The organism is Aeromonas sp. 19NY04SH05-1, from assembly GCF_040581895.1.
In the GTDB taxonomy this organism is placed as follows: domain Bacteria; phylum Pseudomonadota; class Gammaproteobacteria; order Enterobacterales; family Aeromonadaceae; genus Aeromonas; species Aeromonas enteropelogenes.
Map to the genome: position 1 here is coordinate 4045432 of NZ_CP095328.1, position 52069 is coordinate 4097500.

Below are 52069 nucleotides of genomic sequence, written 5' to 3' on the forward strand. Positions count from 1 at the left end.
GCATCGAGATCGTCGAGCCAGCGCCGCAACCGATCGGCGATGTCGAGCAGGCGGCGCCGGTCGTCCTCGTCCAGCCAGCTGATCTTCTCGTTGGCCAGGCGCGCCACCAGATCCCGCTGGGGCGAGAGGTAGCGACGGATCATGATGAGCTGCTTGCGGATCAGCGCCAGCCGGCCGTTGGCGGGCAGGTCCCGGGTCAACACCTGCTCCTCCAGATCGAGGATCTGGTCGTGCAACTCCTCGACAAACTCCCCAGCCCGATCGGTCAGAGCATCACACACTTCCACCAGCCAGTCGGCCGGGGTGTCGGCGCCGCCCCCCAGCTTGAGCTGGTTGAATACGTCCTGCTCTGACAGCAGCGGCCGGCGGCGGCTGCTGATGATGAGATCCGGGGTGATGAAGATGCGCAGGGCCACCATCTCCTCTGGCCTGTGATCCTTGTTGTGATTGATGCCGCGCAGGATCAGCAGCACCGTCTCCCCCATCCGCACCAGCTTGGGGCGGTTGCTCTGGCCGAGCAGGGATTCCCGCGCCGCATCGCTCAGCAGCGGGGTCTGCAACAGCCAGCGTGCCGCCTCCGGATTGCCGTAATCCAGGTGCAGCCAGCCGGGTTCCTCCGCCGGCACCTCGCTGCCTGCCGCAAGCGGGGTCATGCCCCCCTTGCCATCTAGGGTCAGGGCATAAATCACATCACTGGGCACCCGATCCATCTCTTCTCCTCGTTGATTCAATCGCTGGGGCCCAGCTTACACCAAAGGCTGCCCCGACTCAGCCTGCCCCTGTGATACCATGCCCGCTCGCGTTTTTTTGCCTACAGGAAACCACGCCATGCCGATCTGGGTTGATGCCGATGCCTGCCCCATTCCCATCAAGGAGATCCTCTACCGCGCCGCTCACCGCGCCCAGGTGGTGACCACCCTGGTAGCCAATCAGGGGCTGCGGGTACCGCCCTCCCCCTTCATCAAGACCCAGCAGGTGGAGAAGGGATTCGACGTGGCGGATCATGTCATCGCCCAGCAAGTCCAACCCGGCGATCTGGTGATAACGGGGGACATCCCCCTCGCCTCCTGGGTGATCGAAGCCGGCGGCGAGGCGCTCAATCCCCGCGGCGAGATCTACACCCGCGAGACCATCAAGGCGCGGCTCGGCATGCGCAACTTCATGGAGGAGCTGCGCTCGGCCGGGGTTCAGACCGGCGGCCCGGCCCCCCTCAACGCCGCCGACAAGCAGCGTTTCGCCAACGCCCTCGACAAGTGGCTGATCCGCGGCAAGCTGGGGTGACCCTGGCGCTCTGCCCCGTTGCCTGCAAAAAAGCACGCCGCCCGTTTCGCGCTTAATTCTTTCTTAAGCCTCACGAACTAGCCTTGTGGATGTTTGACTGACATCCACAAGGAGCCCGTGATGAAACTCTCCCCCCTGTTGTTGCTGATCCCCCTGTTCAGTGCCGCCGCCCTGGCCGAACCCCAATGTACCCAGACCGACAAGGCCAGCTGGCTGAGCGAGGCCGATGCCCAGCAGCAGATCAAGGCGATGGGTTACGAGATCAAGAAGTTCAAGGTCACCGACACCAACTGCTACGAGATCTACGGTTGGGACAAGGAGAAGCGCCGGGTAGAGATCTACTTCGACCCGACCGATCTCAAGAAGGTGAAAGAAGAGATCGACAACTGACGTCCCGACGGGCCGCCCCCCGCGGCCCTCTCTATGGAGCCTTGCCATGACCAACTGGACTGAAACCCGGGTATGGGATCCCGTCATCAGGGTATTTCACTGGCTGACGGTCACCCTCTGTCTGCTCAACTTTTTCGTGCTGGAAGAGGGCAGCCGCAACCACAGATATGTCGGCTATGCCCTGGGTGCCCTGCTGCTGATCCGGCTGTTGTGGGGGCTGGTCGGCCCCTACTATGCCCGCTTCGGCCAGTGGTGGCCCACCCCGGCCCGGGTGCGCGCCTATCTGCGCCAGCTGCTGCAGGGGCGCCATCCCTATTACCTCGGGCACAATCCGGTCGGCGCCCTGATGATCTGGCTGCTGCTGCTGTCGCTGCTCGGCACTATCGTCACCGGCTGGCTCACTACCTGGGATGCTTTCTGGGGCGAGGATTGGCTGGAGGAGCTGCACGGCGTCATCGCCAACACCCTGATGGCGGCGGTGGGCGTCCATGCCGCCGTGGTGATCCTGACCGATCGCCTCACCCGCAGCGATCTGCTGCGGGCCATGGTGCTCGGCAAAAAACGGGTGCCCCTTCACGTCCAGGTGGAAGATCCGCGCAACGAGTGACCGGGCCGGCCTGCCGGCCCCGGTTTTTTGCTGCAATCCCCGGTGACACTGGTAAGATGCGCCGCCGTTTCTCCACACCGTGACAACCATGACCGCCCAAGGGCACCTGCTGTTTTCCGTTACCTGCACCCTGCTCGCCCACAAATTCCAGCTCACCCCGGCCCTGGCCGATGCCAGCCTGTGGCACGCTATTCCCGCGGCACTGGCCAGCGCCCTGCTGCCGGATCTCGATCACCCCAAATCTGTGCTGGGACAGCGGCTGCCCTGGATCTCGAAGCCGCTATCCCGGCTGTTCGGTCATCGCGGCTTCACCCACAGCCTGCTGGCGGTGGCTGTGGCCATCTGGGGGCTGAACCAGAGCCTGCCCCCCGATACCCTGCCGGTTGGTGTCAAGGATGCCCTGATCGTCGGCTATCTCAGCCATCTGCTGGGGGACTGGCTCACTCCGGCCGGTATTCCGCTGCTGTGGCCCGGCAAGCGGCGTTACCGGTTGCCGGGCTGGCCCCTTAAAAGTGGCGGCGCCCTCGAGACCGGTTTTTGCACCCTCACCCTGCTGGTGGCGGGTTGGTGGTGCGGCTGGCGCCTATGAAAAAGCCCCCGGCCGAAAAGCCGGGGGCCTGACAATCGCAAGGCAGCGAATGATCAGATCATGATGCCTGCGATCACGGCGGAGAGCAGGCTCACCAGGGTGGAGCCGTAGACCAGCTTGAGGCCGAAGCGGGAGACCATGTTGCCCTTCTCCTCGTTGAGCGCCTTCACCGCACCGGCGATGATGCCGATGGAGCTGAAGTTGGCGAACGACACCATGAAGATGGAAAGGATGCCGACGGTGCGCGGCGAGAGATCGGCGGCGATCTTACCCAGATCCATCATGGCCACGAACTCGTTGGTCACCAGCTTGGTCGCCATAATGGAGCCCGCCTGCAGCGCTTCACTGCCCGGGATGCCCAAGATCCAGGCGATGGGGTAGAAGATGTAGCCCATGACGTGCTGGAAGTTGACGCCAAACGCCATCTCGAACAGGTAGTTGATGAGGGCGATCAGGGCGATGAAGCCCACCAGCATGGCCCCGACGATGACCGCCACGGTGAAACCAGCCATGATGTACTCCCCCAGCATCTCGAAGAAGTTCTCCTTCTTCGGGGTGTGGTGCTCGTCCCCCTCGGCCAGCGCCTTGGCGTCGGTCACCGTGTTGTCCGGCTCGTAGGGGTTGATGAGGGACAACACCACGAAGGTGCTGAACATGTTAAGCACTAGGGCGGCCACCACGTAACGCGGTTCGATCAGCTGCATGTAGGCGCCGACGATGGACATGGAGACGGTGGACATGGCGGTCGCCGCCAGGGTGTACATCTGCTTCTCGTTGAGGTGCGGCAGTATCTTCTTGAGAGCAATGAAGTTTTCAGACTGGCCGACAATCATGGCGCTGATGGCGTTGAAGGATTCCAGCTTGCCCATGCCGTTGATTTTGGCCAGCACGGTACCGATGCCGCGAATGACCAGCGGCAGCAGACGGATGTACTGCAGGATGCCGATCAGCACTGAGATGAAAACGATGGGCATCAGCACCATCAGGAAGAAAGAGAAAGCCCCCTCGTTGACCAGGCCGCCAAACACGAAGTCGGTTCCCTGTTTGGCAAACTCCATCAGCTTGGTGAAGCCGGCAGCAAAGCCTCCCACCACCGCCAGACCCACTTCCGAGTTCAGCATGAACCAGGCCAGCGCCAGCTCGACCAACAGCAGCTGGATGATGTAGCGCACCTTGATCTGTTTCCAGTTGTGGCGGTTGACCAGCAGCGAGAGCGCAAGGACCATCACGAGTCCGAGCACGAAGTGAAGATATTCCATACCTGTAGCACCTGGGTGAATTGTAATTTTCGACCGGCGCCATCATAGAGATTCGTATATTTAAAAATCAGAGAATCATCACACTACCACTCAATAAGCGGGAGCTTGTCATGGTAAAAACGTTTTTAAATTAATCTCTAATAAACCATTATTAACGCTTTGAGTAAAAAACATCAAAATTGAACAAATTCAACGCGATAAATTATTAATCAGATAACATTAATTGACCTTTGATATTTTTAACCCTGTTTAAACAAGAGCAGGAACATTCCTTTATTTAAACAGCGCATCAGCAAAACGTTTATCTTATATAACCAAAACCCTCTTGATTTTAATTTCTTCGCAGCTGCCATTGGCTTGCCATCAAACTCTGGCAGATAAACCAATGACACCGCCAACAGCCCCTCGGTCAACCGTTCAAATTTCCGCCACATCGGACGCCGCATTCTGGTATGATGCGCCCCCTTGCGCGCCGCGCACCCCGTTTTCCGTGAAATAGAGTCCTTTTGTGAACAACAGCGAATTTAGCAGCCTGAACCTCCCCTCCGCCCTGCAAGAGAACCTCGCCAGCCTGGGTTATCTGCAGATGACCCCGATCCAGGCCCAGAGCCTGCCTCTGGTGCTCGATGGCAAAGACTTGATCGCCAAGGCAAAAACCGGCAGCGGCAAGACCGCCGCCTTCGGTCTCGGCCTGCTGGCCAGCCTTGACGTCAACCGGCTCGAGGTGCAGGCACTGGTGCTCTGCCCGACCCGCGAACTGGCGGATCAGGTGGCCACCGAGATCCGTCGTCTGGCCCGCACCCTGCCCAACGTCAAACTGGTGACCCTGTGCGGCGGCACACCGACCGCACCGCAGTCGGCCACCCTGGGCTTTGGCGCCCACATCGCCGTCGGCACCCCGGGCCGGGTGCTCAAGCATCTGGAGCAGGGCACCCTCGATCTGGATTGCCTCAAGACGCTGGTGCTGGACGAAGCAGACCGCATGCTGGACATGGGCTTTGGCGAAGATATCAACCGGGTCATCAGCCATGCCCCGCGCGACCGTCAGACCCTGCTCTTCTCCGCCACCTATCCGGAGGGGATCGCCCAGATGAGCCGCGGCGTGCAGCGCAATCCGGTCGAGGTAAGCGTAGAGGCACTCCATGAAGAGAGCGCCATCGAACAGAAGCTCTATGAAGTACCGGCCGGTCAGCGCCTCGACGCGCTCACCTGGCTGCTCAGCCACTATCAGCCAAGCTCCTGCGTGGTGTTCTGCAACACCAAGCGAGCCTGTAACGATGTGGCCGACCACCTGGCCGCCAAGGGCTTCTCGGCCTTGGCGCTGAACGGCGATCTGGAGCAGCGCGAACGGGATCAGGTGCTGGTGCGCTTTGCCAACGGCAGCGCCACCATACTGGTGGCCACCGACGTGGCGGCCCGTGGCCTCGACATCAAGGAGCTGGGCGCCGTCATCAACTATGAGCTCACCTATGACCCCGAGGTGCATGTGCACCGTATCGGCCGCACCGGCCGCGCCGGTCAGCAGGGTCTGGCCCTGAGCCTCTATCAGCCGAACGAAGCGCAGCGCGTCAACCTCATCGAGGAGTACCAGCAGGCACCGCTGCCACAGGGCGATCTCGATGCCATCGGCCGCACTATCAAACCGCTTGCGCCCCAGATGGTGACCCTCTCCATCGACGCGGGTCGCAAGACCAAGGTGCGGGCCGGGGACATCCTGGGCGCCCTGACCGGCGAAGGTGGTATTGCCGGGGCAGATGTGGGCAAGATCCAGATCGCCGAGCAGTACTCCTACGTCGCGGTCAAGCAGAGCGTGGCCAAGACGGCGCTCAAGCGGCTGCAGGAAGGCAAGATCAAGGGACGCAGCTACCGCGCCCGCAAACTGGGCTAAGCCCGACGAGCACAGGCGCCGGCATGGCGCCTGTTTCATTTTCACCAAGGTCGCAAGACGACAAGACAGAGACCATGACCCGGACAACTGAGCCACAGATAAGCTGCCAGAACTGCGAAGCCTGCTGCTGCCGCCTGGAAGTAATGCTGCTGACCGACACAGGGGTGCCGGATCGCTACATTGAAGAGCGGGAGGGCGAAGTGCCCGTGATGCAGCGGCTGGACGATGGCTGGTGCGCGGCGCTCGATCGCAATACCATGATGTGTCGCATCTACGATGTGCGCCCCCTGATCTGCCGCGAATTCGAAATGGGCGAACCCGACTGCATCGAGGAGCGAGATCGCTGGTTTATCAGACTCGATTAGGAGGGTGAGCAGGCCAGTTGCGCCTCGAGCCAGGTGATGGCCGCCTGCTCGCACTCGCAGTAATGCACCGCCTTGAAGGGTACGCCGGCGAAGACCTGATCGGCCAGATAACGCTTGAAGCCTCCCGACAACACCACCGCCAGATACTGGCAACCGCTGCCGGCGCACCAGTCAAACTGGCGATGAAAGCGGTGCAGCACTTCGGGGCCGGCCGCCTCGAACTCGGTGATAACCTCGACTATGCCCCAGGGGCCACCTTGCAGTTCCGCCAGCGCATCGCGGAAGCGGGCCTCGTAGGCTATGGCTCCCGCCAGATTGAAGGCACCACTCGGGCGGCATATAAGCATCTGCCCCCTGCGTTCCATTGCAAACTTGCCGTGCGGCTGCATTCCGTTCCTCCCTGACCGGCGCCACTCCAGTGGCTGTTGCTATAAGATAATGATTTAAATCAAAAAATCTACAGCATCGAAAACACCATCCGGTTCCCATACTGCCGCTGCCCCCATGGCGCCCCCTTGCTTCCACTCATTATGATCTTTATCAACAATCTCTTTTCATTTCATCCAAGGGTCCGACCAGAGATGTGGCATTGCCGTTAACAAAACGTTGCTGTTATCATCCGCGGCCATAAAACACTCCACCAGCAGGAATGTTGGTCATCGACATAAGGACACGAGATGAAAAACAGGGATGCCCATTACTACCAACGGATCTGGCGCTGGCATTTTTATGCCGGCCTGTTTGTCGCCCCCTTCCTGATCCTGCTCTCCCTGACCGGCATCATCTATCTGTTCAAGCCCCAGCTCGACAACCTGATGTACCCCGAGCTGATGAAGGTGACCCCGACGGCCCAGACACTGAGCGCCGATGAGCTGTTGACCCGAGCGATGGCAGCCATGCCGGATGCCAGCCTGCGCAAATACCTGCCGCCGGCCAGCCCGGATGCCAGCGCCCAGCTCATCGTCATGCAACAGGGCCAGGAGCTGACCCTGTTCATGGATCCCGCCAGCGGCAACCTGCTCGGCACCATGGACAACAAGTGGAACCTGCAGGCGGTGGCGCGCGCCCTGCACGCCGATCTGCTGCTCAGCACCACGGGGGATCGGCTGATCGAGCTGGCCGCCGGCTGGGGGCTGGTGCTGCTCATCAGCGGCCTCTATCTCTGGTGGCCACGCAAGGGACCGGGCATGGGCGGCATCCTCTGGCCCAGAATGCACCAGCGTGGCCGCCTCTGGTGGCGTGACCTGCACGCCGTGGTCGGCTTCTGGGGGGCCGGCTTCCTGCTGCTGTTGCTGCTGAGCGGCATGACCTGGACCGGTTTCTGGGGCGATCAGTTTGCCAATGTGTGGAACCGCTTCCCCGCCGCCATGTGGAACCAGGTGCCCAAATCGGCCCCCCTTGCCCGCAGCCTCAACCAGGCTCATGAGCAGACAGTGCCCTGGGCGGTGGAAAATACCCCCATGCCGGATTCCCGGATGGTGGAAGAGGGCCATGATCACGGCGCCATGGACCATGGCAGTACCCACGACGGCGTAGTAATGGCCAGCCGGCGCATCCTGCTGCAACAGGTGGTGGAGATTGCCCGCGAGCGCGGGGTCAGTCCGGGTTACAGCATCACGCCGCCGGCGGGGGATAGCGGTGTCTTCACCATCGCCCTGTTTGCCGACGACCCGCGCAACGATGCCACCCTGCACATCGATCAATACAGCGGCAAGGTGCTGGCCGACGTGCGCTGGCAGGATTACGGCCCGGTGGCCAAGACGGTGGAGACCGGCGTCATGCTGCACATGGGCAAGCTCTATGGCTGGCCTCACCAGCTCGCCATGCTGCTCATCTGCCTGATGGTGCTGGCCAGCGCGGTGAGCGGCCTGTGGATCTGGTGGTGCCGTCGCCCGCAGGGCCGCCTGGCCGCCCCGCCGCTGCCCGCCAGCCTCCCCCCCATGCGTGGCGCCATCGCCCTGCTGATCCTGCTCGGCATCTGCTTCCCGCTGGTAGGCGCCTCCATGGTCGCCATCTGGCTGCTGGACAGCCTGATCTTCTCTCGCCGCGCCCCCAAACTGGCGGAGATCGGCTAGGCCCCACTCTCACGACCGAATGACAATGCCATTCAATAGCAAGGGCTCCCGATGGGGAGCCCTTGCTGCTTCAGTCCGGCTATTTCATCGCCTCGACCAGCCGGAGGATCTTGCTGGCCTTTTCGAAGTGATCGAGCCTGTGGGTCTGGATCCACCAGGTCGCCGCCTCCATCAACAACTCGGGATCCTCATTCTTGTTGGCGAAGAAGGCATAGAAGGAGAGCCCGACCACCTCCCCCTTTTGCGCAATTTTCTGCTGGCAGACCTGGATGATTTTCTCTCTGAGTGAGTCGCGCATGGCGGCTTTCCCTGCTTGGTGAGTGGCATGCAAAGCAGCATACCCCAGCCAGCAAAAAGGGCCCCCGTCCGGGAGCCCTTTTTCATTGCCAAAACGGGTCGCGACTCAGGAGAGCGCCAGCCCGATGGAGAGCAACAGGCTGTAGAGGAAGGCGCTGATGGCGGTCTTCTTGAGGGCGCCTGTCAGCACCTCGCCATCGAAACTCTCCCGCAGTATCCTGGCCGCATCGGTCAGTGGCTTCATGGCCGGCAGGAAGATCCAGGGCCAGAAGCTGGCCGGCTGGGTCAGGATGAAGAGTACGGTCGCCAGCACGGCAGATCCCAGCAGCACCCAGTGATAGGCGATGGCGCGATTGCGACCGAGGCGCACTGCCAGGGTGATCTTGCCGCTGGCGGCATCGGTTTCGATGTCGCGCACGTTGTTGATGTTGAGCACGGCGGTGGCCAGCAGGCCACAAGCGGCCGCGGGCAGCAGCAGATCCCACTGCAGGGTCTTGGTAAAGAGGTAGTAGGAGCCGAGCACCCCCAGCAGGCCGAAGAAGAGGAACACCGAGATATCGCCGAAACCGCGATAACCGTAAGGAGTCTTGCCCACCGTGTAGGTCACCGCAGCGACGATGGCCGCCCCGCCCAGCACCACGAACGCCAGGATCTGCAGCCACTGGCCGCCGAAGGCGCAGCCCAGCAGCAACAGGCCGCTCGCCACCGCCGCCAGCGCGGTCAGCGCCATCGCCACGCACATCTGCTTGCGGGTGATGAGGCCGGATACCACGGCCCGCTGGGGACCGATCCGCTCGCCATTGTCGGCACCGGAGACCGCATCGCCGTAGTCGTTGGCCAGATTGGAGAGGATCTGCAGCAGGATGGCGGTCAGCAGGGAGAGCGCCATGATGGTGCCGTCGAAGGCGCCGCGGCTGGCAGCCAGCCCGGAACCCAGGAGAATGGACGAGCAGGCGAGCGGCAATGTTCGCAAACGAGCCGCCAGCAACCATGTTGATAAGGTATTTGTCATATTGTGATGGCCAAACAATCGGATATTGATCGTGTTAAGGGTTATCGAACCGGATTTGGGTATACTGGGCCCCGGAAGTGAAGCTCCCTCGGGCGATTTACATGGACGAATGGGCAGATAATATATAGGAAATCATCGCCCTTTGGCATAAACCTACGGCATCCTGCTACGGGATCGATCGTTACTACCCGGTTCAGACACTACATCCATGTTGGCTCAGACCCATATCAAGCAACAACTGGACGCCCTGCGTCACAACAACGTCAGCGGCTTCGTACGACTGCGCGTAGGGATCGAGGTTCGCTCCTTCCTGGGCTGGCTCGCGGCGCAGACTCTCTACCCCCGCATCTATTGGCATGCCCGTGGCCAGGATCGCCCCGAGTATGTTGCCCTGGGCGCCATCCACGAACTGACCGAGCCCGATGCCATCCGCCAGGTCTGCACCAACACCAGCCAGTATCATGACGACAGCCCCCGCTACTATGGCGGCGTGGCGTTCGATCCGGCCCAGCCGGGCTGGCAAGGGTTTGGCGCCTGCCGCTTCGTGCTGCCCCGCATCGAGCTGGTGCGCCGCGGCGAGTGTGTCAGCCTCTGCCTCAATCTCTGGCTGACCAAAGAGAACCTCGAGTCCGAGCTGGCCGCCGCCGAAGCCGCCCTCGACGCCCTGCAGCCGGAAGCGCCCCTGGCCCAGCTGCAAAAGCAGCGCTGGCAGCGTCAGGATTGCCCTGAGCCGGCCCAGTGGCAGCGCCTGGTGGAGCAGGTCACCTCCCCCGCATTTCAGGCCCACACCCCCAAGGTGGTGCTCTCCCGCGAGAGCGTGCTGACCAGCCACCAGGGCGGCGAGGATGTCTGCCCCTGGGTCATGCTCAACCAGTGGATCGGCCATGCCCAGGATTGCTTCCACTTCGGCTTCCAGTTTTCCCCCGAGCAGGCCTTTATCGCCTGCTCCCCCGAGCGCCTTTACCGACGCGAGGATCGCCACCTCTTTAGCGAGGCGCTGGCAGGTACCATCCGCCGTTCCGGCGACGAGGCGACCGATGCCGCCCTGGCCGCCGAGCTGCTGGCCGACAGCAAGAACCGGCTGGAGAATCGGCTGGTGCATGCCGATATCCTGAGCCGCCTGGCCCAGCTGGCCCACGACGCCACCCTGACCGAGCCGCGCATCCTGAAGCTGCGCCTGCTGCAGCACCTCAAGTGCGACATCGAGGCCGAGCTCAAGCCCGGCGTCTGCGACTGGCAGTTGCTCGAAGCCCTGCACCCGACCCCTGCTGTGGGTGGCGCTCCGCGCGAAGCGGCGCTGGCCTTCATCCGCGAAAACGAACCCTACGAGCGCGGCTGGTATGCCGGGGCCTGCGGCATGCTGAGCCGGGAGACTTCGGAGTTTGCCGTCGCCATTCGCAGCGCCCGCATCCAGCCTGGCAGCGTCACCCTGTTTGCCGGCGCCGGCATAGTGGCGGGTTCCGAGCCCGCCGCCGAGTGGGCCGAGCTCGACAACAAGATCGCCAATGTGCTCTCCCTGCTGGGATAGCCATTCATCCTCTTTCCAACCCGCGAGAGCGCTTATGTCCGCCAGTGAAGTGTTTGCGAGCACCGTCTTTCCCACTCAGCACGCCACCTTCAACCATATCTGGTCCTCCCTGCTGCTGGAGGAGCTTTATCGCCTCGGGGTGCGCGATATCGCGCTGGCCCCGGGTTCGCGCAGCGCCCCGCTCACCATGGCCGCCGCCGCCCACTCCGGGTTTCGCCGCCATCTGCATTTCGACGAGCGGGGCCTGGGCTTCATGGCGCTGGGACTGGCCAAGGGCAGCAACCGGCCGGTAGCTGTGATCATGACGTCGGGCACCGCGGTCGCCAACCTCTGGCCCGCGGTGGCCGAGGCCCAGCTCACCGGTGTGCCGCTCATCATTCTCTCCGCCGACCGCCCCCACGAGCTCATCGATAACGGCGCCAACCAGGCCATCGACCAGCAGGGGATCTTCGGCCACTACCCCGTTTTTCAGCAGAGTCTGCCAAGCCCCACTCCTACCATCCCCGCCGCCTTCGTACTGAGCTCGGTGGATCAGGCGCTGGCGCAGCAGGCACGCACGCCGGGGGTGGTACACATCAACTGCATGTATCCCGAGCCCCTCTACCCCGGCGACCAGTATCAGGATTTTGCCGCCTATCTCGCCCCCCTCGGCGACTGGCTCACCTCGGCTCGCCCCTGGAGCCCCTGGCAGCTGGGTGAGCAGAGCTGCCCGCCCCAGGTCGGCTGGAGCGAGCTGCAGGGCAAGCGCGGCGTCATCATCGCCGGGCGGATCACCCACCCCGAGCAGGCACAGGCGGTGGCCGGGCTGGCCGAACGCCTCGGCTGGCCCCTGCTGGCGGATATCCAGAGCCAGATCCGCTTCGATGCCCGCAACCTCATCCACATGGATTTGGCGCTCAACGATCCCGGCTTCGTCGCCGAGTTGGGGCGCGCCGAGGTATTGCTGCAATTTGGCGCCCGCCTGGTCTCCAAGCGCCTCGGCCAGTTTATCAAGAGCCACCCCTGGCTGGATTACTGGCTGGTGGATCCGCAGCCGGCCCGACTCGACCCCGACTACCGGCTGCGCAACCGCCTGCTGTGCAGCGCCAGCGCCTTCGTGGCGGCTCATCCGGTCGCAGCCACGGCGACTCCTTGGCACCGGCTGGACGCCCTGCAACAGAAGGCGAGTCGGCAGATCGCCGCCGCCTGCGAACGCTTCTCCGAATTGGGGGTGTGCCATCGCCTCAATCGGCTGATCCGCGGTCAGCTGTTTGTCGGCAACAGCATGCCGGCCCGGCTGATGGATATGCTGGGCATTCCAGGCCAGGGGCCGAGCCGGGTGATGACCAACCGCGGCGCCTCCGGCATCGATGGCCTCATTGCCACCGCCTACGGCTTCGCGCAATCGGTCGAGCAGGGCTGCGCCGAGCCCACCACCCTGCTGCTCGGGGATCTCAGCGCCCTGCACGATCTCAACAGCCTGGCCCTGCTCGGCAAGGCCAGCCGACCGCTGGTGGTGATCCTGCTCAACAACGATGGCGGCAGCATCTTTCGCATGCTGCCGGTGCCCACCGAAGGGGAGCTGCTGGAGAGCTACTATCGGCTGCCCCATGGCCTCAGTTTTGAGCATGCCGCCGCCATGTTCGGCCTCGCCTATCGTGCGCCGGACAGCCTGGCCGAGTTCGAGCAGGCCTATACCGAGGCGCTCGGTGCCGGCGTCACCCTGATCGAGATCCGGGTGCCGAGCGAACAGGTGGCCGATGATCTCAAGGCGCTGGGGGCCGCCATCCGTGGCGCCTGAACAGCCCCAACGGCCGCACACCCTGGTGCTGCTGCATGGCCTGCTGGGGGATGGCGCTGACTGGCAGCCGGTGATCGACCGCCTGCCCGTCATCCGCTGCGTGGCCCTCGACCTGCCGGGCCACGGCTGCAACCACGCGGTGCGGGTGAACGGCTTTGACGAGGCCCATCGCTGGCTCTGTGACGAGCTGGCCGCGCGAAATATCGAGCACTATCTGCTGGCGGGCTATTCCCTCGGCGGACGCCTCGCCCTCTATCACGCCAGCCGCTCCCCGAAAGGTTTGCAGGCCCTGCTGCTGGAGAACTGCCATCCCGGTCTGCCTGCTGCCGAGCGGGCCGCCCGCATCGCCCACGACGAGGGGTGGGCACAACGCTTCGAGCGCGAGCCGCTGGCCGAGGTGCTGGCTGACTGGTACCGGCAGGGGGTCTTTGCCGATCTGGACGAAACGGCCCGTGCCCGCCAGATCGCCCGTCGCCTCGGCAACCGGGATGGCGCCATCGCCACCATGCTGCGCGCCACCTCGCTGGGGCAACAGCCCGATCTCGCCCCCTGGCTGGCAAAGGCCGAATTGCCGGTCACCTATGTGAGCGGCAAGCGGGATCAGAAATTCCACCACCTGGCTTGCCAGCTGGCGAGTCAGCATCGCAAAATCAACCACTTGGTACTGGATGGCGGCCACAACCTGCACGCCAGCCAGCCCGAGATCTTTGCCCGGTTCCTTGCGAAGTGGGTCAACCAACCAGAAGAGAAGAGTCATGATTGAAGCAATGACGGAAGCGGGACGGTACGCACCTGTCCAGCAGGCCGTGATTGCTCCATTTTCGCTCGAACAGACTAGAAGGAAAAAACCATGATTGAGGCAATGACGGAAGCGGAACTGTACGCACCTGTCGAGTGGCGCGATTGCTCCGCCGGTTACGAGGACATCCTCTATCACAAGTCCGGCGATGGCATTGCCAAGATCACCATCAACCGCCCCCAGGTACGCAACGCCTTCCGCCCTCGCACCGTGAAAGAGATGCTGCAGGCGCTGGCCGATGCCCGCTATGACGATCAGGTCGGCACCATCATCCTGACCGGCTTCGGCGAGAAGGCCTTCTGCGCCGGTGGCGACCAGAAGATCCGGGGCGACTACGGCGGCTACCGCGACGACGAGGGGACTCATCACCTCAACGTGCTCGACTTCCAGCGCGACATCCGCACCTGCCCGAAACCCGTGGTGGCCATGGTGGCCGGCTACGCCGTCGGCGGCGGCCATGTGCTGCACATGATGTGTGATCTGACCATCGCCGCGGACAACGCCATGTTCGGCCAGACCGGTCCGAAAGTGGGCTCCTTCGACGGCGGCTGGGGTGCCTCCTACATGGCGCGCATCGTCGGCCAGAAGAAGGCCCGCGAGATCTGGTTCCTGTGCCGTCTGTATGACGCCAAGCAGGCCCTCGATATGGGATTGGTCAATACCGTGGTGCCGGTCGCCGACCTGGAGCGTGAAACCGTGCGCTGGTGCCGCGAGATGCTGCAACACAGCCCGATGGCCCTGCGCTGCCTGAAAGCCGCGCTGAACGCCGACTGCGATGGTCAGGCGGGCTTGCAGGAGCTGGCAGGCAATGCCACCATGCTGTTCTACATGACCGAAGAGGGTCAGGAAGGGCGCAATGCCTTCAACGAAAAGCGCCGCCCCGACTTCTCCAAATACAAGCGGAACCCCTGATGACACTCGCCCTCTATCGCTACCGACTGCCTTTTACCCAGCCCCTGACCTTTCACGGCAAGGTGGAGGTGGCGCGCGAGGGCTTGCTGGTCCGCGTTGGCGACGGCTGGGGGGAGATAGCCCCCCTGCCCGGTTTCTCCAAAGAGATCCTGGCCGAGGCACACGCCGAGGCCATCGCCTGTCTGGAACAACTGGCCGCGGGGCAGCCCATAGCCCCGCGCCTGCCTTCGGTGCAATTTGGCTTCGACTGTGCCCGCCGGGTCTGGCCCGCGCAGACGGCCCCCCTGCCCGAACCCTATCCCCTTATTCAGGGCTCCCCCCAGGAGTTGCTGAAACACTGGAAAGAGTGGCTCCATCGCACTCCCAACAAAGCCAAGCTCAAGGTGGCCCGCTATCCCATGCGGGACGAGCTGGCACTGATCCGGCTGCTGTGCGACCGCATTCCGACCCTCAAGCTGGTGCTGGATGCCAACCAGGGCTGGACCCGCGAGGAGGCCTGGACCTTCTGCGGCCATCTGGACCCGAACCGGATCGAGTATCTGGAAGACCCCTGTGCCGATTTCGCCGACATCGCTTTTGTCGCCAACCGCACCGGCATGCCGGTGGCGCTGGACGAGCTGCTGGCCCAGGGCAAGCCATGGGAGCCCATCCCGCAGCTGCGCGCCCTGGTGCTCAAGCCCATGCTGCTCGGCTCGCTGGCCCACTGCGAGGCGCTGATCAACCGCGCCCGCGAGCTGCGGCTCAAGGTGATCATCTCCTCCTGCTTCGAATCCGGCCTTGGCCTGAACCAGCTGTTCCACCTCGCCGGAGAGTGGGCCCCGGAGCAGGCCCCCGGGCTGGATACCCGTCGCTGGATGGCAGCGGATCTGTTAAACGAAGCCGGGGAGCCGGACACCGGCGTCCTGGAGACCCTGTTTTACCGTGACTGATTTCCCCGCCCCAATGCAGGAGCCTTGCCCGGTGCGCCACTGGGCAAGGCTCGCCCCCCATCGCATCGCCATCCACGCCGACACCCCGCTGAGCTACCGGACGCTCGATCGGCGCCTCAACAGCCTGTGCGACCAGCTCACCCGGGCCGGCCTCACCCGCGGGGATCATCTTGCCGCCGTGGTGCGCGGCGCGCTGGATGATGTGCTGCTGGCCTGGGCCTGCGTGCGCAGCGGCATCGTGTTCTGTCCGCTCAATCCCGCCTTTCCGCTCACCCGACAAGCCGAACTGGCCGGCCGCCTCGACGCCCGGGCCTTCTGCTCGGCGGGCGACATGCCGAGCGGTGACTGGCAGGCGCTGCGGCTCGATTTCAGCCGCGAGCTGGCAGCAGGTGATGACGAGTGGCCGCTGGTACCAGAGCAGCTCAACAACATGATCCTCACCTCGGGCTCCAGCGGTACACCGAAGGCCGTGGTGCACCGGCTGGCCAACCATCTGGCCTCGGCACGGGGCTCCGCAGCCCTCATTCCCCTCGACGAAGAGTGTGGCTGGCTGCTCTCCCTGCCGCTGTTTCATGTCGGCGGTTACGCCATTCTGTTTCGGGTCTTTCTGGCGGGAGCCGCCCTGGTGCTGGACGATCGCAGCCGCCCCCTCGAGGCGCGGCTCGAGCGCCAGCCCATCACCCACCTGTCCCTGGTACCGACCCAGCTCTGGCGTCTGCTGGCCCGGGGCTTCGAGCCTGCTCGTACCCGATTGCGCGAGCTGCTGCTCGGGGGCGCCGCCATCCCGCAGCCACTGGTCGAGCGCCTCGCCGCCATGGGGCTCACCCCCAAGGTGAGCTACGGCCTCTCCGAGATGGGCAGCCAGGTCTGTACCGCCCTGCCCACCCGGGCGGGGATGGTGGGCCGCCCGCTGCCGGGGCGGGAGTTGTGCATCAAGGGACAGGAGATCTGCGTGCGCGGCGCCACCCTGTTTGCCGGTTACTACCGTGATGGCGCGCTGGAGCTGCCCCTCGACGAAGAGGGTTGGTTTCACACCCGCGACAAGGGGCACCTCACCCCGAACGGCGAGCTGGTGGTGGAGGGGCGGCTCGACAACCTCTTCATCTCGGGCGGGGAGAACATCCAGCCCGAAACCATAGAGCAGCGGCTGGTGGATCACCCTGCCATCACCCAGGCGCTGGTGGTGCCGGTGCCGAGTGACGAGTGGGGGCAGCGCCCCGCCGCCTTTATCGACTGGCACGGAGACCCCGTTCCCCATGCCGAACTGGTCGCCTGGATCAAGGCTTCCCTGCCCGGCTTTATGGTGCCGGATCACTGGCTGCCCTGGCCCGATCTCGGCGGCAACCTGAAGCCCTCCCGTCAGCATCTGGCCCACACGGCCCGGATCCACGTGGGAGACAGGACATAAAATGTGATGTTTATCACATTTTATGTTTTTACCCATCGTTCAAAAAAGCCGCATGTGAGTCTTTACTTTCAATCAAGCCCCGTCCGAGTCACAAACTGGCGTATGATATAAATTTTATCTATTTTTCAGTGTTTTAATTTACAGTTGATATCCTTTTGGGGCCTAGTAGATTGCCCTCCCTTCACCACGTAGACAATAAAAAACGAAGGGATAACAATGACTCGTTCAGGCTCAAGGTGGTGGCTGCTGGCCACCCCGCTGCTTGTTGCCGCCCAGGCACAGGCCGACTACTCCCCCACCGACTGGCAAGACTACCGGCTGACCGGTGAATCAAACCGCCAGCTCGCCCCCCGCGTTACCGAGGTGACCTACGAACTCAAGGCACGCGACGCAGATGCCCCCTATCAGCAACTCAGGGTCTATCGTCGCTTCGACTGGCAGGAGAGCGATCTCGCCTCGCTGGCTGAAAATCACTGCAGCGAACCCAAATTGCGGGTCGAGGCGGGCTGGCAAATCCGCTATCTCAGCTGCGAGCAGCGAGTGCCGGCCGGCAAGGCGGTGCCCGCCACCAGCTACGACTACGGCTATGGCCTCAAGGAGGGGCACTGGGAACAGCTGGCCGGCACGCCGACCGCCTCCCGTGCAGATCGCTTCCCCCTGCCCGAACCCGTCTTGCTGGGTCATACCGAGCAGGAGCTGGATCGCTGCGAACTGAACGCCCGGGGGCGCTGCGCCGATCCCGAGTGGCACTATCAGCCGCAGGATTGGCAACAGCTGGAAGTGAAAGAAGAGACCCCGAGCGAGCGGGATGGCCGACTGGAGCAGGTGTTCTTCCGCCTGCAGCCCGTCCCCGGCAGCCTGGCGGCCAGCCAGGTCAGCGAGCTGCACGTCTGGCGCAGCTATCGCTGGCAGCTGGAGCAGGCCGCCGCCATCCAGCAGGAGTGTGACGAGCCCATGGAGCGGCAGGAGGGGGAGAACACCGTTCGCTACCGCCTCTGCCGCCAGGTCATTCCGGCCGGCAGCGAGGTGATGGTGACCCTGAAAGACACGGGTTATCAGAACCCGGTCAGCGGCCGTGAGTGGCAACCCCTGCCGGAGACCGACGAGTGGCAGGAGAGCCGGGTGATCCAACGACCCATCGTACTGGCCAGCAAGGAGGAGCTACTGGCGTGCCACCGCCCCAACGGCCGTCCCTGCGGCGAGCCGGATCAGCCCGACACGACGCTGCTGGATGCCGACGCGGCGCAGCTGGTCACCGATGTCAGCGGCCAGAACAGTCCCGCCTGGCAGGCCGATTATGGCCACGACGACGCCAAACTGATGGCGGTGGTGCGCGGCATGCGCGCCCTGCTGGCCGCCAACCAGCCGACCCACCCGGCCATGGACAAGCTGCTCTACTATGTGCGCGCCCACAACTACCATGATGGCGTGCGCCGGGAGAGCGATCAGGTGGCCCGGGAACTCGCGGCCGTGATGATGGCACTGCTCGATCACCCCCTGCTGCTCACTGCCGAACCGCAGGATCAGGCCGGTACCGTGCTGGAGGCCTGGAGCGTCGCAGCCCAGGGGCAGCTGGAGCAAAGCGCGTTTCGTCAGAGCGCCGGCCCCATGCTGGTCCAGCTCAACCGGGCGCTCGCCTACGCGGCGCAGCATGCCGTCCTGATCAATGGCCACAAGCCGTGGGCTGACGGCATCTTCGAGCTGCTCAACCTGATCGACCAGAGCGCCAACGCCGGCCAGCAGGCCGATTTCAGCGCCACCTTCATGGCACAGGAGCCCTCCCTGCGCCAGAGCCTGCGCCAACTGGGCATGAGCGAGCTGTCGCTCTGGAAGCAGCGTGACGGCTCGCGGGATCTGTTTGTCTTCAACAACATCCTCGACGCCCACAGTCGCCTCTACCGGATGATGAGCTACAGCCAACCGGACGAGGCGGCCCGCTACCGCCAGCTGCTGGACCGCGATGTCATCGCCATCATGCGCCACCACGGCCTGATCCCGGGCGGCCCCCACCCGGCCACGCTGCTGGAGGATGTCTCCCTGACCCTCTCCAGCTACTACCTCACCTACACGGATCGCACCAGCGAGGCCTGCATCAGCGGTGACTTCGCCGGCCTCTGCACCCCCATCCGGATGGAAGACATACTGCCGTTCGAACACACCTGCTCACCCACCCTGCGCCTGCGGGCCCAGGATCTGACCCAGGCCCAGGCCGAGGAGATCTGCCGCGAGCTGGGAGCGGAGGAGCAGCAGTTCCACCAGCAGATGGAGACGGGTTCGCAGCCGGTGGCCGACGATCACAACGAGACCCTCGAGCTGGTGATCTTCGACTCCTCCGCCGACTGGAACCGCTACGGCGGCGCCCTGTTCGGGGTCTCCACCGACAATGGCGGCATCTATATCGAGGGGGATCCGGCTCGTCCGGGCAACCAGGCCCGCTTCTTCGCCTACGAGGCGGAGTGGAAGCGCCCCGCCTTCCAGGTGTGGAACCTGCGCCACGAATACGTCCACTATCTGGATGCCCGCTTCAACCAGTACGGCAGCTTCGGCCAGTACCCTCTCAACCGCACCACCTGGTGGGCGGAGGGGCTGGCGGAGTACATCGCCCACGGCCAGTGCTTCGCCCGCGGTCTGAACAATGTGGCTGGCCGCCCCGCCGACCGGCAGCCGACCCTGGGGGAGATCCTCCACCTCGATTACGATCAGGGCGGCGACATGGTCTACTCCTGGTCCTATACCGTTCACCGCTTCCTGAACGACACCGGTCGCAACGCCAGCTGGCTGGCCCTGGCGCAGGCCCTGCGCAACCCGGATCGCCAGCAGGCCTTGAGCGACTTCGAGGGGGAGATGGATCGACTGATCGCCAGCGACAGTGCCGCCTATCAGACCTGGCTGAACAGGGAACTGCTGCCCTGGTGGCAGGCCAACAAGGAGTCCGACGCCTGCAAGGGGAATGATTCCGCGCACTGATTCATTTGATGCACAAGGGGGCAGCCATGGCTGCCCCCTTTTTTATCCTCTGTCGCTGCGACAAGCCCTGCCCCAGCCAGACAGCCCCTTGCTATCAAGTCTGACGCCCGCCCCCGAGTTGTAATAGAATGCCGAAAACCACTTCAACTTCAGACCCGAATCGCACCGCGCATGAAGAAGTTTGCCAAGATCCTCCTCACCTCCCTGCTGTTGCTGCTGGCGCTGATTGCCTCGCTGCTGGCCTATGGCGAGTGGATCGTCTCCGACACCCGCCAATACACCTATGACGAGGTGAGCGAGGTGCCATACAACCCGGTAGCCGTGGTGCTGGGCACCTCCAAATACCTTGCAGGTGGCGGCCCCAACCACTACTTCAAGTACCGCATCAAGGCCGCGGCCGAGCTCTACAACAACGCCAAGGTGGATTACATCCTGGTCTCCGGTGACAACGCCACCTTGCAATACAACGAACCGCGCCAGATGCGCCGCGCCCTGATCAAGGCGGGCATCCCGGCAGCTGCCATCTACATGGACTTCGCCGGATTCCGCACGCTGGATTCCGTGGTACGGGCCAAGGAGGTGTTCGGCCAGGAGCGCTTCACCGTGGTTTCCCAGGGCTTTCACAATGAGCGAGCCATCTTCATCGCCCACCACTTCGGCATCAACGCCATCGGCTTCAACGCCGAAGATCCCAGCGCCTATCAGGGGATCCGCACCCGGATCCGGGAGGTGTTTGCCAGGGTGATGGGGCTGCTCGACCTCTACGTGCTGGACAAGGGACCCAAGTTTCTCGGCGACCCGGTTCCCATCGGTCTGCCCGTCCCCTGCGAGCCCCTGAGCACCCTGGGCACCCGGCATCCCTGCATCAAGCAGCCCAAACCGGCGGTCACACCACCGGTGAAGCAGCAAGAATCCGAACCAGCCGTTACGCCGCCGGTGAAACCGCAAGAATCCGAGCCGGCCGTCGCACCGCCGGTGAAACAGCAAGAACCCGAGCCAGCCATCGCGCCACCGGTGAAACAGCAAGAATCCGAGCCAGTCGTCGCGCCGCCGGTGAAACCGCAAGAAACCGAGCCGGCCGTCGAGCCACCGGTAGAGCAGCAAGCGCCGGAGTCTGCGACCAACGCCGCCATGGCCACCTGATATGACAAACGACCCGCCAATTGGCGGGTCGTTTTCGTTGAAGGGGAAGTTGCCAACGGTTACAGCAGACGGGCCAGCAGGGCACGCAGCGCCTTGATAAGCGCAGGCTTGCCCGCCAGTTGCAGCCGGCCGGCCAGACGGGTCCAGTCTGCATATTGCCAGATGGTGGCGATCAGCAGATGGCGCTCGTCGGCCATTAGCGGCGCGAGCCGGTCAATATTGCCCGCCAGCCAGCGCTGCAGGCTGGGCTGACACAGCTCGAACGGCTTGTGATGGTGAGCAAAGCAGGCCAGCTCATCACACACGAACTCGTCCGGCTCACCCGAGACAGGCTCGCTGCCCTGCACACACTGCCACACCAGCTCTGGGTCCAGCCCCTTGAGCTCCCCCGCCAGCAGGGTCGGCAACTGGGCCACGAAACGCCGTCGCCACAGGGCCAGCTCGGGCTCATGTTCCGGCTTGAGCGCCTTGAGCAGCAGGGCGGCGTGGCTGCCGCTGGCGGCATCCCGCTGCAACCCGATGCGCAGCGCCACCAGCCCCGCCTTGCGCCAGAACGGCAGCAGATCGGCGCTGGCCGAGAAGGCGGAGCCGAGGTAGTCGAGGCCCGCCTGGCGGTAGTGCGCCTCCAGTTGGCCAAGCAACAGCGAGCCGAGACCATGGCGATGAAGCTCGGGATGGATGGCGATGCGCATCACCCTGGCGTAGCTGCGCTCCCCAGCCGTCTTGCACCCCGCGTGGGCCAGCAATGACTGGGGCAGCAGATGACCGCGCGGTCGCCGCCGGCCAGCCCAGATCGCCTCCGCCAGCTCGGGTTCTATCTGGCCCTCCCGCGCTACCAAAGCCACCCCGAGCAAGCTCTGCGCCTCTTCCAGCAGGTGGATATCGAGGCTTGGGCTCTCCAGCAGAGCTCTGAGATCACTTGGCGTAGTCTGGTAGTGAGCCAGCACCAGCAGGCCGAATATCTGGTTGAGCAGCGTTTCGTCCTTTGCCAACACGTCTTGCGCGATCATCCGCCAGCGCGAATGAGTCGGCGGCAAGGGAGCTGCCACCTCGGCGTTGAGGCCGAGCAGGCGAAACACCAGCGGCTCCAGCGGATCCCGGGCACTCCAGCGGATTGGCGAGGCCAGGTGAACTTCCTGCCAGTCCGGCGTCTCCCTGTCCAGCACCCGCTTGAAGCGCAGATGAAAGCCACGCCCCGTCCCCTCGTAACCGTGCTCCGTGGTGGCGAAGACGATGCGGCTGTGACGGGCCAGCATGGCCTCCAGCAGAGGGGTCGGGATGGCGGCGGCTTCGTCCACCAGCAGCAGATCGGGCTGCAGCCCTTCCTGTACCAGCCGATCCGGCGAGCAATACGTAAGGCCAGCCAGCTTGTCCACCGTGGTGCCAAGCCTTCTGGCCGCGTGGTCAAACAGGGTGGCGACCGTCCCCTGGGACGGGGCCGTCACCACTATCTGCAGATCGGGCTGTTGGCGCAGCAATTCGGCGGCGGCGATCCCCAACAGGCTGCTCTTGCCACGGCCACGGTCGGCGCTCAGCACCAACGGACGGCGACGATGGCCGTGCAGCACCTTGTGGATGGCGGGCAGGGCAAGGGCCTGATCGTCGCTCAAGGGACGATCGGGCCCCAACGGCTGCCAGGGCTCGCCATCGTCCCGGGGCAGCAAAGAGAGCGCCGGATCCCCTTCCAGCAACCGCACCAGCCGGGCGATAAAGCCGTGCCCCGCCTGCGCGGCCTCTTCGGGCCGGGCCACCAGCCGCACCCGATCCGGGTCCGGGTAGCCGGGCCATTGCGCCCTCGGCGGAGTCAGCAACAGCAGCAGACCGCCAGCGCGCAGGGTACCTGCCAACGCCCCGAAGGCGTCTGGGTGAAAGCCGCTGAAGGCGTTGAGCACCAGGGTGTCGCACTCCTGCCCGAGCCGCTGCAACGCCTTGGCTGCCGGCAGGGGGTTATGACAGGCAGGCCCCTCCCCGAGCCAGAAGACTGTCTCGCCGAACAGGGCATCGGCACGGGCAATGCAGTCGGCCTGCTCCCCCTCCAGCCAGATCAGCCGCCGCTCACCGGTACGGGCCAGGCATTGGCGCAAGTCTCCCACCTCTGATGGCGTCATGATGCGGAGTTGTCGCCCGGTTTGACCCTGGGTTCGAACATGCGATCCCCCATCTGGTCGATGAAGGTGTGGGCCTTCTGCACCATGAAGCGCTCAGCATCGGCCGGGTTGGCAAACAGATCGGAGCGGATGAAGCTGTGGGTCAGCAGGGTGCCGTCCACTTCTTTGGTGATGCGCCCAGCCAACCGGTACTGGCCCCCCTCCGCCATGGGCTCGGGGTAGATAAGATAACCGGCGTATTCGGTGGGCGTGACCTCGGCGGCTTGCGGTGACTGGCTCCCGAACAGGGCGCCGAGCAGTTTCTTGAGCATGATGATCCCCCTCTGTGACAGGGCATTGTCCCCAAGGGGTGGATGAGTGGCAAGCGGGGCAACTTATTACCAATGGTTATTTGCATCACGAACTATTCTCATTTAGATTTCCTTCATTGCAGCATGAGGTAATCACTATGTATGTCTGTTTGTGCCGTGGCATCACAGATACCCAGATCCGCAAGGCGGTACAGGCAGGCAGCGGCGAGTTTCGCCAGCTCAAGCAGGAGCTGGAAGTCGGCGCCCAGTGTGGCAAGTGTGTGCGCATGACCATGGAAATCATCGCCACCGAGCTCGACAAACTGGCCAAGGAACAGCCCCCGCTCTACTACGAAGTAGCCTGAACCGGCCATCTGTCGGCTTTGCCGACTCACCCCTCCCATCAGACGAGCAGGCTCGTCTGACCTTCTTTTGTCACTTTTCTCGACTAAGCTCTAACGATCGAGGCCGCAGGCACGAACCAAGGAGCACTGTCGATGAAAGGAGATCCCAAGATCATTGCCCACCTCAACAAGGTGCTGGCCAATGAGCTGATTGCCATCAACCAATACTTCCTCCACGCCCGCATCTACGATGACTGGGGCCTCAAGGCGCTCGGGCACAAGGAGTATCACGAGTCCATCGATGAGATGAAGCACGCCGACGAACTGGTCAAGCGGATCCTGTTTCTGGAAGGGCTGCCCAACCTGCAGGATCTGGGCAAGCTGCGCATCGGTGAGACGGTGGAGGAGATGCTGCGCTGCGACCTGTCGCTGGAGCTGGATGCCATCCCCGATCTCAGGGTGGCCATCGCCTACGCCGAGTCGGTGCAGGACTACGTCAGCCGCGACCTGTTCCAGGACATACTGGAAGATGAAGAGGAGCATGTGGACTGGCTGGAGACCCAGCTCGATCTCATCGATCGCATCGGCCTGGAGAATTACCAGCAATCCCAGCTGCATCACGACTCCTGAGTGAGCCCCATGCATGCCATCCGACACCCGCCACGGCGGGTGTCTTCGTTTGCCGGCCCGCAAAACTGTCCGTCAGGATCACAGTTAGCGCGACCGGTACAGCAAGCGCCACGGCTTTCGTTTAGGATACGCCTCATCTTCCCATCACATGATTACGGACATTTTCCATGGAACAGATCGCACGCGAGATGGCCCCTCACAAGCGGGTCGCCCTGGTGGCTCACGACAACATGAAGACCGCCCTGCTGAACTGGGTGATGCGCCGCAAGGAGGAGCTCAAGCTCCACCATCTCTATGCCACCGGCACCACGGGCACCATGCTCGGCAAAAATGCCCAGTTGCCCATCACCTGCCTCTTCTCCGGCCCCATGGGGGGTGATCAGCAGCTGGGAGCCCTGATCGCCGAGGGCAAGATAGACGTGCTGATCTTCTTCTGGGATCCCCTCAATGCGGTGCCCCACGATCCGGACGTGAAGGCCCTGCTGCGCCTGGCGGCGGTGTGGAACATCCCGGTGGCCACCAACGAGGCGACCGCCGACTTCATCATGGACAGCCCCCACATGCAGCAAAAATTCAGCGTGCAGATCCCCGATTACGCTGGCTATATCAAGGCCAGAACCGAGTAATCACACCTCCGGATGCCACAAGGGCCGCATGATGCGGCCCTTGTTATTGTGCACTTGCCTGACGGGCTCACAGCGCCCGTACCAGGATCCGTGCCACTACGTCCGTGTCTATGTCCTGCTGCTCCCCCAGGGCGGTGCGCCCCACCCGTTTGAGGTTGGAGCAGATGGCGGGGATGCAGCTCTCGCCGAGATCGTAAGCGGCCAGCCTGGTCGGCAGCCCCATCTGCTGGAAGAACTGCTCGGTGCGGATGATCGCCTCCTCGATGCGCAGCGCCTTGTCTTCCCGGGTCGAGTGCCACACCCGCTCGGCAAACTGGGCCAGTTTCTCCTGCTTCTGGGCCGCCCGCTCTCGCAGCAGCGAGGGCAGCACCACCGCCAGACTCTGGCCATGATCCAGCCCGTAGAGCGCCGTCAGCTGGTGGCCGATGGCGTGGCTCGCCCAATCCTGCGGCACCCCGCAGCCGATCAGGCCATTGAGCGCCAGACTGGCGGCCCACATCAGGTTGGCGCGTACCTGATAGTTGGTGGGCTCCGCCAGCGCCCTGGGGCCATTGTCCACCAGCACCTGCAGCAGGGCCTCCGCCAGCCTGTCCTGCACCTCGCCTCCGACCGGGAAGGTAAGGTACTGCTCAGTGACGTGGACGAAGGCATCCACCACCCCGTTGCCGGTCTGGCGGGCGGGCAGGCTGTAGGTGGTGGCGGGATCGAGCACCGCAAATTGCGGCTGCACCAATGGGCTTCTGAAGGAAATCTTGGCATCCCCCCGACTCACTACGGCGGTCGGATTGCTCTCGGAGCCGGTGGCCGGCAGGGTCAGTACGCAGCCCAGGGGCAACGCTCTGGCGACGTCCGCCTGATTGGCGCAGATATCCCAGGGGTCATCCCCTTCGTAGCAGGCCGCCGCGGCAACAAACTTGGTGCCATCCACCACTGAGCCGCCCCCGACCGCCAGCAGAAAGTCGATGCGCTCGCGCTTGACCAGCTCAACCGCCTCCATCAGACGTTCGTATCTGGGATTGGCACTGATGCCGGAGAACTCCTGCCACTCCATGCCGGCCAAAGCTTGGCGGATCTGCTCATAGACGCCGTTTTGCCGGATGCTGCCGCCCCCGTAGAGCACCAGCAGACGGCTACCCGGCGGGATCAGCGCCGGCAGGCTGGCGATCTGACCTTCACCGAAGCAGATGCGGGTCGGATTGGCATATTGGAAGTTGTACACGGCGGACTCCTCGGCTTGAACGATGCCGGAACATTGTGCGCCTGCAGGGAAGTGAGGTCAAAACGGGTGGCAGTATCTTGCCCGCCGCTGGCCGATGCTGGCCGACGCCGGCAAGGCTGGCGGGCATCCGGCAACACAAACTCAGGCCGTTGTGGCAGTCTCGCTCTTGCTCGTCTTGCCGGTCAGACGATCCATGGCCTCCTTGAGCATCGCCTCCTGCTGCTCCTTGAGCGTCTTGCTCTGCTGCTCCCGCTCCTCGGCGGTCAGGGTCTTGTCGCCGGCGATCGTCTGCAACTGCTCTTCCAGCTCGTTGTACTTCTTGCGATCAAATCCCAGCGCCTTGTCCACCAGTTGCTGCATCACGGCCCCCTTGTCGGAGTTCATGTCCAGCACGGGGGGTAGCTTGCTGTTCTTCGCCAGATGCTCATAGGTCAGCACCTGCTGGGCCTGGCCGGTGATCCGCTGGGAGGAGAGGCTGACCAGCTCCTCCCAGCCGCCCTCCTGACCACCCGCCCCGGCACTGCCGAGGGTGGCGAGGGCACGGGAGTTGGAGGCGCTCTGGGCAAGCTGCTGGCTGTAGGGTTTGATATCCATAAAAAGGGCTCCAGTCTGCGTGACGGGTGGGCTGATTCGGTGACGTGAGGCGTCAGGCCTCACCATTGTCAATAAAACCAGCAAGTTACAGGCCAACTTGGCAAACGGGCCCACAAGCCTGCCGACATGGGGAATGCACCGGATGGTAGGGTCAGCGGCGTCAGAATCATGACTCCTCAGCCCCCTGGTTTTCCCCTCGGGCTCCGCCATCCGGTCACGGCTGCGTCAAAAATCAGGGATTGGCGCCAAGATCACAAAACAAATGACCACAACGAAATACAATACTTAGCGCAGAATATGACCTGCAAGCAGTGTTATGGATGAAATGTTTGCATATTGATAAATTTACAGACCTATTCACCGGCACCTGCCTGTGCCGCCTCTGGCCTGCGGCAACAGCTATCCATCCCACCGCCTGACTTTTACCCACCTCAATGACTCGGGCAACTCTATGAAAAAACACTCTCTGACCCTGCTCTCCGCCACCCTGTTCACCCTGCTTGGCACCAGTGCCGACGCCTGCACTGGCCTTATCGTCGGCAAGGGCGCCAGCACGGATGGCAGCGTGATGCTCGCCAGAAACGAAGACTTCGGCATCAACAACTGGAACAAGTACCTCGCCTTCCACCCCGCCAAGCAGAACGAGGAGAAGGTCTGGCGACTGGGCAACGGGCTGGAAGTACCCATGCCCAAGGCCTTCCTGGCCTACTCCTCGATCCATGACTGGGATGCCGTCACCCTGGATCCCGCTGGCAAGTATTACGAGGAGCGCGGTATCAACGAGTTCAACGTCGCCATCTCGGCCACCACCAGTGCCGAGGTCAACGAACGAGCCAAGAAGGCCGATCCGCTGATAGAGAAGGGGGTCATCGAGGCCATCATCCCCACCCTGATCCTGCCCCAGGCCAAGAGCGCGAAGGAGGGGGTCAAACTGCTCGGCGACTATGTGGAGAAATATGGTGCCGGTGAGGGCAACAGCCTCTATCTGGCGGACGTGAACGAGGCCTGGCTGATGGAGATAGGATCGGGCCACCACTGGATCGCGGTGCGGGTGCCGGATGACAGCTACGCCATGGTGGCCAACGGCCTGCGCATCCACGGCGTCAATCTGGACAGCCCGGATGTGCTGCACTCGCCCAAGCTGCTGGAGTTCGTGCAACAGCACAAGCTGCTGGACAAGGCCGACCCGGCATCGTTCAACTTCGCCAAGGCGTTCGGCGTGGTGGCCGACCCCTACAACGTGGATCGGGAGTGGCTCGGCCAGCAGATGCTGACTGCCTCTCACAAGCAACCGACCCGCCAGGAGCAGTATCCGCTCTTCATGAAACCCGATGCCCCCATCGCCGTGGCCGATGTGGCCAGGGTGCTGAGCGCCACCTATGAGGGGACGCCGCTGGCCGGCAAGGCGGAGCGGCCGATCCGCATCGATCGCCAGCTCGAATCCCACGTCATCCAGCTGCGCAAGGAGATGCCCAGGGAGTTCCAGGGATTGATTTGGCAAAGCTACGGCGTGCTCGCGGAATCCGTGATGGTGCCGCTCTACAACACGCTGCAATCCTATCCCCTGCCCTATCGCACCGGCAGCGACACCTATTCCGATGACTCCGCCTACTGGCAGTTCCGCAGCCTGACTGCACTGGCCGGCACCAATCCTGACAAGTACCTGCCGCTGTTGCGGGGCGTCTGGCAGAAGGAGAGCAGCAAACTCTACAAGGAGGTGGCACTGCTCGATCAGACGCTGAAACAGGCCTACAGCAAAGACAAGGCCACGGCGGTGGAACTGGCCTCCGACTACTCCTACGGCCAGCTGGAGCAGACCTACCAGATGGCGAAGGATCTGCGCTACAAGCTGATGACGGATCTCACCAAGAGCACGGAGAAAAAGTATTCGGAAGAGGAGTTCAAGAAGATCATGAGCCTGTAAGGGGCTCACCAAAGCAAGGAGGCACCCGAGGGTGCCTCCTTTCATTTGCTCGACGCCACCGGGATTCAGCGACGGCTGATATGGAGCGGGCCCGAGGTCTGGGCCACCGGCATGATCTCGATCCGGTTGATGTTGACGTGAGCGGGCTGCTGGCTGACCCAGAGCACGGTATTGGCGATATCCTCCGGCTGGATTGCCTCGACCCCCTGATAGACGGTAGCCGCCTTGGCATCGTCACCGTGAAAGCGCACGTTGGAGAACTCGGTGCCACCGCACAAACCGGGCTCCACATTGGTGACCCGGATAGCGGTGCCCGCCAGATCGGCGCGCAGGTTCAGGCTGAACTGCTTCACGAACGCCTTGGTGGCGCCGTAGACATTGCCACCCGGATAGGGATAGGTGCCGGCGATGGAGCCGATGTTGATCACGTGACCGCGATTGCGCTCGACCATGCCCGGCAGCAGCAGCCGGGTCAGCAGGGTGAGACCGCTGATGTTGGTGGCGATCATCTGCTCCCAGTCTTCAAGATGTGCCTTGTGGGCAGGCTCCAGCCCCAGGGCCAGTCCGGCGTTGTTGACCAGCAGATCCACCTCACACCAAGCGGCAGGCAGCCCCTCAATGGCGGCCCGGGTCGCGGCCTTGTCCTGCACGTCGAACACCAGCGGCATAAAGTCTGGCCCCAGTTCGTCCGCCAGTGCCGCCAGGCGCTCACCGCGGCGACCGGTGCCTATCACCCGGTAGCCCGATTGCACCAGCAGGCGGCTGATGGCCGCCCCGAATCCGGACGACGCGCCCGTTACCATTGCTATCATCTGAACCTCCATTGTTATCTGTCTTCTTGAACCCATTCGATGTCATTCTTCATCCAGCTCGCGGCCCGTCCCCTTGCGCCAGAGAAACACCAGCAGGTGCAGCGCAAACAGGCCCGATCCCGCAAGGGCAAACAGCAGGCTGGTGAGGGCATTGACCGAGCTGTCGGCGCCAAACCACCACCAGGCCAGCCAGCCGGCGAGACCGATGGCAAAGGTCTGGGCGGCGCACACGGGGCAGCGCCCCAGCTTGGCCTTGATGGCGGTGGCCAGGCAGTTATCGCAGCTCATCCCGACGCTCCCGCCCCTTTCCTTCGGCGGTGGGTGCCGCCTCACTCTGGTGTTCTCGCGTTTGGCCGCTGGCCCCCTCTTCCCTCAGCGGTAATACCAACCGCCGGGCATGCTGGCCATGGCCATAGTAATCCGGCAGCCTCTGCTGCAACCTGAATCCGAGTCCCTGATAGAGGGCCAGCGCGGCCTCGTTGCTCTCGCCGACCTCAAGCCGGATGGCCCTCCAGCCGGCCTCCCGCCCCTCGCGGATCACCTGCTCCAGCAGACGGCGGGCCCAGCCGAGACGGCGCACCGTCCAGCGGATGGCCAGGGTCTGCACCACCAGTCGATCCCAGCCCCTGTGCTCCAGCAGGCTGAGATACCCCATCAGTTGCTCCTTCTCATCCAGCAGCAGCAGGGTACGCCCCCTGGCCCGGGTGAGCAGATAGTGCCAGCGGCTACGGCCGAAGGCGATTTCGGGGGGGAAGCAGTAACGCTCCAGCTTAACGATGGCGCCCACATCATCGGTTCGGGCCGCTCGTACGGTCAACACGGGGAGTCCTTGTTCGGTTATTTATCTTCAGCACCAAAAATGCGACTTGTATCACAAGTTACCAAGGCAGATATTAGGCACTGTAACCTCTTGTTTCCCCTCGCGCCATTGTCGTGCTTGTCGGTGCATCGAAGCCCACTGGGGATCCTGCCGTTTCAGGCAGTCCTTTCTGTGGAGCCGAAAATATGAGTACCTATGTCATCGTCGAAGAGCTGGGCGACTGGCCTTGCCATGCCGACTATCTGCTGACCGCCCGCACCTACCTGCAACACGGTGTGCCCACCACCGGCGGGCGCCCCCGCATCATCAACCTCTGTCGTAATCTGGATCACCTGAGCGCGGGTTATTACTGCTCTTTGCTGGCCCAGGCCCGCGGTCACCACTGCCTGCCCGGCCTGCAGGCCATCAGCGTGCTGCAACCCCAGCAACCGCCGGCCAAACTGTGGCGCAAGCTGCAGGGGTGGCTGGCCCAGCAGAGCGAGGACAGGATCCGGGTGCGCGCCATCTTCGGCCAGAGCGAACAGAGCGAGCTGGCGGGGCTGGCCCGCTACTACTACGGCCTGAGCCAGCTGCCGCTGCAGGAGCTGACCCTCAAGCGCGGCCGCCACGGCTGGTCGGTGCGCCAGCAGCAGAGCCTCTCCCCCCTGGAGCTGAGCCAAAGCGAAAAGGCCCTGATGCTGCACCACGCCCAGGCGCTGGTGGGGACCGGCGATGAGGAGCAGGCGGCCCCCCTCTATCAGCTCGCCATCCTGGTCGACCCCAACGACGGCCGCGCCAGCAGCGATGCCCTGGCACTGACGCGCTTCATCAAGGCCGCCGCCGCCCAGGGGATCCAGGCCGAGATCCTGGCTCCCTCTGCCATCGAACGGCTGCCGGAGTTCGATACCCTCTGGCTACGCGCCGAAACGGCGGTCGGCCACTACACCTTCGAGTTTGCCCGCCGCGCCGAACAGCTCAAGATGCCGGTGATCGACAGCTCCCGCGCCATCCTGGCCTGCAGTAACAAGCTCTACCTCTACGAGCTGATGGTGCGCAGCGGCGTACCCATGCCCCCCACCATGGTGGTGACCCGCCGCGGTCGTCACCATGTGGACGAGCTGGTGCAGCGGCTCGGCCTGCCACTGATGGTGAAGGTGCCCGACGGGGCGCAGGGGCGCGACCTCGCCATGGCCAGCGACGAGCAGCAACTTGCTCGCCTGCTGGATGAAGGCTTGGGGCGCTCCGCCCTGCTGCTGGTGCAGAGCCGGATCCCCGCCGAGTTCGACTGGCGCATCGGCTTTCTCGACGGCTCACCGTTGTTTGCCTGCCGCCGCTATCGCCCCGAGCCCGGCAACCGCATCCGCCGCCGCAAGCACCCCCTCGACATGAGCCGGATCGAGGCGTTGCCACTCACCGAAGTGCCGGAGCGGGTGCTGCAGACCGCCCGCCGCGCCGTCCACCAGCTTGGCAACGGTCTGTTCGGGGTGGATCTGCGCCAGCAGGGGCGGGATTGCGTGCTGCTGGAGATCATCGACAATCCCTGGATACGTGGCGATATTGAGGACAGAGAGGCAAAGGACCTCTACGAGCGCCTCGCCCGCGCCTTTCGCCAGCGCCTGGAGAACCGGGGCCAGAGCGCGGCCGCCTGAACCCGCAAAAAGGGCCCAGCGAGGGGCCCTTTTTTCATCATGCGGAACACGGCCGGAGCGTCATTGCAACAACAGGAAGCGGCCGGTGAGCGGGGGCAGCGTCACCGTCAGGCTGCTGCTGCCGATGGCCAGGCGCTCGCCGCTCTGCAGATCTACCAGGGCGCTGCCGCTGCGCAGCTTGCTGGCCGGCACCGCATAGCTCTGGGGCGTGGTGGAGACGTTGAGCAGGTAGACTACTTGCTCGCCCGCCGTCTGCTTGATGTCACCATAGACGCTCCCCTCGGCCACCAGCTTGACCCGCTCTCCCTGATAGAGGGCGGGGTGGGCGGCGCGCAGGGCCAGCAGCTGGCTGAGCCACTGCTTCAGCTCGGCCTGCTCACCGCTCGGCACAAAGCCGGTGGCACCGGGCACCTTGCCGTCGCTGCGGGCCACGTGATCGTCACAGAGCCCCTGAGCGGCACAATCGCCACCCACCTGATTGGCAAAGCCAGGCACCTCGTCGCCAAACTCCTCGCCGTAGTAGAGGGTGATGGGGCCGGAGCGGGCCGCCAGGAAGCTGAAGGCCGCCTTGTGGCGCTGCCAGTAATCCGCCGGATTGAAGTTGCCGCGCTCCAGCAGATCGCCGAAGCGCACCAGATCGTGGTTGCCCAGCATCAGATTCGGCATGGCGTAGTCCGGGTAGTTCTCCACCTTGTTCCAGCTGGCGTCGAGCACACTGGCCCCCTGGCCGCCCTTGCCGGACTCCTCCACCGCCAGCGCCTGTACCAGACCGTAGCGCAGCGGGAAGTCGAACGCCGAGGAGAGCGCCGGGTTGTCGCTCGGCCCGTAGGCCTGGGCCCGGATCTCGTCGACCCCCTTCCACACCTCCCCCACCATGTAACCCAGGGTGCCCCACTGCTGGCCAGCCGCCTTGCGCGCCGCGCTGGCCCGCTCCACCTCGGCGCGAATGGCGCGCCACTCAATGAGGCCGAGCTGATAAGCCTGATCGAGGCGCCAGCCGTCGATGCCGTACTGCTCGACCCAGTAGCGGGCCACCTCCTTGAAGTAGGCCAGGCTCTCGGGCTGGCTGTAATCCACCAGCTGGCCCGGGTAGCCGGCACCGCCGCTCTTGAGGGCGGGCAGGCGCCCCGCGGGGGAGGGCTTGCTCACCCCCACCTTGCCCACGTGGCCGAACACCCCGTCGAGGAAGACATAGAGACCGCGCTGGTGCGCCCCATCCACGAGTTTCTTGAGCAGGGCGTTGCTGCCGAAGTTGGGATCCACGTTGAAGAAGTCGCAGGCGAAGTAGGCGGTGGCGTCCAGCCTGTCGTCCCCGCCCTGACCGGCGCAGGAGTCGAATACCGGGGTCAGCCAGATGGCGTTGACGTTGAGGCTCTTGATGTGGTCGAGGCTGTCGATGATCCCCTGCAGATCGCCGTTGTGCTGGGAGGGGCCGTAGCCGACACCGTAGTTGGCGCCGCCGTCCCCGTCGACGAAGGACTCCACCATCACCTGATAGATGCGCAAGTTGCAGGCTGGCTGAGCATCCCCGTAACAGGCGCGACTGGCCGTTACCACGGGAGGATGGGCAATCGGAGGGTTGACGACCGGTGTGCCAGCCTCCCCGCCCGCCGTGCCGCTGCCACCACAGGCAGAAAGTAACAGGGCGGCTCCGATGAGGCCGCCATGACGCAACATTCCCTGTTTCATTGTTATGTTCCCGCTGTGAGCGCAAGTGCCTGATGCACCCGTTTTCAGCCATGATAGTGGCCCATGGCTGCGCCTGTCTGTGACTGAAAACGTTATCTGTCTCAGTGGGTTAGCCAGACTTATCTCGGGAGTCGTCCATGGGGCGCACGCAACGAAAGGCTCGCCATGCTCTCGAAAACAGGGTGAAAGTGACCGGGGCGAAACCGTCACTCGCGATGACCGGCATAATGACGCTCGGACAAAGAACAAGTGCAAAGCCTGTTAACTGAAGGCTTCCCGCTCGTCGATGGGCATGATCAGGTGGTAGACCTCGTGGGCCGACAGGGTGCAACCGGCTGGCCACTCCAGTTGGTGGTGGCGGTTGATGAAGACACGGGCAACACGCCGCTCCGAATCGAGCGTCGCAAACAGGGGCTGGGTACACCAGGGAGTGAGATCCAGCGCCCCCGTGGTGCCGTCGGAGAGCACGACAAACAGGCGCCATCCCTGCAAATATTCCACATCGATAAAGGCCGGCATCCCTTCGGCTCCGATTGAGAAATTTTCGCCATTATAAGAAGGGATATACCGCCCATTCGCGCCATAGCTCACATTTCATACAGTAGGATATGCTGTTCACCAGAGGCGATCAAACTCACAATTTTGCATAAGAGGCATGAGGATGACCTCTTTTCTCAAACCGGGATGCAACCTTCCGGCGCCCCCCCTGTCATATTGCCACAACAAATAAAAAAACGTCTGCGGACAGACGTTTACAGGCTCATTCAGGAACAATTATGACAAACCTCAAGCAACGGCTGGGGCCATTCTGGCCCTTTGCCGTTTTCTGTGCGCTCGCCCTTTTTTCGCTCACCCTTGGCAGAATTGCCCTCGGTCTCTGGCAGCTGGAGCGAGTCGATGCCGTCGCCGGTTGGCAGGAGATGCTGCTGCAGGGGCTGAGAGTCGACTTCGCCACTCTCTGCTGGGTCTGGGGCGTTCCCGCCATGCTGACCCTGCTGCTGGCGGGCCCTCATGCCATCGGCAGGATCTGGCTGCAACTGATGCGGGTCTGGCTGACCCTGGGGCTCTGGCTGATGCTCTTTCTCGAGATCTCCACCCCCTCCTTCATCAGCGAATACGGGGTGCGCCCCAATCGCCTCTATGTGGAGTACCTCATCTATCCGAAGGAGGTGTTCGCCATGCTGTGGGCGGGTCGCAAGGGAGAGCTGCTGCTGACTCTAGGGAAGGTGCGAACAAGTCTGTGATATGAGATCATAATGTTCATCCGGAGCCGCATTTCCGAGGGCCATCATGAGTCATCAACTCACCTTCGCCGACAGTGAATTCAGCAGTAAGCGCCGTCAGACCAGAAAAGAGATTTTCTTGTCCCGCATGGAGCAGATTCTGCCATGGCAAAACATGGTGGAAGTCATCGAGCCGTTTTACCCCAAGGCTGGTAATGGCCGGCGACCTTATCCGCTGGAAACCATGCTACGCATTCACTGCATGCAGCATTGGTACAACCTGAGCGATGGCGCGATGGAAGATGCTCTGTACGAAATCGCCTCCATGCGTCTGTTTGCCCGGTTATCCCTGGATAGCGCCTTGCCGGACCGCACCACCATCATGAATTTCCGCCACCTGCTGGAGCAGCATCAACTGGCCCGCCAATTGTTCAAGACCATCAATCGCTGGCTGGCCGAAGCAGGCGTCATGATGACTCAAGGCACCTTGGTCGATGCCACCATCATTGAGGCACCCAGCTCGACCAAGAACAAAGAGCAGCAACGCGATCCGGAGATGCATCAGACCAAGAAAGGCAATCAGTGGCACTTTGGCATGAAGGCCCACATTGGTGTCGATGCCAAGAGTGGCCTGACCCACAGCCTAGTCACCACCGCGGCCAACGAGCATGACCTCAATCAGCTGGGTAATCTGCTGCATGGAGAGGAGCAATTTGTCTCAGCCGATGCCGGCTACCAAGGGGCGCCACAGCGCGAGGAGCTGGCCGAGGTGGATGTGGACTGGCTGATCGCCGAGCGCCCCGGCAAGGTAAGAACCTTGAAACAGCATCCACGCAAGAACAAAACGGCCATCAACATCGAATACATGAAAGCCCGCATCCGGGCCAAAGTGGAGCACCCGTTTCGCATCATCAAGCGGCAGTTCGGCTTCGTGAAAGCCAGATACAAGGGGCTACAGAAAAACGATAACCAACTGGCGATGTTATTCACCCTGGCCAACCTGTTTCGGGTGGACCAGATGATACGTCAGTGGGAGAGATCTCACTAAAAACCGGAAATAACGCCAGGAATGGCGAAAAAAACGGCCTAAATAGGCTAATTCGAGGTGTTTACGGGAGAACAATCGGCCCGGATCCGCGAAATTTTAATCAGCGAGCCAGCTTGGGAAGAAATGACCTGCTTATTCGCACTTTCCCTAGTACTCAGCGGCGCCGTGCTGACGGGCAGCTGGTGGCTAAGCGGTCGACTGATGCGCGGCATCAGCTTTCCGCGCTGGTATCTGCGTCCGGCGTTTGCCCTGCTGATCCTGGCCATCGGTTTCCTCGGTGCCCGCTCCAGCCTGGGGCACCGCGCCCTCAATCCGGCCATGGTGGCCTTTGCCGATGATCCCCTGGTCAATTCCCTGACCGTCAACTCCGCCTACTCCCTCTTCTTCGCCATCAAGCAGATGGGGGCCGAAGAGGATGCCAGCCAGTTTTACGGCGAGCTGCCACGCCAGCGGATCCTGGAGCTGGTGCGCCAGGAGAGCGGCCGCGAACCCCACGAATTCAGCTCCGACAGCCTGCCCAGCCAGACCTTCAACGAAGCCAGTTATGGCGGCCAGCCGAAGAATCTGGTGATCCTGCTGCAGGAGAGCCTGGGAGCCCAGTTTGTCGGCTCCCTCGGCGGGCGGCCACTCACCCCCAATATCGATGCCCTGTCGCAGGAGGGGTGGGCCTTCGAACAGCTCTATGCCACAGGTACCCGTTCGGTACGCGGTATCGAGGCGGTGCTAACCGGCTTCACGCCGACCCCCGCCCAGGCGGTAGTCAAGCTAGGCAAGAGCCAGACCAACTTCTTCACCATCGCGGATCTGCTCAAACAGCGCGGTTACGACACCAGCTTCATCTACGGCGGCGAGAGTCATTTCGACAATATGCGCAGCTTCTTCCTCGGCAATGGCTTTACCACCATCGTCGAGCAGAAAGACTTCGACAATCCGGTATTCAAGGGCTCCTGGGGCGCATCGGACGAAGATCTGATGGCCAAGGCCGACGAGACCTTCCGGGCACTGCACAAGGAGGGCAAACCCTTCTTCAGCCTGGTGTTCAGCTCAAGCAACCACGATCCGTTCGAGTTTCCGGACAATCGCATCGCCCTCTATGAACAGCCCAAGCAGACCCGCAACAACGCGGCCAAGTATGCAGATTACGCCATCGGCGAATTCTTCAAGAAGGCGAAGCAGTCCGACTACTGGAAAGACACCCTGTTTCTGGTCATCGCCGATCACGACAGCCGGATCAGCGGCGCCGGCCTGGTGCCCATTCCCCGCTTCCACATTCCCGGGGTCATCCTGGGGGATGGCATAGCGCCGAAGAAGGACAAACGGATCGTCAGCCAGATCGACATGGCGCCGACCCTGCTCTCCCTGATGGGGATAAGCGCCGACTACCCCATGCTCGGCAAGGATCTGACCCGCATGCCCGCCGACTGGCCGGGGCGGGCCATCATGCAGTACGACAAGAACTTCGCCCTGATGCGTGGCAAGGATGTGGTGATCCTGCAGCCGGAGCGGGCGGCGGAAGGATTCGTCTATGACGCCGCCAGCGAGAAGCTGACCCCGGCTCCGCAACCGGAGGCGATGAAGGAGACCGCCCTCGGGCTGGTGCTCTGGGGCAGCATGGCCTATCAGCAGGGGCTCTACCGGACGGCGCCGGATCAGCGTACCGCCGCCAACTGAGCGATCACCGCCCACAAAAAGACCGCCAGCCGGCGGTTTTTTTGTGCCTTGAAAACGGAGATCAGGCCTGGGGAAAGCAGGGCAGGGAGCGGCTGAACTTGTGCTCGAACACCAGGGAGGTCTCGAGATGCACCACCTCTTCGCGGGAGGTGAAGTGATCGAACACGAAATTGCGCAGGTGCTCGGTATCGGCGACGCAGAGGTGCACCAGAAAGTCGTCCTTGCCCCCCATGTGGAACAGGCTGATCACCTCCGGCAGCGCCAGGATGGCATCGCGGAAGGCATCGATAATCTGGCGGCTGTGGCGGGCCAGCTGCAGGGAGACCATGGCCTGGATGTGACCACCGAGAGCCTGGTAGTCCACTTCGCAGTGTGCCCCCTTGAGGACATCGTCTTGCTGCAGCTTGCGCACCCGCTCCAGGCAGGTGGAGGGGGCCACGCCCACCAGAGCAGCCAGATCCTTGTTGGTCATGCCCGCATCGCGAAACAGATGGGCCAGGATATCCAAATCCAGTTGATCCAGGTTTCTCATCTTAACTCCTTGAACCGCTAAATTTTTTAGACTCTGCCCGTAAACCCGGGCAAACACAACGACCGTTGACATCGCGCCCGGCCCACCTATGCTTGGCGCCATTCATCGGGCCCGCCCCATTCATGAGGATCCACCATGCACCCGTCTCATCCCTTCTGGAGCCTGGAGGTTCCCCGCGTCGATGGCCAGTTGCTGCTGACCCCCTGTCCGGGCACCCAGCAGGTTGCGCTGACCCAGGCCCTCGAGCAGCTGAGGCTGGCCGGCGCTCATGGGGTCGTGACCATGATGACGGGGGCCGAGCTGATCAGCCACGGCCTGGGCAACCTGGGGGCACAGGTCGAGCGTGAAGGCATGCGCTGGTTCCATCTGCCCATCGAGGATGACAAGGCCCCCGACACGGCATTCGAGCAGGCCTGGTTGCAGACGCTGCCGCAGCTGCGCGAGCTGCTTGGCGATGGCAAGCACCTGGTCATTCACTGCAAGGGCGGCAGCGGCCGCACCGGTCTGGTTGCCGCCGCCCTGCTGATTTCCCTCGGTCAATCCCAAGAAGAGGCCATGGCAGCCATCAGGGCCCGCAGACCCAAGGCGTTTGCCCTGGCCTGCCATCGCCACTGGCTGGATGCCCTGACCCTCAGGCTGGCTGGCGGTTGATCACTGGCTGCCGCCCTTCTCGTAGGTAAACACCTTGCCGATATCTTCCACCCGATAGCTGGTGAGCTGGTAGACGTAGTAGTTGAGCCAGTTGGCAAACAGCAGGTGACCATGGCTTCGCCAGCTGGCCCTCGGGGGTTGGCTCGGATCATTGTTCGGGTAGTAGTTGACCGGAATGGCGGGATCGAGCCCGGCCGCCAGATCCCGCTGATACTCCCCATCCAGGGTCAGGGCGTCGTATTCGGGATGGCCGGTGACGAACACCTGGCGACAATCCTTGGTCGCCGCCAGATAGACCCCCGCCTCCTTTGATTCGGCAAAGATCTGCAGATCGGTGTGGGCACGGATGAGGTCGCCATCAAACGCAGCATAACGGGAGTGAGGGGCGACAAACTCGTCGTCGAAGCCACGCAGCAGCGGCTCGTGCTCGTCGAGGCGATGGTGGCGATAGACGCCGGAGAGCTTGTCGCCATGGGTCTGCTTCTCCATGCCATAGAGGGCTTTCAGCGCCGCCTGCACCGCCCAGCAGAGGAACAAGGTGGAGGTGACGTGCTGATGGGACCACTCGATGATCTCGACGATGCGCGGCCAGTAGACCACCTCCTCGAACTCCACCAGCCCGAGCGGCGCCCCCGTGATGATCATGCCGTCATAGTTGTTGCCACGCACCTGTTCGAAGTCGTGATAGAAGTTCTCCAGATGCGCCCGGGGCGTGTTCTTCGACTCCCGATCATCGATGCGCAGCAGATCCACATCCACCTGCAGCGGCGAGTTGGAGAGCATCCGCATCAGCTGGATCTCGGTTTCGATCTTCTTGGGCATCAGGTTGAGGATCAATACCCGCAGCGGGCGGATATTCTGGGTGACGGCCCGGGACTCCGTCATCACGAAGATGTTCTCCTGCCCCAGCACCTCGGCGGCGGGTAACTGATCCGGAATCTTGATCGGCATGCTTACTCCCTGTACTGCATCGGTAAATATGTCTGGACATCCAGAAGCCTATAATAAAGCACCTGACCTGTCATCAGATACCTTTTGTATTCGATCCCGCGTTTGACTAGCATACGGCTCAGTGTGTCTCTCGCAGCCTGGACAATGACTGGTATCAAGATCTCCGTAGACCGACTGCAGGTCGGCAATTTCGTCTCTCTGCCACTGGGTTGGCGCGAACACCCCTTCCTGTTTTCCAGCTTCAAGCTCAAGAATGAAGAGGAGATCGAGCTCATTCGCCGGCTTGGCCTCAAGCTGGTGACCATCATCCCCGACAAGAGCGACGCGCCGCCCAAGCCGTTGAACCAGGTTCAGGCACAAGCGAGCGAAGGGCCGGACACAGCCCTGCGCCAGATCCAGATGCAACAGGAGAAGCTGCGCCGCATCGAACAGTTGCAGCAATACAGACGCAACCTGCAGCAGTGCGAGAAACAGTTCCAGCAATCCCTGGCGCAAGTGCGCAACGTGATGAGCAAGATCCAGTCCCGCCCCCTCAACGCCATCGGCGAGGCGCAGGAGCTAGTCAACGCCATGACGGATCAGCTGCTGGCGGTAGACGAGATGGTGCTGCACCTGGTCTCAGACAGCGAGGATGGTAACAACCTCTACTTCCACTCCCTCAACGTCAGCGTGCTCAGCATGCTGCTGGCCAGGGAGTGCGGCATGGACGCCGGGCAGATCCGCCAGATCGGCATGGGAGCCCTGTTCCACGACATTGGCAAGCTGAAGATCCCGAGCCAGATCCTGCGCAAGACCGAGCCCCTCACCAAGCCGGAAAAAAACCTGATGGCCCAGCATCCGCGCTACGGGCTGGAACTGCTCAATCTGGCCAAGGACTTCCCTGCCGAGGCGAAGGGCATCGTGCTGCACCATCACGAATACCTGGATGGCAGCGGGCCGGAAGGGCTCAAGGGGGGGCAGCTCGATTCCCTCACCCAGATGGTGTCGCTGATCAACGAGTATGACAATCTCTGCCATATCCAGGCCAAGGTGCCCTACTCGGCCCTGAGCGGCCTCTACAAGCAGCGCAAGGCACAGTTCAATCCGGAATACCTCGGCATGCTGATCCGGCTGATGGGGATCTACCCGCCAGGCAGCGTGGTGCAGCTCTCCAACGGCCAGGTCGGCCTGGTGATGTCGGTGAACACCTCCCGTCTGCTTTACCCCTCGGTACTGGTGTATGACCCGCGCATTCCGCGCCAGGAGGCGGCCATCATCGACCTGCAGCAGGTCGAGCTGACCATCGCCAAGGTGATCCATCCCAAGCGCTTGCCCCCTGCCGTCTTCGAGTACCTCAATCCGCGTACCCGGATAAGCTACTACTTCGAACACAACAAACCCTGATAGCCAGCCATGGCTCACGACCCGTTTACCCCCAGCCCCGAGGAGCCCACCATGCGCATCGAAATCATCAGCACCGGAGACGAGATAGTGACGGGACTGGTGGTGGATACCAACGCCGCCTGGCTCAGCGCCCTGCTGCTGGAACAAGGCTGGCAGGTGCGCCGCCGCATCACGGTCGGGGACAACCTCGCCGATCTGAAAACCGCACTGCTGGAGAGCGCGAGCCGCGCCGATGTGGTGCTGGTATGCGGGGGCCTGGGTCCCACCGCCGATGATCTCACCGCCCAGGCGGCCGCCGAAGCTTTCGGGCAACCTCTGACCCTGTTCCCCGAATGGCTCGCCAGCATTGAGGCCCGCTACGCCAGCCGGGGCCGGATCATGCCACAGAGCAACACCAAGCAGGCCTGGCTACCGCAAGGGTGCGAGCTCCTCGACAATCCGGTCGGTACCGCCTGTGGCTTTGTGGTCAGCCATGCCAGCAACCACAGCCAGAGCCGGCTCTTCTTCACCCCGGGCGTGCCGTTCGAGTTCAAGCTGATGGTGCGCGAGCAGATTTTGCCGCGTCTCAAATCCCTGGCAGGTGAGCAGACGGACACCGAACTGCGCCGTTTCTACACCTTCGGCATCTCGGAATCCGCCCTCAGCGACAAGCTGGATGCGGCCCCCTGGCCAGTCGGCATCGAGCTCGGTTATCGCTCCTCCATGCCCCTCATCGAACTCAAACTCATTGGCCACGGTGCCAGCACAGCAGACATGGATGGCACCGAGGTGCGCCTGCTCAAGGAGATCCAACCCTGGCTGGTGGGCCGCGGTAACGAGGAGCCCGCCCGGCAGATCCTGGCGCTGCTGGGGGAGCGATCACTCACCCTGCAGGAGGGGGAGAGCCGGGGTGCATTGCTCGCCCTCTGTCATGACCACCCCGCGCTGGAAGCCGGTTTCAGCCACACCCTGAGCGACGATCTCGCGCAGCTGACAGGTTCCGCCAGCGGGCTGAGCCTCACCATAGGTCGGGCGGGCCCGGACGGGGTACCGCTGCTGCTCTGCGCCGATGGTCATCGGGTTGGCCAGATGCTGAAGGCAAGCCATCCGGATCAGGAGAGCCTTCGCAAGATCCTCGCCTTCGCCGCTCTCGATATGCTGCGCCGTCACCTGCAAGGGCTGCCCGAACTGGGTGACTATCTGACCATGGTCCGAACGGCGCAACTTCGCTCATAAGCATTGCCTATCCCCCACCCGCCAACGCCGTCAGCGGCACTGGCCACGGGCGATGCCGTCCCCTTGCCCAGGGGGCGGATACGCGCGCCATCCACGTCCGAAATTCTTCAGCCTGCATCACTCATTCGCACTTAATGCATTGACCAAACAGAAGAAATCTCTGGATACTGCCGGCACATATCGAATAATCCATCATTGAATGGTTGGTAAATGATCAGCGGGACCCAACCCCCCTGAGTCGGCAAGGAGAGCGAGTGTTACGCAAAGAGTGGCTGCTGCTATCAAGCGACATGGAACAGGTCTGCCTGCGTATCGCCGTCGGCCTTACCAAACCGGTCACCGAGCAGGATGTGCAGAGCCTGCTGCTCGCCTCCAACTGTCGCCGCTACCAACCGCTCACCGAGGGGATCAAGCAGGCCATCGCCCTGCTCAATACCCTGCTGGCGGATCCGGCGGCCCCTGTCTCTACCACCCCCATCCCCATCGCCCAGCGGCACGATGCCAGGGTGACCATTCTGGTGGAGAAAGACCGGATGAAGGGCATTGCCCAGATCACCGCCGACTGGGGTGGCAAGCACCTGACGCTGGAGCAACTGCAAGAGGCGATCGCCCAGAGCGAGATCAAGCAGGGGGTGAGCGAGCCCTTGCTCATGGAGGCCATCCAGTCCGCCAAGGAGGCCAGCCCGGGCAGCCTGCTCAAACTGGTCGTGGCCCGCGGCGAGCCCGCAGTCAACGGCCAGGACACCCGCTATGAACGGCTGGTGGAGACGCCGGCCGAACGCATCCTCAAGCCCCAGGAGCGGGAGCACGGCAAGGTCGACCTGCGGGATCTTGGCTCCATCGTCACCGTCAAGGCGGGTACCCAGCTGATGCGCCGCCACCCGGCAACTGCGGGGATCCCGGGATTTACCGTGACCGGGCAGGAGCTGCCCGCCAAACATGGCAAGGACTCCCCCATGATGGCGGGAGAAGGCACCTTCCTCTCCCAGGAGGATCCCGATCTGCTGATCGCCAGCCGCGCCGGGCTACCCTGCCGCGAGAAGTCCGGCATGAAGGTGGATGAGGTGCTCAGCGTCAAGCAGGTGGATGCCCGCCACGGCCATATCACCTTCGAAGGGGGGCTGATCGTCAGCGGCGATATCAACCCGGGCATGAAGGTGTCCGTCAGCGGCGACATCGTCGTCGGCGGCTTTATCGAGGGGGGATTGATTGAAGCCGGTGGCAGCATCACGGTGCGCCACGGCATCATAGGGCGACGCAACGAGCAGGGGGAGTACCTCTGCCAGCTCAATGCCCAGGGAGAGATCCACGCCAGCTACGCCCAGTACACCCAGCTGGCGGCGGGCGGCAATATCCAGATCCAGAGCCAGCTCAGCCACTGTTACAGCCGTAGCGGCCAGGATATCAGGGTCGGCGACAGCGCCATGCGCAAAGGCAATCTGCTGGGGGGGCTCAGCATTGCCAATCGTCTCATCATCTCCCCCGTACTGGGTGCTTCGGCAGGCAACCAGACCCGGCTGCAGATCCTGGGGGGCTACTTCACCCACAAGGAGCAAGAGCAGCAGCTCAAGCAACGCCAGCAAGCCGGGCAACAGCAGCTGGACAAGCTCAAGGAGCTGGTGATGCGACTGGTGCAACTGCCGAGCGACAAGCGCAACCCGGAGACACTGCGCAAACTCAAACCCATCCGCGACCAACTGCTGGCCGAGCAAAATCAGCTCAGCGACCAGCTGGCCGCCAATCACGAAGAGCTGCAAAAACTGATGGCCGAGATGGATATCATCGCCACCCAGCACCTCTTCCCCGGTGTCGAGGTGGAGATGGCCCACCACCACAACCGGGTCGATATCGAGCACGGCCCCATCCACTTCTGCATCCGCGAGGATCAATTGCTGATGAACCCCTACGAGGGGCGCAAGTAATCCATCCCGTGCCACAGCGGTGCCAGCCGTGATCCCGCCGCCGATTTTCGCTACACTCGCCACTTCCTTGGCCCCATAGGGCGGGCCACCCAGACTCAGGTAGTGAGAGATGTACAAGCTGATCGCATTGGATATGGATGGCACCCTGCTCAACCCGCAGGGCCAGATCCCCCCCCGCACCCATGACGCCATCCGGGCCGCCCGCGCCAAGGGGGTCACTGTGGTGCTGGCCTCCGGTCGCCCGCTGGAGGGCATGAGCCACTATCTGGCGGAGCTTGGCCTCACCGGGCAGGATGATTACGTTATCTGCTACAACGGCGCCCTGGTGCAACAGGTCGCCGATCAGCGCATCATCCGCAGCCAGCTGCTGACCGGAGCCGACGCCAGCGCCATCGCCAGGCTGGCCAACGAGCTGGAGGTCAACATCCACGGTTTCTCGGTGACCCGGGGACTCATCAGCCCCAAGGTGAGCACCTACACAGAACACGAGTCCCGCCTTATCGGCATGCCCATCAATCTGCTGGATTTCGCTACCCTGCCCAGCGATGAGCAGATCATGAAGGTGATGATGATCGACGAGCCGCCCCAGCTGGCCCGCGCCATCGAGCGCCTGCCAAGCGAACTCCATGAGCGCTACACCGTAGTGCAGAGCGCACCCTTCTTCCTCGAATTCATGAACAAGCAGAGCAACAAGGGAACCGGAGTCGCTGCGCTGGCCGAACATCTCGGACTGACGGCGGAGCAGGTGATCACCGTGGGGGATGCGGGCAACGATCGCCACATGATCGAATATGCCGGCCTTGGCGTGGCCATGGGCAATGCTACCGACGAGATCAAGGCGCTGGCACAACACATCACCGCGCGCAACGATGAAGATGGCGTCGCCCAAGTGATCGAGCAATTCGTCCTGAACGCCTGATATGCCGACTTGCCTCATCGCCTGAGAGGCACAACGCAACGGGGGGAGGCCAGCTGGCCTCCCCCCGTTTGTTAGGTCGCTATGCCAATCCAGTCTGACTCAGCGGTCTGCGAGGCACTGGGTGTGTGAGCCAGGCTGCAGGTAGGGCATCAGCAAGGGAGCCATCCCCTTAAGCACCTGCACCGGCAGCGCCGAGGTAAAGCGGAACTTGTCGGACTGGCTGCCCGGCACATAGGCGGTCAGGGTGCCGAAATGGTCGTCTCCCAGATAGAAGACAAAGGTGGCGGTACGGTTGCGGGCCAGCGAGCTGGTCACGTTGCCATAACGCCCCACCGTTTCGATCCGGTTGTCCCCCGTCCCTGTCTTGCCTCCCATCGGCAGCACAGTGCCATCGGGCAGGGCGAAGGCCCCGGCGATACGCCGTGCCGTGCCCCCTTCCACTACCTTCGACAACGCATTGCGCAGGGCCGCCGCCACCTCGGCAGGCAACACCCGGGTCCCCTCGCTCTGGGCCGGTGTGAACTCGGTTTCGAACGGCGTGTCTTTGGCAAACGAGAGATGCTCGATGCGCAGGGTTGGTGCCCTAACGCCTCCGTTCTGGATAATCCCCATCAGCTCTGCCAGCGCGGCAGGCCTGTCCCCCGAGCTGCCCAGCGCGGTCGCAAGCGACGGCACCAGGTGATCGAAGGGATAGCCCAGCTTGGCCCAGCGTTGATGGATATCGAGGAAGGCCTCGACTTCCAGCATGGTGCGGATCCGCGTATCACGGGCGCTGCGGTGGCGAGTCTTGAACAGCCAGCTGTAGACCTCCTGACGCTCGTCGCGGCTGGCAGCCACGGCATCGGCGAAGGTCACCTTGTCAAACTCCTTGAGGTAGGCGAGCAGCCACAGCTCCAGCGGGTGAACCCTGGCGATATAGCCCTGATCCGGTAGCGAATATTTGCCCGGGCCATAGCTGACATAGAGCTGGTTGATGCGCTTGTCGCTGAGCTTCTCCCGCGGCAGTCGCTTGGCCAGGAAGGCGGCAAACGTGGCCTCGTCTGCATTGGGTAGCAAGTAGCGGTGCACCGCCGCCAGTCGCACTGCACTGGGCTTCAGACCGTCGAGGAAGGTATCCAGCTGCTCATCCGGGGTCTTGCCGCGGTATTTGCGCCAGAAGCGCAGCAGATAGGTCTGCCCCTCCTTGTCGGCGAATTTGGCCAGATACTCCTGACGACGGGGATCCTTGTCATCCTTGAGCAACTGGGCGCGATTCCCCTCCTTGTAGAGGCTGTAGCGCACAATATCGCGCATCAGGCGGACAAACGGCAGGTTGATGGACTCGCGCAGCGCATCGCGGATGGGCGGGATCCGGCCGTTGTCCTCCTTGCGGAAGTTGTTGAAGGTGTGCATGCCGCCACCGGTAAAGAAACCCTCATAGGGGCTGGCGGAGTATTTGCGATCCAGCGCCGCCTCCAGCATCACCGGCAGGCTCTTGTCCTTGGCCGTCATCAGGTAGGAGATGGCCCAGCGGCTGAGATTGTCCTGGGAGGCGTCAGCCAGCTTGCGCAGGCTGACGGTAGGCATGCCGGCATAGCTGTCGTGCAGCTCGGCCACTATCTCCAGATAGGTGGTCAACACCCGCAGCTTGGCGGTAGAGCCCAGCTCCAGCTTGGAGCCCTCGTTGATATCAAACGGCTGATCCGTGTTGTCGGTCTGTACCCGCACCTTGAACCCTTCCGGAGACTTCTCGAACAGAGTGAAGCTGTAGCGCACATCCCCCGTCTTCTCCGGCGACAGCAGGCGCTCGCCAAACAGCCCGACTTCGGCCGCAAATGCCGGATCGGCGAGCTGGTGCAGATAACGGGACACTTCGGTCTGCAACGGCATGTTGAGGCTGGTATCGGCGGTCAGATCCATCCGATCCAGATCATAGAGCTGCACCCCGAGCTGACGGCTCAAGCGGGTACGGGCCACCTGCAATCCCTTGTTGTTATTGACCTTGGTGACCGCCGGTGACTGCAGGAAGTCACGGAAACTGATCTTGGCCTTGAGCGCTGCCTCCATCAGCGGCGGGGTGATCATCCCCTCCTGCACGAAGAGACGCAGGTAGCTGTCGGTGAGCTCGGCAAGTGCCTCGCGCCCCTGTGCCAGATAGTAGGAAGGACGACGGTGGGCGATCATCAGTGAAACCACCTGGCGAAGAGCCTGTCCCTGATCGGCCAGGGAGGCATCCTGGTTGCGCGACGGATCCAGCAGCCGATTCACCTCGTCGACGTCGGCACCGAACCAGACCCAGAGCCCATCCCCCAGACCATGAACTTCACCGTAACCGGGCGCCGCCGAGAGCGGTACCGAGTTGAGGTAGGCCCAGGCAACCAGCTTGCGCGCTTCCAGAGTCTCCGGCCCCAGCCGGTAGGCCCGCACACTGGCGGAGGCCATCTGGCGGATCTTCTCGGTCGGGGAAATAGTCAGGCCATCCGGAGAGTGGCGATACTTCTCGACCTGGGTCGCGAGCGTGCTGCCACCTGCCGACTGATCCTGCATGTCCAGCGCCTTGCCGACCTGGGAGAGCGCCGCCTTGGCAAAACGCGGCCAATCCACCGCCGGGTTGGCCAGCGGCTCCTTGGTGCTCAGCAGATCACGGTTCTCGATAAACAACAGTGACTGGATGATCAGCGGCGGGATCGAGGCAAAATCCGGGTAGTGGTGGGTCGGATACTTGAACTGATAGAAAGGCTCAGCGCGGCAATCGTGGAGCGTCAGCCCGGCCTGCACCTTTTCGGTATAGGGAACGAAGAAACCACGGCTGGCATAGTCATACAGTGCATCGGAGAAATGCACCTGCTGACTGACCTGATAACCGCGCTGCAACAGGCGCTCCTGCATCATCGGCAGCAGCACATAACCCAGCCGCTTGTCGAATGGACCGTCGTCAGGAAAGGCAATCTGCTTGCTCGGCCCAGGCTCGACCTGATAGGTGAGGGTGGCGGCATAGCGCGAGATCTCCCGGGACTGCAGCTTCGAGGTTTTCATCTCGTAGCCGATCAGGGCTATCGCCGCTCCCAGGCATGATAAAAAGAGGAAACAGAATAGCCAGCGCCACCAGGAACGACGCTTGCGTTTCGGATGCGCGTCCGAGGTCGGGATGGATGATTCTTGAGATGCCACTTGTGTCAAATCCGTCTGCTTTGATGCGCCCATATCAGCCCCACCATGGTTGCGCAATTTATTGTGTTACTCTCAAGCTTAGTCTTTTCAAGTCAATGGCTTGAAACTATTAACCGCTTTGGAATGATGGTAACAGGGCAATTCTAAAAAGGGGAGTCGATTGTTGCAGGAGTTGCAGAGATCCGAGCTGATAGCAAAACACCGGCCAATGGCCGGTGTTTTTCAATTCAATCGTGCTTACTTGTGAGAGCTCATGCTCTTGAGCTTGGTGCTCAGATCCTTGCGCTCCTTGGAGAGCTCGGCATTTTTGATGATGTGATCATCAACACGCTCTTCATAGTCGGCGCGCATGTTGGCGATGATGGCCTGTACCTCGTCGATACTCATGCCCGGCTTGATGTAATCGCTCAGGTTGTCGAGCAGCAGCACACGCTTCTGGTTGTCACGGATCTTCTTTTCGTTATCCGCAATTTCACGCTTGAGTTTGTTCTGGCGACGGGACATACGCACATATTCCAGTACATCGCTAAAGGTGGACTTGTTTACTTGTTCCATATCGATACCACTGACGTAAGGTTGATAAAAACTGGCCAAGTTACGCCTGGTTTCCGACAAGAGAGCGCGGAGCAGGCAAACTCAAGATGTCCTTACTCTACCGAGTTATAAGCGAGATACAACCCTAATCACGCGCCACGGACCTAGATCGGCCAAAAGTAAACCAGCCACAAGAGCCGCTTTCCGCCCCTCCGGCATCCTTAAAAAAGATGATAAAACGAGCAACTGGAGACTATTTGAGGCCAAACCGCAGATTATACGAGCTCATCAGAAATCGTTATCTATCGTCAAGCTGGCCATAAAAAGGCGAAAGAATATGCAGAAAACAAAAGGCCTTCTCTATCGGGAAGGCCTTAAAAACAAAAAAAAAGCCCAGTCTGTCGACTGGGCTTCTTGTTAGTGGCGGAGCGGACGGGACTCGAACCCGCGACCCCCGGCGTGACAGGCCGGTATTCTAACCGACTGAACTACCGCTCCGCATTCGGTTAGCTTTCGCTAAATCATTTGCTGCTTGTTTGTGAGGTGTCATCCTCGCAGCCAGTGACGCTGTTGCATCGCTGTTTAATTGGGTGCCTGGCAGTGTCCTACTCTCGCATGGCGAATGCCACACTACCATCGGCGCTACCGCGTTTCACTTCTGAGTTCGGCATGGGTTCAGGTGGTTCCACGGCGCTATGGCCGCCAGGCAAATTCTTAATCCAGAAAGCTGACGTGAATAACGATGTTGCTCATGGCTAGTCGCTATCACTGAATTCGTAGTTCGTTCATTCGCTACAAGGCCCAGAACACTTCTTGGGTGTTGTATGGTTAAGCCTCACGGGTAATTAGTACGGGTTAGCTCAATGCATCGCTGCACTTACACACCCCGCCTATCAACGTTGTGGTCTCCAACGGCCCTTTAGGACCCTCAAGGGGTCAGGGATGACTCATCTCAGGGCTCGCTTCCCGCTTAGATGCTTTCAGCGGTTATCGATTCCGAACTTAGCTACCGGGCAGTGCCACTGGCGTGACAACCCGAACACCAGAGGTTCGTTCACTCCGGTCCTCTCGTACTAGGAGCAACTCCCTTCAATCATCCAACGCCCACGGCAGATAGGGACCGAACTGTCTCACGACGTTCTGAACCCAGCTCGCGTACCACTTTAAATGGCGAACAGCCATACCCTTGGGACCGACTTCAGCCCCAGGATGTGATGAGCCGACATCGAGGTGCCAAACACCGCCGTCGATATGAACTCTTGGGCGGTATCAGCCTGTTATCCCCGGAGTACCTTTTATCCGTTGAGCGATGGCCCTTCCATTCAGAACCACCGGATCACTATGACCTACTTTCGTACCTGCTCGACCTGTCCGTCTCGCAGTTAAGCTGGCTTATGCCATTGCACTAACCTCCTGATGTCCGACCAGGATTAGCCAACCTTCGTGCTCCTCCGTTACTCTTTGGGAGGAGACCGCCCCAGTCAAACTACCCACCAGGCACTGTCCGCGACCCCGATTCAGGGGCCTGCGTTAGAACATCAAACATACAAGGGTGGTATTTCAAGGACGGCTCCAGCGCAACTGGCGTCACGCCTTCAAAGCCTCCCACCTATCCTACACATGTAGGTTCAATGTTCAGTGCCAAGCTGTAGTAAAGGTTCACGGGGTCTTTCCGTCTAGCCGCGGGTACACCGCATCTTCACGGCGAATTCGATTTCACTGAGTCTCGGGTGGAGACAGCATGGCCATGGTTACACCATTCGTGCAGGTCGGAACTTACCCGACAAGGAATTTCGCTACCTTAGGACCGTTATAGTTACGGCCGCCGTTTACCGGGGCTTCGATCAAGAGCTTCGCTTGCGCTAACCCCATCAATTAACCTTCCGGCACCGGGCAGGTGTCACACCCTATACGTCCACTTTCGTGTTTGCAGAGTGCTGTGTTTTTGATAAACAGTCCCAGCCATCTGGTCACTGCGACTCCCGTCAGCTCCATCCGCAAGGGACTTCACCAACAAGAGCGTACCTTCTCCCGAAGTTACGGTACTATTTTGCCTAGTTCCTTCACCCGAGTTCTCTCAAGCGCCTTGGTATTCTCTACCCGACCACCTGTGTCGGTTTGGGGTACGATGACTTGTAATCTGAAGCTTAGAGGCTTTTCCTGGAAGCAGGGCATCAATGGCTTCCGCACCGTAGTGCGTTCGTCTCGTGTCTCAGCGTTGCACCTCCGGATTTACCTAAAGGTACCGCCTACGCACTTTCACCAGGACAACCGTCGCCTGGCCCACCTAGCCTTCTCCGTCCCCCCATCGCAATTACAAGTCGTGCAGGAATATTAACCTGCTTCCCATCGACTACGCCTTTCGGCCTCGCCTTAGGGGTCGACTCACCCTGCCCCGATTAACGTTGGACAGGAACCCTTGGTCTTCCGGCGAGGAGGCTTTTCACCCCCTTTATCGTTACTTACGTCAGCATTCGCACTTCTGATATCTCCAGCATGCCTCTCGACACACCTTCGCAGACTTACAGAACGCTCCCCTACCACTCACGCTTAGCGTGAATCCGCGGCTTCGGTGCCTGGTTTGAGCCCCGTTACATCTTCCGCGCAGGCCGACTCGACTAGTGAGCTATTACGCTTTCTTTAAATGATGGCTGCTTCTAAGCCAACATCCTAGCTGTCTGAGCCTTCCCACATCGTTTCCCACTTAACCAGAACTTTGGGACCTTAGCCGGCGGTCTGGGTTGTTTCCCTCTTCACGACGGACGTTAGCACCCGCCGTGTGTCTCCCGGATATTACTTACTGGTATTCGGAGTTTGCATGGGGTTGGTAAGTCGGGATGACCCCCTAGCCCAAACAGTGCTCTACCCCCAGTAGTATTCGTCCGAGGCGCTACCTAAATAGCTTTCGGGGAGAACCAGCTATCTCCGAGTTTGATTGGCCTTTCACCCCCAGCCAC

The 52069-nt window shown here is 62.3% G+C and carries 45 protein-coding genes, 1 tRNA gene, 2 rRNA genes and 2 pseudogenes (2 of these 50 running past the window's edge); 28 read left to right on the plus strand and 22 right to left on the minus strand.

Features of this window, described 5'->3' with window-relative positions; genetic code table 11:
* On the minus strand, positions 1-710 hold the 5' portion of the coding sequence (gene zntB, locus MRK42_RS18600; RefSeq protein WP_042072654.1) for a zinc transporter ZntB. Its footprint begins 256 nt before the window's first position; 710 of the gene's 966 nt are visible here — the first part of the coding sequence; the start codon lies at positions 708-710; its stop codon lies beyond the left edge, outside the window.
* 118 nt (positions 711-828) lie between these two features.
* Here zntB and MRK42_RS18605 point away from each other — a divergent pair, with 118 nt between their 5' ends.
* From MRK42_RS18605 to MRK42_RS18620, 4 genes are all read left to right on the plus strand, one after another.
* Positions 829-1281 (plus strand): YaiI/YqxD family protein, encoded by a 453-nt coding sequence (locus tag MRK42_RS18605; protein ID WP_026458268.1) that lies wholly within the window; start codon positions 829-831, stop codon positions 1279-1281.
* 120 nt (positions 1282-1401) lie between these two features.
* The gene (locus MRK42_RS18610; RefSeq protein WP_042025904.1) at positions 1402-1671 is read left to right on the plus strand and encodes a PepSY domain-containing protein; all 270 of its coding nucleotides are present in this window, start codon (positions 1402-1404) and stop codon (positions 1669-1671) included.
* A gap of 46 nt (positions 1672-1717) precedes the next feature.
* Entirely contained in the window at positions 1718-2278 is a 561-nt protein-coding gene (locus MRK42_RS18615; RefSeq protein WP_201941723.1) for a cytochrome b/b6 domain-containing protein, read from the plus strand.
* Positions 2279-2366: 88 nt separating this feature from the next.
* A complete protein-coding gene (locus MRK42_RS18620; protein WP_201979788.1) occupies positions 2367-2867 on the plus strand; it encodes a metal-dependent hydrolase in 501 nt (166 codons plus the stop codon).
* A 53-nt stretch (positions 2868-2920) separates the two neighbouring features.
* Here MRK42_RS18620 and MRK42_RS18625 read toward each other — a convergent pair whose 3' ends face one another.
* A complete protein-coding gene (locus MRK42_RS18625) occupies positions 2921-4126 on the minus strand; it encodes a nucleoside transporter C-terminal domain-containing protein (RefSeq protein ID WP_354688490.1) in 1206 nt (401 codons plus the stop codon).
* 239 nt (positions 4127-4365) lie between these two features.
* Positions 4366-4560, minus strand: coding sequence for a hypothetical protein (locus tag MRK42_RS18630; protein ID WP_354688491.1), 195 nt, complete (start codon positions 4558-4560; stop codon positions 4366-4368).
* 74 nt (positions 4561-4634) lie between these two features.
* Between MRK42_RS18630 and dbpA the strand changes: the two genes are divergently transcribed.
* Together dbpA and MRK42_RS18640 are read left to right on the plus strand one after the other, a co-directional pair.
* Positions 4635-6014, plus strand: coding sequence for an ATP-dependent RNA helicase DbpA (gene dbpA, locus MRK42_RS18635; RefSeq protein ID WP_354688492.1), 1380 nt, complete (start codon positions 4635-4637; stop codon positions 6012-6014).
* 74 nt (positions 6015-6088) lie between these two features.
* A complete protein-coding gene (locus MRK42_RS18640; RefSeq protein WP_354688493.1) occupies positions 6089-6379 on the plus strand; it encodes a YkgJ family cysteine cluster protein in 291 nt (96 codons plus the stop codon).
* Here the strand turns inward: MRK42_RS18640 and MRK42_RS18645 are convergent.
* On the minus strand, positions 6376-6768 hold the full coding sequence (locus tag MRK42_RS18645) for a hypothetical protein (protein WP_354688494.1): 393 nt from the start codon (positions 6766-6768) through the stop codon (positions 6376-6378). The two genes, MRK42_RS18640 and MRK42_RS18645, sit on opposite strands and share 4 nt — an antisense overlap.
* 288 nt (positions 6769-7056) lie before the next feature.
* Here MRK42_RS18645 and MRK42_RS18650 point away from each other — a divergent pair, with 288 nt between their 5' ends.
* Positions 7057-8454 carry a PepSY domain-containing protein gene (locus MRK42_RS18650; protein WP_354688495.1) on the plus strand — a complete coding sequence of 466 codons (1398 nt, stop codon included), beginning with the start codon at positions 7057-7059 and terminating at the stop codon, positions 8452-8454.
* Positions 8455-8533: 79 nt separating this feature from the next.
* Here the strand turns inward: MRK42_RS18650 and MRK42_RS18655 are convergent, their stop codons facing one another.
* Entirely contained in the window at positions 8534-8752 is a 219-nt protein-coding gene (locus MRK42_RS18655) for a DUF6500 family protein (protein ID WP_042025911.1), read from the minus strand.
* Between the two features lie 105 nt (positions 8753-8857).
* A complete protein-coding gene (locus tag MRK42_RS18660) occupies positions 8858-9763 on the minus strand; it encodes a 1,4-dihydroxy-2-naphthoate polyprenyltransferase (RefSeq protein ID WP_354688496.1) in 906 nt (301 codons plus the stop codon).
* A gap of 208 nt (positions 9764-9971) precedes the next feature.
* On the opposite strand from MRK42_RS18660, the gene MRK42_RS18665 reads away from it, so the two are divergent.
* The 8 genes from MRK42_RS18665 to MRK42_RS18700 all read left to right on the plus strand — a co-directional run bounded on the left by MRK42_RS18665 (position 9972) and on the right by MRK42_RS18700 (position 21229).
* Positions 9972-11291 carry an isochorismate synthase gene (locus MRK42_RS18665; protein WP_268855365.1) on the plus strand — a complete coding sequence of 440 codons (1320 nt, stop codon included), beginning with the start codon at positions 9972-9974 and terminating at the stop codon, positions 11289-11291.
* A gap of 34 nt (positions 11292-11325) precedes the next feature.
* Positions 11326-13071 (plus strand): 2-succinyl-5-enolpyruvyl-6-hydroxy-3-cyclohexene-1-carboxylic-acid synthase, encoded by a 1746-nt coding sequence (gene menD / locus MRK42_RS18670; RefSeq protein WP_354688497.1) that lies wholly within the window; start codon positions 11326-11328, stop codon positions 13069-13071.
* Complete coding sequence (gene menH, locus MRK42_RS18675) at positions 13031-13834, plus strand: 2-succinyl-6-hydroxy-2,4-cyclohexadiene-1-carboxylate synthase (RefSeq protein ID WP_354688498.1); 804 nt, start codon at positions 13031-13033, stop codon at positions 13832-13834. The genes menD and menH overlap by 41 nt, the downstream gene beginning before the upstream one ends.
* A gap of 99 nt (positions 13835-13933) precedes the next feature.
* On the plus strand, positions 13934-14782 hold the full coding sequence (menB, locus tag MRK42_RS18680; protein WP_267884107.1) for a 1,4-dihydroxy-2-naphthoyl-CoA synthase: 849 nt from the start codon (positions 13934-13936) through the stop codon (positions 14780-14782).
* The gene (menC, locus tag MRK42_RS18685) at positions 14782-15711 is read left to right on the plus strand and encodes an o-succinylbenzoate synthase (RefSeq protein ID WP_354688499.1); all 930 of its coding nucleotides are present in this window, start codon (positions 14782-14784) and stop codon (positions 15709-15711) included. The genes menB and menC overlap by 1 nt, the downstream gene beginning before the upstream one ends.
* A gap of 13 nt (positions 15712-15724) precedes the next feature.
* Positions 15725-17119: an AMP-binding protein gene (locus tag MRK42_RS18690; RefSeq protein WP_354689062.1), complete on the plus strand. Its 1395-nt coding sequence runs from the start codon at positions 15725-15727 to the stop codon at positions 17117-17119.
* A gap of 216 nt (positions 17120-17335) precedes the next feature.
* On the plus strand, positions 17336-20086 hold the full coding sequence (locus MRK42_RS18695; RefSeq protein ID WP_354688500.1) for a collagenase: 2751 nt from the start codon (positions 17336-17338) through the stop codon (positions 20084-20086).
* A gap of 171 nt (positions 20087-20257) precedes the next feature.
* Positions 20258-21229, plus strand: a complete 972-nt coding sequence (locus tag MRK42_RS18700) for an ElyC/SanA/YdcF family protein (protein ID WP_354688501.1) — start codon at positions 20258-20260, stop codon at positions 21227-21229.
* 59 nt (positions 21230-21288) lie between these two features.
* On the opposite strand, the gene MRK42_RS18705 is transcribed toward MRK42_RS18700, so the two are convergent.
* A complete protein-coding gene (locus MRK42_RS18705) occupies positions 21289-23337 on the minus strand; it encodes a GNAT family N-acetyltransferase (protein WP_354688502.1) in 2049 nt (682 codons plus the stop codon).
* On the minus strand, positions 23334-23648 hold the full coding sequence (locus tag MRK42_RS18710; RefSeq protein ID WP_354688503.1) for an HlyU family transcriptional regulator: 315 nt from the start codon (positions 23646-23648) through the stop codon (positions 23334-23336). The genes MRK42_RS18705 and MRK42_RS18710 overlap by 4 nt, the downstream gene beginning before the upstream one ends.
* A gap of 137 nt (positions 23649-23785) precedes the next feature.
* On the opposite strand from MRK42_RS18710, the gene MRK42_RS18715 reads away from it, so the two are divergent.
* From MRK42_RS18715 to MRK42_RS18725, 3 genes are all read left to right on the plus strand, one after another.
* Complete coding sequence (locus MRK42_RS18715) at positions 23786-23992, plus strand: bacterioferritin-associated ferredoxin (protein ID WP_026456376.1); 207 nt, start codon at positions 23786-23788, stop codon at positions 23990-23992.
* A 132-nt stretch (positions 23993-24124) separates the two neighbouring features.
* Positions 24125-24601, plus strand: a complete 477-nt coding sequence (gene bfr / locus MRK42_RS18720) for a bacterioferritin (protein ID WP_042025922.1) — start codon at positions 24125-24127, stop codon at positions 24599-24601.
* Positions 24602-24768: 167 nt separating this feature from the next.
* Positions 24769-25227: a methylglyoxal synthase gene (locus MRK42_RS18725; RefSeq protein ID WP_354688504.1), complete on the plus strand. Its 459-nt coding sequence runs from the start codon at positions 24769-24771 to the stop codon at positions 25225-25227.
* A 67-nt stretch (positions 25228-25294) separates the two neighbouring features.
* On the opposite strand, the gene MRK42_RS18730 is transcribed toward MRK42_RS18725, so the two are convergent.
* Together MRK42_RS18730 and MRK42_RS18735 are read right to left on the minus strand one after the other, a co-directional pair.
* A complete protein-coding gene (locus MRK42_RS18730) occupies positions 25295-26446 on the minus strand; it encodes an iron-containing alcohol dehydrogenase (protein ID WP_354688505.1) in 1152 nt (383 codons plus the stop codon).
* 141 nt (positions 26447-26587) lie between these two features.
* Positions 26588-27040 (minus strand): hypothetical protein, encoded by a 453-nt coding sequence (locus MRK42_RS18735; RefSeq protein WP_354688506.1) that lies wholly within the window; start codon positions 27038-27040, stop codon positions 26588-26590.
* Between the two features lie 451 nt (positions 27041-27491).
* On the opposite strand from MRK42_RS18735, the gene MRK42_RS18740 reads away from it, so the two are divergent.
* Positions 27492-28964 carry a C69 family dipeptidase gene (locus tag MRK42_RS18740; RefSeq protein ID WP_354688507.1) on the plus strand — a complete coding sequence of 491 codons (1473 nt, stop codon included), beginning with the start codon at positions 27492-27494 and terminating at the stop codon, positions 28962-28964.
* A gap of 65 nt (positions 28965-29029) precedes the next feature.
* Here the strand turns inward: MRK42_RS18740 and MRK42_RS18745 are convergent, their stop codons facing one another.
* Genes MRK42_RS18745 through MRK42_RS18755 form a run of 3 tightly spaced genes read right to left on the minus strand, consistent with a single transcriptional unit; the run spans position 29030 to position 30596 of the window.
* Positions 29030-29776: an SDR family oxidoreductase gene (locus tag MRK42_RS18745; protein ID WP_223379245.1), complete on the minus strand. Its 747-nt coding sequence runs from the start codon at positions 29774-29776 to the stop codon at positions 29030-29032.
* Between the two features lie 42 nt (positions 29777-29818).
* Positions 29819-30064 carry a DUF3624 domain-containing protein gene (locus MRK42_RS18750; RefSeq protein WP_042072689.1) on the minus strand — a complete coding sequence of 82 codons (246 nt, stop codon included), beginning with the start codon at positions 30062-30064 and terminating at the stop codon, positions 29819-29821.
* Positions 30051-30596, minus strand: a complete 546-nt coding sequence (locus tag MRK42_RS18755) for an N-acetyltransferase (RefSeq protein WP_354688508.1) — start codon at positions 30594-30596, stop codon at positions 30051-30053. The genes MRK42_RS18750 and MRK42_RS18755 overlap by 14 nt, the downstream gene beginning before the upstream one ends.
* Before the next feature lie 185 nt (positions 30597-30781).
* On the opposite strand from MRK42_RS18755, the gene MRK42_RS18760 reads away from it, so the two are divergent.
* Entirely contained in the window at positions 30782-32224 is a 1443-nt protein-coding gene (locus tag MRK42_RS18760; RefSeq protein ID WP_342013132.1) for a RimK family protein, read from the plus strand.
* 60 nt (positions 32225-32284) lie between these two features.
* Here MRK42_RS18760 and MRK42_RS18765 read toward each other — a convergent pair whose 3' ends face one another.
* A complete protein-coding gene (locus MRK42_RS18765; RefSeq protein WP_342013131.1) occupies positions 32285-33913 on the minus strand; it encodes an alpha-amylase family protein in 1629 nt (542 codons plus the stop codon).
* Positions 33914-34174: 261 nt separating this feature from the next.
* Positions 34175-34432 (minus strand): DUF2442 domain-containing protein, encoded by a 258-nt coding sequence (locus tag MRK42_RS18770; RefSeq protein WP_354688509.1) that lies wholly within the window; start codon positions 34430-34432, stop codon positions 34175-34177.
* Positions 34433-34689: 257 nt separating this feature from the next.
* Between MRK42_RS18770 and MRK42_RS18775 the strand changes: the two are divergent.
* The 3 genes and pseudogenes from MRK42_RS18775 to MRK42_RS18785 all read left to right on the plus strand — a co-directional run.
* Positions 34690-35127, plus strand: a pseudogene (locus MRK42_RS18775) (LTA synthase family protein); the annotation flags it as partial.
* 76 nt (positions 35128-35203) lie between these two features.
* Complete coding sequence (locus tag MRK42_RS18780) at positions 35204-36184, plus strand: IS5-like element IS5 family transposase (RefSeq protein WP_279458731.1); 981 nt, start codon at positions 35204-35206, stop codon at positions 36182-36184.
* Positions 36185-36364: 180 nt separating this feature from the next.
* Positions 36365-37855, plus strand: a pseudogene (locus MRK42_RS18785) (LTA synthase family protein); the annotation flags it as partial.
* A 61-nt stretch (positions 37856-37916) separates the two neighbouring features.
* On the opposite strand, the gene MRK42_RS18790 reads toward MRK42_RS18785, so the two are convergent.
* Entirely contained in the window at positions 37917-38387 is a 471-nt protein-coding gene (locus MRK42_RS18790; RefSeq protein WP_026456350.1) for an Lrp/AsnC family transcriptional regulator, read from the minus strand.
* Between the two features lie 135 nt (positions 38388-38522).
* Here MRK42_RS18790 and MRK42_RS18795 point away from each other — a divergent pair, with 135 nt between their 5' ends.
* On the plus strand, positions 38523-39038 hold the full coding sequence (locus tag MRK42_RS18795) for a cyclin-dependent kinase inhibitor 3 family protein (RefSeq protein ID WP_042072699.1): 516 nt from the start codon (positions 38523-38525) through the stop codon (positions 39036-39038).
* Here MRK42_RS18795 and metA read toward each other — a convergent pair whose 3' ends face one another.
* The gene (gene metA / locus MRK42_RS18800) at positions 39039-39989 is read right to left on the minus strand and encodes a homoserine O-succinyltransferase (protein ID WP_042025935.1); all 951 of its coding nucleotides are present in this window, start codon (positions 39987-39989) and stop codon (positions 39039-39041) included.
* Positions 39990-40133: 144 nt separating this feature from the next.
* Here metA and MRK42_RS18805 point away from each other — a divergent pair, with 144 nt between their 5' ends.
* The 4 genes from MRK42_RS18805 to yidA all read left to right on the plus strand — a co-directional run bounded on the left by MRK42_RS18805 (position 40134) and on the right by yidA (position 45428).
* Complete coding sequence (locus MRK42_RS18805) at positions 40134-41372, plus strand: HD-GYP domain-containing protein (protein WP_061476312.1); 1239 nt, start codon at positions 40134-40136, stop codon at positions 41370-41372.
* A gap of 51 nt (positions 41373-41423) precedes the next feature.
* Positions 41424-42587: a CinA family nicotinamide mononucleotide deamidase-related protein gene (locus tag MRK42_RS18810; protein ID WP_354688510.1), complete on the plus strand. Its 1164-nt coding sequence runs from the start codon at positions 41424-41426 to the stop codon at positions 42585-42587.
* Positions 42588-42841: 254 nt separating this feature from the next.
* Complete coding sequence (locus MRK42_RS18815) at positions 42842-44509, plus strand: FapA family protein (protein WP_354688511.1); 1668 nt, start codon at positions 42842-42844, stop codon at positions 44507-44509.
* Positions 44510-44618: 109 nt separating this feature from the next.
* The gene (yidA, locus tag MRK42_RS18820) at positions 44619-45428 is read left to right on the plus strand and encodes a sugar-phosphatase (RefSeq protein WP_201941772.1); all 810 of its coding nucleotides are present in this window, start codon (positions 44619-44621) and stop codon (positions 45426-45428) included.
* Positions 45429-45527: 99 nt separating this feature from the next.
* Here yidA and MRK42_RS18825 read toward each other — a convergent pair whose 3' ends face one another.
* The 5 genes from MRK42_RS18825 to MRK42_RS18845 all read right to left on the minus strand — a co-directional run.
* Entirely contained in the window at positions 45528-48611 is a 3084-nt protein-coding gene (locus tag MRK42_RS18825; RefSeq protein WP_354688512.1) for a transglycosylase domain-containing protein, read from the minus strand.
* Positions 48612-48815: 204 nt separating this feature from the next.
* Positions 48816-49133 carry a PTS system regulator TmaR gene (gene tmaR, locus MRK42_RS18830; protein WP_026458211.1) on the minus strand — a complete coding sequence of 106 codons (318 nt, stop codon included), beginning with the start codon at positions 49131-49133 and terminating at the stop codon, positions 48816-48818.
* A gap of 400 nt (positions 49134-49533) precedes the next feature.
* Positions 49534-49610: transfer RNA gene (locus tag MRK42_RS18835), tRNA-Asp, on the minus strand.
* A 94-nt stretch (positions 49611-49704) separates the two neighbouring features.
* Positions 49705-49819: ribosomal RNA gene (gene rrf, locus MRK42_RS18840) — 5S ribosomal RNA — on the minus strand.
* Positions 49820-49936: 117 nt separating this feature from the next.
* Positions 49937-52069: ribosomal RNA gene (locus MRK42_RS18845) — 23S ribosomal RNA — on the minus strand (it continues 756 nt past the right edge of the window).

Bases quoted from the DNA above. Each gene is read 5' to 3' on its own strand.
- MRK42_RS18605 (WP_026458268.1), top strand. From the start codon at position 829: ATGCCGATCTGGGTTGATGCCGATGCCTGCCCCATTCCCATCAAGGAG.
- MRK42_RS18610 (WP_042025904.1), top strand. From the start codon at position 1,402: ATGAAACTCTCCCCCCTGTTGTTGCTGATCCCCCTGTTCAGTGCCGCC.
- MRK42_RS18615 (WP_201941723.1), top strand. From the start codon at position 1,718: ATGACCAACTGGACTGAAACCCGGGTATGGGATCCCGTCATCAGGGTA.
- MRK42_RS18620 (WP_201979788.1), top strand. From the start codon at position 2,367: ATGACCGCCCAAGGGCACCTGCTGTTTTCCGTTACCTGCACCCTGCTC.
- MRK42_RS18625 (WP_354688490.1), bottom strand. From the start codon at position 4,126: ATGGAATATCTTCACTTCGTGCTCGGACTCGTGATGGTCCTTGCGCTC.
- MRK42_RS18630 (WP_354688491.1), bottom strand. From the start codon at position 4,560: ATGTGGCGGAAATTTGAACGGTTGACCGAGGGGCTGTTGGCGGTGTCA.
- MRK42_RS18640 (WP_354688493.1), top strand. From the start codon at position 6,089: ATGACCCGGACAACTGAGCCACAGATAAGCTGCCAGAACTGCGAAGCC.
- MRK42_RS18645 (WP_354688494.1), bottom strand. From the start codon at position 6,768: ATGCAGCCGCACGGCAAGTTTGCAATGGAACGCAGGGGGCAGATGCTT.
- MRK42_RS18650 (WP_354688495.1), top strand. From the start codon at position 7,057: ATGAAAAACAGGGATGCCCATTACTACCAACGGATCTGGCGCTGGCAT.
- MRK42_RS18655 (WP_042025911.1), bottom strand. From the start codon at position 8,752: ATGCGCGACTCACTCAGAGAGAAAATCATCCAGGTCTGCCAGCAGAAA.
- MRK42_RS18660 (WP_354688496.1), bottom strand. From the start codon at position 9,763: ATGACAAATACCTTATCAACATGGTTGCTGGCGGCTCGTTTGCGAACA.
- MRK42_RS18665 (WP_268855365.1), top strand. From the start codon at position 9,972: ATGTTGGCTCAGACCCATATCAAGCAACAACTGGACGCCCTGCGTCAC.
- menD (WP_354688497.1), top strand. From the start codon at position 11,326: ATGTCCGCCAGTGAAGTGTTTGCGAGCACCGTCTTTCCCACTCAGCAC.
- menH (WP_354688498.1), top strand. From the start codon at position 13,031: ATGATCTCAAGGCGCTGGGGGCCGCCATCCGTGGCGCCTGAACAGCCC.
- menB (WP_267884107.1), top strand. From the start codon at position 13,934: ATGACGGAAGCGGAACTGTACGCACCTGTCGAGTGGCGCGATTGCTCC.
- menC (WP_354688499.1), top strand. From the start codon at position 14,782: ATGACACTCGCCCTCTATCGCTACCGACTGCCTTTTACCCAGCCCCTG.
- MRK42_RS18690 (WP_354689062.1), top strand. From the start codon at position 15,725: ATGCAGGAGCCTTGCCCGGTGCGCCACTGGGCAAGGCTCGCCCCCCAT.
- MRK42_RS18695 (WP_354688500.1), top strand. From the start codon at position 17,336: ATGACTCGTTCAGGCTCAAGGTGGTGGCTGCTGGCCACCCCGCTGCTT.
- MRK42_RS18700 (WP_354688501.1), top strand. From the start codon at position 20,258: ATGAAGAAGTTTGCCAAGATCCTCCTCACCTCCCTGCTGTTGCTGCTG.
- MRK42_RS18705 (WP_354688502.1), bottom strand. From the start codon at position 23,337: ATGACGCCATCAGAGGTGGGAGACTTGCGCCAATGCCTGGCCCGTACC.
- MRK42_RS18710 (WP_354688503.1), bottom strand. From the start codon at position 23,648: ATGCTCAAGAAACTGCTCGGCGCCCTGTTCGGGAGCCAGTCACCGCAA.
- MRK42_RS18715 (WP_026456376.1), top strand. From the start codon at position 23,786: ATGTATGTCTGTTTGTGCCGTGGCATCACAGATACCCAGATCCGCAAG.
- bfr (WP_042025922.1), top strand. From the start codon at position 24,125: ATGAAAGGAGATCCCAAGATCATTGCCCACCTCAACAAGGTGCTGGCC.
- MRK42_RS18725 (WP_354688504.1), top strand. From the start codon at position 24,769: ATGGAACAGATCGCACGCGAGATGGCCCCTCACAAGCGGGTCGCCCTG.
- MRK42_RS18735 (WP_354688506.1), bottom strand. From the start codon at position 27,040: ATGGATATCAAACCCTACAGCCAGCAGCTTGCCCAGAGCGCCTCCAAC.
- MRK42_RS18740 (WP_354688507.1), top strand. From the start codon at position 27,492: ATGAAAAAACACTCTCTGACCCTGCTCTCCGCCACCCTGTTCACCCTG.
- MRK42_RS18745 (WP_223379245.1), bottom strand. From the start codon at position 29,776: ATGATAGCAATGGTAACGGGCGCGTCGTCCGGATTCGGGGCGGCCATC.
- MRK42_RS18750 (WP_042072689.1), bottom strand. From the start codon at position 30,064: ATGAGCTGCGATAACTGCCTGGCCACCGCCATCAAGGCCAAGCTGGGG.
- MRK42_RS18760 (WP_342013132.1), top strand. From the start codon at position 30,782: ATGAGTACCTATGTCATCGTCGAAGAGCTGGGCGACTGGCCTTGCCAT.
- MRK42_RS18765 (WP_342013131.1), bottom strand. From the start codon at position 33,913: ATGAAACAGGGAATGTTGCGTCATGGCGGCCTCATCGGAGCCGCCCTG.
- MRK42_RS18770 (WP_354688509.1), bottom strand. From the start codon at position 34,432: ATGCCGGCCTTTATCGATGTGGAATATTTGCAGGGATGGCGCCTGTTT.
- MRK42_RS18780 (WP_279458731.1), top strand. From the start codon at position 35,204: ATGAGTCATCAACTCACCTTCGCCGACAGTGAATTCAGCAGTAAGCGC.
- MRK42_RS18790 (WP_026456350.1), bottom strand. From the start codon at position 38,387: ATGAGAAACCTGGATCAACTGGATTTGGATATCCTGGCCCATCTGTTT.
- MRK42_RS18795 (WP_042072699.1), top strand. From the start codon at position 38,523: ATGCACCCGTCTCATCCCTTCTGGAGCCTGGAGGTTCCCCGCGTCGAT.
- metA (WP_042025935.1), bottom strand. From the start codon at position 39,989: ATGCCGATCAAGATTCCGGATCAGTTACCCGCCGCCGAGGTGCTGGGG.
- MRK42_RS18805 (WP_061476312.1), top strand. From the start codon at position 40,134: ATGACTGGTATCAAGATCTCCGTAGACCGACTGCAGGTCGGCAATTTC.
- MRK42_RS18810 (WP_354688510.1), top strand. From the start codon at position 41,424: ATGCGCATCGAAATCATCAGCACCGGAGACGAGATAGTGACGGGACTG.
- yidA (WP_201941772.1), top strand. From the start codon at position 44,619: ATGTACAAGCTGATCGCATTGGATATGGATGGCACCCTGCTCAACCCG.
- MRK42_RS18825 (WP_354688512.1), bottom strand. From the start codon at position 48,611: ATGGGCGCATCAAAGCAGACGGATTTGACACAAGTGGCATCTCAAGAA.
- tmaR (WP_026458211.1), bottom strand. From the start codon at position 49,133: ATGGAACAAGTAAACAAGTCCACCTTTAGCGATGTACTGGAATATGTG.